Source organism: Actinokineospora inagensis DSM 44258 (assembly GCF_000482865.1).
Lineage (GTDB): Bacteria > Actinomycetota > Actinomycetes > Mycobacteriales > Pseudonocardiaceae > Actinokineospora > Actinokineospora inagensis.
On the sequence record NZ_AXWW01000026.1, the window covers coordinates 1 to 57,671 of the forward strand.

General features: G+C 68.9%; 53 protein-coding genes and 2 pseudogenes. 34 read left to right on the plus strand and 21 right to left on the minus strand.

Going from position 1 to position 57,671, the window contains the following annotated elements; all coding sequences use genetic code 11:
• The first annotated feature begins 92 nt into the window (after positions 1–92).
• Positions 93–1,190, plus strand: coding sequence for an IS630 family transposase (locus tag H504_RS0110900; protein ID WP_245614186.1), 1,098 nt, complete (start codon positions 93–95; stop codon positions 1,188–1,190).
• Positions 1,191–1,197: 7 nt separating this feature from the next.
• Here the strand turns inward: H504_RS0110900 and H504_RS0110905 are convergent, their stop codons facing one another.
• Positions 1,198–1,686, minus strand: a complete 489-nt coding sequence (locus H504_RS0110905) for a hypothetical protein (RefSeq protein ID WP_026422804.1) — start codon at positions 1,684–1,686, stop codon at positions 1,198–1,200.
• Between the two features lie 70 nt (positions 1,687–1,756).
• Positions 1,757–2,878: a NucA/NucB deoxyribonuclease domain-containing protein gene (locus H504_RS0110910; RefSeq protein ID WP_084467546.1), complete on the minus strand. Its 1,122-nt coding sequence runs from the start codon at positions 2,876–2,878 to the stop codon at positions 1,757–1,759.
• A 1,700-nt stretch (positions 2,879–4,578) separates the two neighbouring features.
• On the opposite strand from H504_RS0110910, the gene H504_RS0110925 reads away from it, so the two are divergent.
• Together H504_RS0110925 and H504_RS34435 are read left to right on the plus strand one after the other, a co-directional pair.
• Entirely contained in the window at positions 4,579–5,304 is a 726-nt protein-coding gene (locus H504_RS0110925; RefSeq protein WP_157440344.1) for an NPCBM/NEW2 domain-containing protein, read from the plus strand.
• A 393-nt stretch (positions 5,305–5,697) separates the two neighbouring features.
• Positions 5,698–7,486, plus strand: a pseudogene (locus H504_RS34435) (IS481 family transposase).
• Between the two features lie 27 nt (positions 7,487–7,513).
• On the opposite strand, the gene H504_RS0110935 reads toward H504_RS34435, so the two are convergent.
• Entirely contained in the window at positions 7,514–7,999 is a 486-nt protein-coding gene (locus H504_RS0110935; RefSeq protein WP_026422807.1) for an RHS repeat domain-containing protein, read from the minus strand.
• Between the two features lie 469 nt (positions 8,000–8,468).
• Between H504_RS0110935 and H504_RS0110940 the strand changes: the two genes are divergently transcribed.
• On the plus strand, positions 8,469–9,428 hold the full coding sequence (locus H504_RS0110940) for an alpha/beta fold hydrolase (protein WP_026422808.1): 960 nt from the start codon (positions 8,469–8,471) through the stop codon (positions 9,426–9,428).
• Between the two features lie 71 nt (positions 9,429–9,499).
• Positions 9,500–9,643, plus strand: coding sequence for a hypothetical protein (locus H504_RS41935; protein WP_169735369.1), 144 nt, complete (start codon positions 9,500–9,502; stop codon positions 9,641–9,643).
• Between the two features lie 125 nt (positions 9,644–9,768).
• Here H504_RS41935 and H504_RS41050 read toward each other — a convergent pair.
• From H504_RS41050 to H504_RS0110965, 4 genes and pseudogenes are all read right to left on the minus strand, one after another.
• Positions 9,769–9,908, minus strand: a pseudogene (locus tag H504_RS41050) (transposase); the annotation flags it as partial.
• A gap of 968 nt (positions 9,909–10,876) precedes the next feature.
• Complete coding sequence (locus H504_RS0110955) at positions 10,877–11,536, minus strand: hypothetical protein (RefSeq protein WP_026422809.1); 660 nt, start codon at positions 11,534–11,536, stop codon at positions 10,877–10,879.
• A 20-nt stretch (positions 11,537–11,556) separates the two neighbouring features.
• Entirely contained in the window at positions 11,557–12,693 is a 1,137-nt protein-coding gene (locus tag H504_RS43005; RefSeq protein WP_051385721.1) for an RHS repeat-associated core domain-containing protein, read from the minus strand.
• A gap of 9 nt (positions 12,694–12,702) precedes the next feature.
• Complete coding sequence (locus tag H504_RS0110965; protein WP_157440345.1) at positions 12,703–12,894, minus strand: hypothetical protein; 192 nt, start codon at positions 12,892–12,894, stop codon at positions 12,703–12,705.
• Positions 12,895–13,331: 437 nt separating this feature from the next.
• Here H504_RS0110965 and H504_RS0110970 point away from each other — a divergent pair, with 437 nt between their 5' ends.
• From H504_RS0110970 to H504_RS0110980, 3 genes are read left to right on the plus strand one after another with little or no spacing between them, the layout of a single operon-like run.
• Positions 13,332–14,009 (plus strand): vWA domain-containing protein, encoded by a 678-nt coding sequence (locus tag H504_RS0110970; protein ID WP_026422811.1) that lies wholly within the window; start codon positions 13,332–13,334, stop codon positions 14,007–14,009.
• A gap of 16 nt (positions 14,010–14,025) precedes the next feature.
• Positions 14,026–14,859: a protein phosphatase 2C domain-containing protein gene (locus tag H504_RS0110975; RefSeq protein WP_169735370.1), complete on the plus strand. Its 834-nt coding sequence runs from the start codon at positions 14,026–14,028 to the stop codon at positions 14,857–14,859.
• Positions 14,856–16,328, plus strand: coding sequence for a hypothetical protein (locus H504_RS0110980; protein ID WP_157440346.1), 1,473 nt, complete (start codon positions 14,856–14,858; stop codon positions 16,326–16,328). The genes H504_RS0110975 and H504_RS0110980 overlap by 4 nt, the downstream gene beginning before the upstream one ends.
• Here H504_RS0110980 and H504_RS38575 read toward each other — a convergent pair.
• Positions 16,292–17,155, minus strand: a complete 864-nt coding sequence (locus H504_RS38575; protein ID WP_051385722.1) for a hypothetical protein — start codon at positions 17,153–17,155, stop codon at positions 16,292–16,294. The genes H504_RS0110980 and H504_RS38575 overlap by 37 nt on opposite strands.
• A gap of 10 nt (positions 17,156–17,165) precedes the next feature.
• Positions 17,166–17,552 (minus strand): hypothetical protein, encoded by a 387-nt coding sequence (locus H504_RS0110990; RefSeq protein ID WP_026422814.1) that lies wholly within the window; start codon positions 17,550–17,552, stop codon positions 17,166–17,168.
• A gap of 78 nt (positions 17,553–17,630) precedes the next feature.
• Between H504_RS0110990 and H504_RS38580 the strand changes: the two genes are divergently transcribed.
• Entirely contained in the window at positions 17,631–20,684 is a 3,054-nt protein-coding gene (locus tag H504_RS38580; protein ID WP_051385723.1) for a CHAT domain-containing protein, read from the plus strand.
• 852 nt (positions 20,685–21,536) lie between these two features.
• Here H504_RS38580 and H504_RS0111000 read toward each other — a convergent pair.
• Entirely contained in the window at positions 21,537–21,833 is a 297-nt protein-coding gene (locus H504_RS0111000) for a hypothetical protein (RefSeq protein ID WP_026422815.1), read from the minus strand.
• A gap of 205 nt (positions 21,834–22,038) precedes the next feature.
• Here H504_RS0111000 and H504_RS0111005 point away from each other — a divergent pair, with 205 nt between their 5' ends.
• The 4 genes from H504_RS0111005 (at position 22,039) to H504_RS41060 (ending at position 25,730) form a co-directional block, all read left to right on the plus strand.
• Positions 22,039–22,365: a hypothetical protein gene (locus tag H504_RS0111005; protein ID WP_026422816.1), complete on the plus strand. Its 327-nt coding sequence runs from the start codon at positions 22,039–22,041 to the stop codon at positions 22,363–22,365.
• Positions 22,365–23,627, plus strand: a complete 1,263-nt coding sequence (locus tag H504_RS34455; protein WP_051385724.1) for a putative T7SS-secreted protein — start codon at positions 22,365–22,367, stop codon at positions 23,625–23,627. The genes H504_RS0111005 and H504_RS34455 overlap by 1 nt, the downstream gene beginning before the upstream one ends.
• A gap of 7 nt (positions 23,628–23,634) precedes the next feature.
• Positions 23,635–24,066, plus strand: coding sequence for a hypothetical protein (locus tag H504_RS0111015; RefSeq protein WP_026422817.1), 432 nt, complete (start codon positions 23,635–23,637; stop codon positions 24,064–24,066).
• Positions 24,067–24,713: 647 nt separating this feature from the next.
• Complete coding sequence (locus H504_RS41060) at positions 24,714–25,730, plus strand: hypothetical protein (RefSeq protein WP_157440347.1); 1,017 nt, start codon at positions 24,714–24,716, stop codon at positions 25,728–25,730.
• A gap of 377 nt (positions 25,731–26,107) precedes the next feature.
• Here the strand turns inward: H504_RS41060 and H504_RS0111030 are convergent, their stop codons facing one another.
• A complete protein-coding gene (locus H504_RS0111030; RefSeq protein ID WP_026422818.1) occupies positions 26,108–26,632 on the minus strand; it encodes a hypothetical protein in 525 nt (174 codons plus the stop codon).
• An 843-nt stretch (positions 26,633–27,475) separates the two neighbouring features.
• Here H504_RS0111030 and H504_RS34465 point away from each other — a divergent pair.
• Positions 27,476–29,089: an HAL/PAL/TAL family ammonia-lyase gene (locus H504_RS34465; protein WP_051385727.1), complete on the plus strand. Its 1,614-nt coding sequence runs from the start codon at positions 27,476–27,478 to the stop codon at positions 29,087–29,089.
• Positions 29,090–29,277: 188 nt separating this feature from the next.
• Here the strand turns inward: H504_RS34465 and H504_RS0111040 are convergent, their stop codons facing one another.
• The gene (locus H504_RS0111040) at positions 29,278–30,057 is read right to left on the minus strand and encodes an IS5/IS1182 family transposase (RefSeq protein WP_026422819.1); all 780 of its coding nucleotides are present in this window, start codon (positions 30,055–30,057) and stop codon (positions 29,278–29,280) included.
• A gap of 154 nt (positions 30,058–30,211) precedes the next feature.
• Between H504_RS0111040 and H504_RS0111045 the strand changes: the two genes are divergently transcribed.
• From H504_RS0111045 to H504_RS0111065, 5 genes are all read left to right on the plus strand, one after another.
• Complete coding sequence (locus tag H504_RS0111045; protein WP_026422820.1) at positions 30,212–31,759, plus strand: tryptophan halogenase family protein; 1,548 nt, start codon at positions 30,212–30,214, stop codon at positions 31,757–31,759.
• Positions 31,756–33,018, plus strand: a complete 1,263-nt coding sequence (locus H504_RS0111050) for a cation:proton antiporter (protein WP_026422821.1) — start codon at positions 31,756–31,758, stop codon at positions 33,016–33,018. Before H504_RS0111045 ends, H504_RS0111050 begins: the two co-directional genes overlap by 4 nt.
• Before the next feature lie 55 nt (positions 33,019–33,073).
• A complete protein-coding gene (locus H504_RS0111055) occupies positions 33,074–34,321 on the plus strand; it encodes a cytochrome P450 (RefSeq protein ID WP_026422822.1) in 1,248 nt (415 codons plus the stop codon).
• Between the two features lie 6 nt (positions 34,322–34,327).
• Positions 34,328–36,109 (plus strand): NAD(P)/FAD-dependent oxidoreductase, encoded by a 1,782-nt coding sequence (locus H504_RS0111060; RefSeq protein ID WP_084467552.1) that lies wholly within the window; start codon positions 34,328–34,330, stop codon positions 36,107–36,109.
• A 309-nt stretch (positions 36,110–36,418) separates the two neighbouring features.
• The gene (locus H504_RS0111065; protein WP_157440348.1) at positions 36,419–36,697 is read left to right on the plus strand and encodes a hypothetical protein; all 279 of its coding nucleotides are present in this window, start codon (positions 36,419–36,421) and stop codon (positions 36,695–36,697) included.
• A gap of 442 nt (positions 36,698–37,139) precedes the next feature.
• Here the strand turns inward: H504_RS0111065 and H504_RS0111070 are convergent, their stop codons facing one another.
• Entirely contained in the window at positions 37,140–38,102 is a 963-nt protein-coding gene (locus H504_RS0111070) for an alpha/beta fold hydrolase (RefSeq protein WP_026422825.1), read from the minus strand.
• Between the two features lie 126 nt (positions 38,103–38,228).
• On the opposite strand from H504_RS0111070, the gene H504_RS0111075 reads away from it, so the two are divergent.
• Both H504_RS0111075 and H504_RS0111080 read left to right on the plus strand, forming a co-directional pair.
• Positions 38,229–39,179, plus strand: a complete 951-nt coding sequence (locus H504_RS0111075; protein WP_026422826.1) for a helix-turn-helix transcriptional regulator — start codon at positions 38,229–38,231, stop codon at positions 39,177–39,179.
• 559 nt (positions 39,180–39,738) lie between these two features.
• On the plus strand, positions 39,739–40,278 hold the full coding sequence (locus tag H504_RS0111080; protein WP_026422827.1) for a hypothetical protein: 540 nt from the start codon (positions 39,739–39,741) through the stop codon (positions 40,276–40,278).
• Positions 40,279–40,304: 26 nt separating this feature from the next.
• Here H504_RS0111080 and H504_RS0111085 read toward each other — a convergent pair whose 3' ends face one another.
• A complete protein-coding gene (locus H504_RS0111085; RefSeq protein WP_026422828.1) occupies positions 40,305–40,967 on the minus strand; it encodes a response regulator transcription factor in 663 nt (220 codons plus the stop codon).
• Positions 40,964–42,061, minus strand: coding sequence for a sensor histidine kinase (locus H504_RS34470; protein ID WP_035303977.1), 1,098 nt, complete (start codon positions 42,059–42,061; stop codon positions 40,964–40,966). The genes H504_RS0111085 and H504_RS34470 overlap by 4 nt, the downstream gene beginning before the upstream one ends.
• 212 nt (positions 42,062–42,273) lie before the next feature.
• On the opposite strand from H504_RS34470, the gene H504_RS0111095 reads away from it, so the two are divergent.
• The gene (locus tag H504_RS0111095; protein WP_245614189.1) at positions 42,274–43,707 is read left to right on the plus strand and encodes an alpha/beta hydrolase family protein; all 1,434 of its coding nucleotides are present in this window, start codon (positions 42,274–42,276) and stop codon (positions 43,705–43,707) included.
• A gap of 154 nt (positions 43,708–43,861) precedes the next feature.
• Here the strand turns inward: H504_RS0111095 and H504_RS0111100 are convergent, their stop codons facing one another.
• A complete protein-coding gene (locus H504_RS0111100) occupies positions 43,862–44,554 on the minus strand; it encodes a type 1 glutamine amidotransferase domain-containing protein (protein WP_026422830.1) in 693 nt (230 codons plus the stop codon).
• Between the two features lie 114 nt (positions 44,555–44,668).
• Between H504_RS0111100 and H504_RS34475 the strand changes: the two genes are divergently transcribed.
• Together H504_RS34475 and H504_RS0111110 are read left to right on the plus strand one after the other, a co-directional pair.
• The gene (locus H504_RS34475) at positions 44,669–45,238 is read left to right on the plus strand and encodes a TetR/AcrR family transcriptional regulator (RefSeq protein WP_035304010.1); all 570 of its coding nucleotides are present in this window, start codon (positions 44,669–44,671) and stop codon (positions 45,236–45,238) included.
• A 134-nt stretch (positions 45,239–45,372) separates the two neighbouring features.
• Complete coding sequence (locus tag H504_RS0111110; RefSeq protein ID WP_026422831.1) at positions 45,373–46,422, plus strand: NAD-dependent epimerase/dehydratase family protein; 1,050 nt, start codon at positions 45,373–45,375, stop codon at positions 46,420–46,422.
• Here H504_RS0111110 and H504_RS0111115 read toward each other — a convergent pair whose 3' ends face one another.
• Positions 46,423–47,784, minus strand: a complete 1,362-nt coding sequence (locus H504_RS0111115; RefSeq protein ID WP_245614191.1) for a hypothetical protein — start codon at positions 47,782–47,784, stop codon at positions 46,423–46,425.
• A 95-nt stretch (positions 47,785–47,879) separates the two neighbouring features.
• Between H504_RS0111115 and H504_RS0111120 the strand changes: the two genes are divergently transcribed.
• The 5 genes from H504_RS0111120 to H504_RS34485 are packed head-to-tail and all read left to right on the plus strand — an operon-like array spanning position 47,880 to position 51,594.
• Entirely contained in the window at positions 47,880–48,536 is a 657-nt protein-coding gene (locus H504_RS0111120; RefSeq protein WP_035303979.1) for a glycosyltransferase family 2 protein, read from the plus strand.
• Positions 48,533–49,204 carry a TIGR04282 family arsenosugar biosynthesis glycosyltransferase gene (locus tag H504_RS0111125; RefSeq protein WP_026422834.1) on the plus strand — a complete coding sequence of 224 codons (672 nt, stop codon included), beginning with the start codon at positions 48,533–48,535 and terminating at the stop codon, positions 49,202–49,204. Before H504_RS0111120 ends, H504_RS0111125 begins: the two co-directional genes overlap by 4 nt.
• Positions 49,201–49,854, plus strand: a complete 654-nt coding sequence (locus H504_RS34480) for a methionine biosynthesis protein MetW (RefSeq protein WP_035303982.1) — start codon at positions 49,201–49,203, stop codon at positions 49,852–49,854. Before H504_RS0111125 ends, H504_RS34480 begins: the two co-directional genes overlap by 4 nt.
• Positions 49,844–51,136 carry a molybdopterin-dependent oxidoreductase gene (locus H504_RS0111135; protein WP_084467554.1) on the plus strand — a complete coding sequence of 431 codons (1,293 nt, stop codon included), beginning with the start codon at positions 49,844–49,846 and terminating at the stop codon, positions 51,134–51,136. The genes H504_RS34480 and H504_RS0111135 overlap by 11 nt, the downstream gene beginning before the upstream one ends.
• Entirely contained in the window at positions 51,133–51,594 is a 462-nt protein-coding gene (locus tag H504_RS34485; protein WP_035303984.1) for a hypothetical protein, read from the plus strand. The genes H504_RS0111135 and H504_RS34485 overlap by 4 nt, the downstream gene beginning before the upstream one ends.
• Before the next feature lie 160 nt (positions 51,595–51,754).
• Here H504_RS34485 and H504_RS34490 read toward each other — a convergent pair whose 3' ends face one another.
• Together H504_RS34490 and H504_RS41065 are read right to left on the minus strand one after the other, a co-directional pair.
• Complete coding sequence (locus tag H504_RS34490; RefSeq protein WP_035303986.1) at positions 51,755–52,114, minus strand: STAS domain-containing protein; 360 nt, start codon at positions 52,112–52,114, stop codon at positions 51,755–51,757.
• The gene (locus H504_RS41065) at positions 52,114–52,284 is read right to left on the minus strand and encodes a hypothetical protein (RefSeq protein ID WP_157440349.1); all 171 of its coding nucleotides are present in this window, start codon (positions 52,282–52,284) and stop codon (positions 52,114–52,116) included. Before H504_RS41065 ends, H504_RS34490 begins: the two co-directional genes overlap by 1 nt.
• A 425-nt stretch (positions 52,285–52,709) precedes the next feature.
• On the opposite strand from H504_RS41065, the gene H504_RS0111155 reads away from it, so the two are divergent.
• Positions 52,710–53,456, plus strand: a complete 747-nt coding sequence (locus H504_RS0111155; protein WP_245614193.1) for a GAF and ANTAR domain-containing protein — start codon at positions 52,710–52,712, stop codon at positions 53,454–53,456.
• 84 nt (positions 53,457–53,540) lie between these two features.
• The gene (locus H504_RS34495; RefSeq protein WP_035303988.1) at positions 53,541–54,320 is read left to right on the plus strand and encodes a GAF and ANTAR domain-containing protein; all 780 of its coding nucleotides are present in this window, start codon (positions 53,541–53,543) and stop codon (positions 54,318–54,320) included.
• Between the two features lie 53 nt (positions 54,321–54,373).
• Here the strand turns inward: H504_RS34495 and H504_RS34500 are convergent, their stop codons facing one another.
• Both H504_RS34500 and H504_RS0111170 read right to left on the minus strand, forming a co-directional pair.
• Positions 54,374–55,201 carry a MerR family transcriptional regulator gene (locus H504_RS34500; RefSeq protein WP_035303990.1) on the minus strand — a complete coding sequence of 276 codons (828 nt, stop codon included), beginning with the start codon at positions 55,199–55,201 and terminating at the stop codon, positions 54,374–54,376.
• Positions 55,202–55,293: 92 nt separating this feature from the next.
• The gene (locus tag H504_RS0111170) at positions 55,294–55,731 is read right to left on the minus strand and encodes an SRPBCC family protein (RefSeq protein WP_026422837.1); all 438 of its coding nucleotides are present in this window, start codon (positions 55,729–55,731) and stop codon (positions 55,294–55,296) included.
• Positions 55,732–56,248: 517 nt separating this feature from the next.
• Between H504_RS0111170 and H504_RS34505 the strand changes: the two genes are divergently transcribed.
• The 3 genes from H504_RS34505 to H504_RS0111185 all read left to right on the plus strand — a co-directional run bounded on the left by H504_RS34505 (position 56,249) and on the right by H504_RS0111185 (position 57,597).
• Positions 56,249–56,605: a WhiB family transcriptional regulator gene (locus H504_RS34505; RefSeq protein WP_084467558.1), complete on the plus strand. Its 357-nt coding sequence runs from the start codon at positions 56,249–56,251 to the stop codon at positions 56,603–56,605.
• Positions 56,598–57,005: an SRPBCC family protein gene (locus tag H504_RS34510; RefSeq protein WP_051385729.1), complete on the plus strand. Its 408-nt coding sequence runs from the start codon at positions 56,598–56,600 to the stop codon at positions 57,003–57,005. Before H504_RS34505 ends, H504_RS34510 begins: the two co-directional genes overlap by 8 nt.
• Positions 57,006–57,129: 124 nt before the next feature.
• Positions 57,130–57,597: an SRPBCC family protein gene (locus tag H504_RS0111185; RefSeq protein WP_026422838.1), complete on the plus strand. Its 468-nt coding sequence runs from the start codon at positions 57,130–57,132 to the stop codon at positions 57,595–57,597.
• Positions 57,598–57,671 lie beyond the last annotated feature (74 nt).

Genomic DNA, 57,671 nt, shown 5'->3' on the forward strand with positions numbered 1-57,671 from the left:
GCTAGTGGTGCTGCTCAGAAGGTTGGCCCGGTAACTGATCTTGGTGGTGGGTCCGCCAGGCTGGTCCCGCAGGTCGACTGTGGGAGGTGGTTGTGGCGCGGAAGGCGAGTGTGTTCGTGCGCCCGGTGTCGATGGACGAGGGCCGGAGGTTGGCACGGATCACCAGGACCTCGAAGGACCCTGTGCGGTTGCGGCGGGCGATCGTGGTGCTCATGTCCGCCCAGGGCCAGGCGGTGGCCGACATCGTGTCGTTGCTGCAGGTCAGTGACGGTTATGTGCGTGATGTGATCCACGCGTTCAACGAGCGGGGGTTCGACGCGCTGGACCCAAAATGGAGAGGGGGACGCCCGAGGAGGATCGGTGAGCAGATCCGCAAGCGGATCTGTCTGATCGCCAGGACGTCTCCCGCCGATTGGGGCATCACGGCGTTCGGCACCTGGTCCCTGTCGAAACTCAGGGACCACCTGCTCGGCCGGGGCACCGTTGTCGCGCTGAGCCGCGAGACCCTGCGCCGCATCCTGCGCGAGGGCGGGGTGTCCTGGCAGACCACCACAACCTGGAAAGCCTCCAACGACGCCGGCTTCATCGCCAAGATGCAGCGGATCCTCGACCTCTACGACCACCGGCCCGAAGGCGGGCGGGTCATCTGCATCGACGAGTTCGGCCCGCTCAACCTCCAGCCCCGCAAAGGCAAAGCCTGGTGCCCGCGAGGCAAACCCGCCCGACTACGAGCCACGTTCAACCGCAGCGACGGCGTGATGCACATGATCGCCGCCCTCGACCTCGCCACCGGGAAGCTGCACTACCGGATCCGGGCCCGCAAACGCCACCGTGAACTCCTCGATCTGCTTCAGTCCTTGCGGAACCGCTGGCCGGATCAGCGCCTGCACCTGGTCATGGACAACTTCTCCCCGCACCGCCACCCCAAGGTCCGGGACTGGGCCGCGGCCAACAATGTCGAGCTGGTGTTCCTGCCCACCTACTCGTCCTGGCTCAACTGGATCGAGACCGAGTTCGCCGCACTGCGCTACTTCGCTCTCAACGGCACCGACCACCGATCCCACGAACAACAGAACCAGGCGTTGGCAGCCCACATACGCTGGCGCAACACCCACTCCCAGCCCAAGACCGGATTCGCCATCGACTCACCCATCCGAACCTGGACCCATTACCCCACCAAGGTTGCGTGACACACCACTAGTCGTCTTCGATGTCGCCGGTGCGCCACAGGTTGATCGTGTATCTCTCGTGGGAGACTTCGTTGCCGGCCGGATCAGCGTTCGGGCGGTGCTGTTCGGCCAAGGTCCGGCCGCTGTGTTCGACCACGGCGGCGTAGGTTCCGGGGCCAGTGGGCAGTCGGATGTCGACCGCTTCCGCGGTGGGTGAGGACAGCACGACCAGACCGGTGGCGAACTCCACTTCGAGCAGCGCCGTGAGCCCCGCACCGTCGCCCTGCGCGGTTACGGCCGGATCTGTGTCCCACAAACGAAGACCCACTGCGACAGGCAGTTCAGCCTGTGCGCACACCAGGTAGAGCTCCGCACCGGTGCTCGTCGCCACCGTGGCGTAGGCCTGGCCGAGGGCGTTGTCCGGGTCGTGCCCGGCGTCCGCGTCGGCGTCGCGCAGGCTGAGGATTCGGTACGCCGGGGTGAGAACAACGTTGTGTTCGTCAAGAAGGTTCGGCATGGGGTGTGTGGCCGTTTCGGTGCGGTGCTGGGGCGACCCGGGCAGTCTAGGGTCGCCCCAGCACCCGCGCTCAGCCGGTGAGGGCGATGAAGAACGCGTCGTTGTCCAGTACCCGGTTGGCTCCGTAGAAGTTCGCCAGCAAGGTGCCGCCCCGACCGTTGTCAGCGGCCGGGATGGGGCGGGCCGATCCGTTCCACAAGCCGGGTTGGTTGCCGGTGGACTCCGCTGCCCCCTCGTAGGTCGACTGGAACGGGTACTCGTCGCACTCCATCCCGCCTGCGGCGTAGTTGGTACCCCAGACGTTGGTGCACAAGCGCACCGCGGCATCGTGGTTGGCCCGGCGTTTGGTCGGGTCCATCAGCCGGTGCAGCGGCGCGTTCTCGCCTGGGGCGTTCTTGCCGATGACCGCGGGGAACGTGCGCTCGGGGTGGTGGAGGGTGTCGTCGACGTGCCTGGCCTCCTCGTCGGCGCCTTCACCCGTGCGAGCGAGGGCGAAGCGGGGCACGTGGTCGGTGAAGACCGTGCCCTTGTACTTGCCGTTGCCCAGCGCCGAGTCGGCACTGTCGAACCGCACGTGGTTGATCGCTTCGGTGTCCTTGTAGAACGGGGCTGTGCGGCCATCGCGGTATTCCCCGGTGAAGCCCACGGTCTCGGTCAGGGGGACTGTCTTGTACGGGCCGGTGCCTGCGGTGTCGGGAGACGTGATGGTGACGGTGTCCATCGTCGAGCGCGCGTACCACCCGGCGATGGTGTCTGCCCGCGACAGCCCCGCCGGGCACACCAGGTCAGTGCCGCGGCAGTCGAGCCTAATGGTCAACCAGGTGAGCTCGTTGCTCATGGTGGTCGACTGGTGGACGTTCTCGACGCTGGTCACGTAGTCCACGCGGCGGCTGCCGTCGTAGGCGAACGCCAGGATCCACAGCTCGAAGTCGAAGTACCCCAGGTATGAGCCGTTCGTGTTGTACAGCGACACTTTCTCGGTGTAGTGGTGGCACTGCTCGAACCGGCTTCGGGCCCACCCCTGCACGCGGCCCGCCTCTGCCTGGTGAGCGGCGCACTCGCCGCGCAGGTCGGTGACCGCCTGCGCCGACACTCGCGAGGCAGGGGCCGCCGCCGCGGACGTGGCGGCGGGGACGACCGAGACCAGCAGCGCACCAACGGCGGCCAGAAGGGTGACAGCACGGCGCATCATCGCGTGCCTCCCAGACGTGCGTTGACCAGCCGCTGGGCCTGCTGCTCGAGGCCGGCGGTGTCATGATCCGGTCGCTGGTGGCGCTCAGACCCATCTGCCCGGACATACCCGACAGCAGCCACCCGGTCATCAGGTGGTGCGACGAGGGCCCCGGTTGCCCCCCGGTCGTGCCGACCTTCGCGAAGTCGTAGAACACGTCCCATGTCGAGCAGTTGCCGCAACTCGGGATCGCCATGAACGTGTGCAGACGCCCGTCCGGGGCGGACAAGGCGGTGCCGACGTTGTGGTAGAGGTAATCGTTGCTGTAGTCGACCCAGTACGGCTGGAACACCGTGCCCGTGCTCGAGTAGCGCATGTCCAGACCAAACGCGAACGACTTGGTCATGGCGTCATTGGTGAAAAACTCCGTCTCGTTGTAAAAGTCTGCCGAGATCCGACGCCGAGTACGGAAACAATGGCAGCACAAATAAAGCCACGTAGGGCCAGACGTCGCATGGACGCTAATTTCTTGTCCCCAGTGGGCGCAGTCCCCAATCGCCGCACCCAGCCGGGCAAAGATTACCCACAAATATCACTACCAGGTAGGAAAGTTCCGCCCTCTACCCCGTATGGCCCAGTCCTGGATACCGCTCTGCTGCGACGGCAGGCACCCCAGCCGCCGGGGCCGGGCGACACCGTCGCCGCACTCACCGTCCTGGCCGCGCCGCACGGCCGCGCCACGACAGCAGGCCTGCTCCCACCGCCGGCACCAGCAACCCGGCACACCACCACCGCCGCGATGCCACACCGTCCGAGCAATCAACGAGCACCGCGCCCACGTCGCCGGACACCAGCCTCTGCGGCCGCCCCGATGAGCCACCACCCAGCAACGCCGCGACTTCGTCCGACCGACCCCACGCCGTCACCGTCACGGCCCTGCCTGCGACGGCTCCACCGACGTCAACGACAACCACAGGACACCGGAGACGATCACCACAGCCACCGCGGCCCACCCCGCCCGACCCTTCACGCGAACCCCCTCCCACACGCCTCGACAACACCTGAGTCTTCGGCCTGCGGGCGACCGGCTCACCCCGTGCCCCACCCAACCGGAATGCGGGCGCCGGGCCCGACACCAACGTGATCACCATCGGCGTCGGCGGGCACAGCATCCCACCGGACTCGATCGCGGCGACCTGCCTCACCCTCGGCGCCACCGAGCTCAACCCGACGCGACCCCGTGCAAGAACCTCCGTGAGGCATGGCAACACCATCCTCACGCGGAAGGAACTCGAAGCCGCATTCGACCGCGCCACCCTGGATGACTACGACCTGCTGGAAGCGTTACGCCGAACGGCCTCCGCTCGCCGGCTGGCGTCGATGGCTCCCGCATGTCCTCAACCGGCAGCACGGCAGCACAGTTCCGGACCACGTGGAACTCTGGCCAGGTCACGAGCGGCCAGCCCTTGTGCGTGCCGACAACTACCTCCCTGCAACCTCGCCCAGTCGTCGCCAGTGAACAACAGAGCCGTGCGGAGGATCCCGCTCACGACGCGGTCGCCTTGACGTGATCGGGTAACACCCGGCTCCCGTCCGCAGACCAAAGGGGCGGAGACCCCTCTCGTAGTCACTCGTGGCGTGGGCCGCGCGAAGGGGTGCGCCACCGAAGGAGCATCGTGGAAACAGGTTCAGCAGCGGTCGTGTCGGGCGGGGTCGGACTCGTGGTCATCGCCATCGGCCTGCTCGTCGCGTCGTCGACCAAGGGTGAACTCCTGCTCGCCAAGGTGTTCCACCCGCGCAAGGGCACGTCGTTCGACCAGGCGACCGCACGGACTCTCAGGCGGCTCGGTACGGCCGCGCTCGTCCTGGGGGTGCTGGTGGCGCTCGCACCACTGGTCGCAGCGCCCGCGACCACGTCTGCCGGACAGGCTGGCCCCGCCGCGACCGCTACGGCCGGCACACCGATGCCGACAACCGCGGATCAGTCGTCAATACCCTCTCCGGCCGCGCGGAGCAGCTCCGCCTCCGCGGCGGGCGAGTACCTCACGCAGCTCCAGCAGCTCGGACAGCGAACCCCCACCGGCCTCCAGGTCGGCCCCGTGCGGATGAAGGGAACGGAGTACGTACAAGGTCTCCGATTCCTCTGCCAGAACACGGTCACATCAGTGGTCTATGACGTGTCAAAAGCGAAGAACCTCAAGGCCACGGTCGGTGTTCCCGACGATGCCAAGTACCAGACCTCCGGCGTGAATCCGACGATCACGTTCTACAAGGACAACTCCACGGTCGCGCTCGGGCCGCCGATCGTCGCGAACCTCGGAAGTCCGACACCCGTCTCCATCGACTTGGACGGTGCGGTGCAGTTGACGATCTCGTGCTCGACGAACACGCCGGGCACGACGTTCTCGGACGTCGCGCTGGGTGACGCGACACTCAGCCGGCCTTGACCGGCCCGGCCCGGTGGAACACCCTCACGGAGGCGCGCCCTGGCGCACGTACTGCAACCGCCTGCAGCCCCCGCCGACAGTCGATCGACGTCCTTCGACCGGCTTAGCCATCAATGCGATCTCCTGCCCGGCGACGAAGTCGCCGGGCAGGAGATCAACCCCGCTACCGGTCACGGATATCGCGCGGCGCGTCCCCAACCCAACGAGCGGCCGTGGCCACCACACAAACCTCTCATTCCGACGACCGGAACCCGAACGTGCGCTCGACCACCAGGCTGCCTGTCGGTGTGCGGGCTCAGGAGATCCTTGACCGATCGTTCTCGGGACATGCTTGACGGATTCTCTCCGATCGTGATCTTGTCGCTCTTGATCGAGTAGGCGGATCAGAGGCGGATGGTTGTGGATCAGCAAGCGCAGGTGGAGTACCGCTACCGAGCAGTGTGCGACGTGCTGGGCGGGTCGCCGATCGGCGAGGTCGCGGCCAGGTATGGAACCTCGCGGCAGTCGCTGCACACCTGGCGGCAACGCTTCCAGCAGGAAGGCATGCCAGGTTTGTCGGACCGCTCGCGGCGTCCGCGTACCAGCCTGAATCGCACTGCGGCCGAGGTGGAAGCGTTGATCTGCCAGCTGCGGCGTGATCATCCTCGGTGGGGTGCTCGCCGGATCAGCTACGAGCTCGGCCGCAGTGGCGTCCAGCCGGCGCCGTCGCGGGCGACCACGCACCGGGTGCTGGTGCGCAACGGCCTGATCGATCCGCAAGCCCAGCAGCACAAGCGCAAGTACCGGCGCTGGCAGCGCGCGGAGCCGATGCACCTGTGGCAGCTCGACATCGTCGGTGGCGTGCCCCTGGCCGATGAACGGCAGTGCAAGATGGTCACCGGGATCGACGACCACTCGCGGTTCGTGGTGATCGCGGCGGTGGTCGCGGTGCCTACGGGCCGGGCGGTGTGTGAGGCGTTCACCGCGGCGATGCGCCGCTACGGGGTGCCCTCAGAAGTGTTGAGCGTCAACGGAAAGCAGTTCACCGGCAAGTACACCAAGCCGCTGCTGGTTGAGGTGCTGTTCGAGCGGATCTGCCGGGACAACGGCATCACCGCGCGGCTGACCAAGCCCCGCTCACCGACGACCACCGGCAAGATCGAGCGGTTCCACAAGACGCTGCGCGAGGAGTTCCTCGACCATGTCGCACCGTTCGAGTCCATCACCGCCGCGCAGGAAGCCATCGACGGGTGGGTCGCCGGTTACAACCACCAGCGGCCGCACCAGTCGCTGGACATGGCCACCCCGGCCAGTCTGTTCCGCCCCAACGGGCCCACCCGGCTCGAAGTTCCCCCGTCCACATCGGACGAAGCTACGCCTGATCTGGCGGTCGACGTGATCGAGCCACCCACGCCCGCCCCGGACGGGATGGCCGTGGAGTTCGAGGCACGCGTGCCGCCCAGCGGCGAGCTCAGCGTGCTGTCCGGGCGGCAGAAGGTCTCGCTGCACCAGGCGATGGCCGGGCGGACCGTCACCGTCTGGGCCGACCAGCGCAGCGTCCACCTCAGCTGCGATGGGCACGTCGTGCGTCGTGCGCACCATCGTCTCCCGGCTGCGGCCCGAGGATCTTCGCCACCTGCTGATGCGCGGAGCCCGCACCGCCGGACCACAGCCAGCACTACCCGCCCTGCGCCGACGTGACGGCATCCCCGTACTGCCCGAGGGCGGCGCGGTCGAGATCGAGCGCACGGTCAACAAGGACGGTGTCGTCACCATCGCCGGCACCACGCACCTGATCAGTTTCGCCCACGCAGGCCGCAGAGTCGCGCTGCGACTGGACGGCCATCTGATGCACGCTGTGCTCGACAACGCCCTCATCGGCAGCAGGCCCTGTCCGATCCCCGCCGACCAGCTCGCGCGGCTGCAGGGCGCCAGTACACCGTCCAGTCCGCTGCCCCCACCACCGTTGCCCGCGGGATCGCTGCGCGCCCAACGACGGGTCCATGCCAGCGGCCGCATCCTCGTCGGCGGCCAGCGGATCAAGCTCGGGCCGCGTCACCGCGGCAAACTGGTCACCGTGGTCATCGAGGACACCCACCTGCGTGTCCTGCACGGCGACGAAGAGATCGCTGTCCGACCCCGTCAGAGCCTCAAACCCATCACCCGACTGCACGTCACCGGCAAAAGCGTCACGCCCGGCTGACGTCAAGCATGTCCCGACGACAAAACGTCAAGCATGTCCTGAGCCCATACACTTGGCGCGAAGTGTGCCGGTGGCCGAGACGTCCCGCATTTCCTTGCGGCGCGACAGTTGGTCATAGCTGTAGGCAAGTACTACGCCGCGCGCGTCCGTGCTGGTAGCGATCCGACCCGCGTCGTCATAGGTCATCGTGGTGACGCCCTTGGCCGGATCTTCCGTCCGTGTCTTAAGACCGCGCAGATCGTAGAAGAACCGGTTCACGGAGCCCGTGGGATCGGTGATGGTGGAAAGATCGCCCCTGGCTGTGTATGTGTAGTCGGTGCTCTGGTAAGCCCCGGTGGGCGATGTGCCAAGGTAGTGCCGGGTCTGAGTGGTCTTGCCCCGAGCGTCGGTGACCGTCGTGGTCGGTGTGCCACCGTCGGGCGGGTCTACGTCGACTCGCGCGGGCCGGGTGCTGTGCGTGAGCGGGTGCGGTTGGGGGCGGGCGATGTGGCCGTTGCAGACCGCGAAGGCCACGGACTCAACAGATTTACGACGATCGTAAAGCTTCTACGCCGATCATGAATCCAGACGGACAGCCCTACTGGACCAAAGGCATGTGATAAAGGGCCAGCATCCGGTAGCCTGATCCACAGCGGCGGGTGGCGGCCCGTGGGGACCGTTCAGCGGTCGCTGTGCCACTCGTGCACGTTATCCGGTGGGTCGATCGGGGAGGCCGGTTCATGGTCGCGACGGTGACGGAGCTGGAGACCCGGCGGACGGGGGCCGGTGCGTCGGCGGGCAGGCTGTGCGCACGTCGGTCGACGCCTTCCTCCACTCGCCGAGGGTGAGGACGAACCCGAGCACGCCGCGCGCCTACACCGGCGTGCTCGACCTGGTTGCCGCACCCGCCTGACTAGGCACGTGATCACCGATACGCCAATGGTTCGGTTCCTCGGCACGTCCGGCCACGTCGGCGGGAACCGGTCACCCGAGATGAGGTCATATGGGCAACGCCGAGGCCAACCCGAACCCGTCGCTTGCGATATCCCGCCGGACCCTGTTGCGGGGAACCGGGCTCGCCCTCGGCGGCACGGCCCTGGTCGACGGGACCGCCGACGCGCACCCACCGGGCGTCCCGGGCCCTGGCAGCCCGGTGCGCCCGATCCCGGTGCCCGAGCAGGTCCCGGCTGCCCAGGGCTTGTTCCAGGTGCCCGGGGCGCGGCTGTGGTACTGGGACACCGGCGGGCCCGGTGAGCCGGTGGTTCTGCTGCACGCTCTGAGCGGTAGTGGCGAGAGCTGGCCGTACCAGCAGCCGTACCTCGCCCGTGCGGGGTACCGGGTCATCGGCTACTCGCGTCGGGGGTACGCCAACTCGCCGGTGCAGGACCCGAACGACCCGAGGACCGGCATCGAGGACCTGCACGACCTCGTGGACTTCCTGGGCATCGGGAGGTTCCACGTCGTCGGCGTTGCCGGTGGCGGCTGGTACGCGATGGACTACGCGCTCAACCACCCGGACCGGTTGCACAGCCTGGTGATCGGCGCGTGCGTGCTTCAAGTCCAGGAGCAGGACTACCAGGACATGGTGGAGCGGTTGCGCTCGCCCGAGGTCGACGCGCTGCCCATCCACTTCCGGGAGTTGGGCCCGTCCTACCGCGCGATCGACCCGGACGGTGTCGCCAGGTGGCTGGACATCCAGCACCGGGCCGGACCCAACGGGATCGTCCAGCCCAGGGCGACCTCGCTGAACTGGGCCGTGATCGAACGGCTCACCGTGCCCACCCTGCTGCTGTGGGGGGACGCCGACCCGCACACCTCACCACCGGTGCAGCGCCTGCTGGCCGGGCACTTCCGCAGGGTGAGCACCGTGGTAGCCAACGAGTGCGGGCACAACGTCCACTGGGAACGGTCGGACGTGGTCAACCCCGTGCTGCTGAACTTCTTCCGGGCCAACCGGCACTGAGAGCGTGTTTGAGATCCACCGTGCGGCGAGTGGGTGTGGTCCGAGTCGGGTTGCGGCGTGTCCGTGGGGTGATGCGGTCGGTCATGGTGGTGGTGGCCCTGCGGGTATTGGCCTCGGAGGTGGCGTTCGTGGTCGCGGGCCAGGCGAAGGTCCGTTCGACCGCCCATCGTCGGGGGATGACCGCGAACCTGTCCGGCCCGCGGGTTTGGGCATGATCTCGATCGTGGTCCGCTAGGTGCGGGCCCGGTCGACCAGGGCGCTGGCGGAGTCGGTGTCGGCGAACAGGTACCGGACGCGGCATCTGGTTTTTGGCCATGATCTGTCGGTGGCGCGGCTGCTCCCACCGGGTGAAATACCAGTACACCGTCTCCAACGGCGGAAAGTCAGCGGGCAACGCCCGCCACGCGCACCCGGTGGCCACCACGTACAGGATCGCGTCCACGATCCCCGACGATGATGCTTCTCCGGCCGACCACTCCGCCGATGACTCGTCGGGGACGATCGCACCTACGCGCAGACCGTGACGTTGGACGACGAGCGGGACACCGACCAGGTGCTGTCGAACTGGCCCACGCTGTTCTTGTTGTACCAGGACTTGGACACGTAAGCGGACCCGCCGCCCGGCGCCGTGAGGGTCGCGCACTGGCTTTTCCAGCGCCGCTGCGGGCGCGGCCTGGGCCACAACGGGTGCAAACAGCGCAGTCAGGTTTATCGTTGCTTCCTCTCGGTTCCTCGTTTGAGGCCTCCCTGTGCTGGTCGGAGACTCGGTCGCTAGCCTGAGCTGCTGTTGTGTGATGTTCGTTGATTGGTGGTCCGTGGCTGTTCGACTGTTGTACGGACTCCTGGTTCAGGTGTTGTCCTAGCTGGCGCTGTTAGGCCGAAGTTCGGCTTCCAAGGACGCGGAGATACTCGTGCTACGCCATGAGGTGGCGGTTCTGCGCTGTACCAACCCAACGTCCACGGCTGGACTGGGCCGACCGGGCGGTGCTCGCGGCCCTGTCTCGGCTGCTACCGAGGTCCCTGCGGGCCTGTCGGATCGTCACGCCTGCAACCTTGCTCCGGTGGCATCGCAGACTCGTGACCAGGAAGTGGTGTCATCCGAAACCGCCGGGCCGTCCTCCGATCAGCGACGAGGTCGTTGCCTTGGTCGTCCGTCTGGCGAGGGAGAATTCGACCTGGGGCGTGGTCCGGTGTAGCGCAGCAGGCGCTGCTGTCGGCGGTCATGTGCAGGGCGGTGCAGAAGACGATAACGTCCTCGTGGCCGATCAGGTGCAGCGGCAGACCCGCGGCGCGCGATCGGCCGGGTTCCCATACCGGAGGCGACTCTGCCCCGCCTAACCTGGGCGTTGGCCCCTGGCTCAGGAGGAATTCGTGCTCCTGCCCCGGGCCCATCCGCTCACAACACCGCCTGCCGACCCGGAACCCGGGTCGGCAGGCGGTGTCAGTGGCTACTCCGTCGGCGGGGGAACCAGTCTGACGGTGAAGGTGGCGAACCGTGCCGCGAGGGTGCGCAGCGTGTCCACCCGCAGGACGGCGCCGAACTGGCCGTTCGAGGCGATCTCCAGGACCGCGGTTTCCCGTGGCCCGTCGGTGGCCGCCAGTTCGCGGAGTCGGTCGGCGATCAACTCGCTGGTCGACTCCGAGGTGTGGTCCTCGATCTCCTCGACGGCGGCAGCGGTGTCCGATTCGGCGGACAGGCGCAGCCACTTGGTCGAGTTCGCCCGTTCGGGGGCCTCGTCGGTGGCGGGTGGGTAGGCGTCGAGCACGAACTGGAGGTTCAGGTCGGCGCACCGGGACAACAGGTCGGCGGGGAATGGGAACGAACTGGTCTCGCGGGTGTCGGGGGAGAACAGGCCGACGAACAGATCGGCGTCATCAAAGGCGTCGACCTCCCCCGCGAGGACGGTGACCGCGGCCCCGAGCACGGTCGCCGGGTCATCGCCCGCCGACCCGAGGTCGACGGACAGCACGCCGTTCCCTGCCCGGCTCGTCCAGGATTCCCGTTCCGCCGCCGCGGTCAGCCGTTCGGCGAGGTCGGCCGGGGGGTCGAAGACCCGGAGACCGACTTCGCTCCACGGGGCTTCCGCGCCGCTGTTGTCGTGTGACATCAAGGTTTTCACGCTCCGGCTCAGAGGACGACGGCGCAGGCCGGGGCCGCCGGGCCGCACAGCGGTGAGGCGAGTTTGCCCAACCACCACAGTAGGGCACCGGTCGAGACGATCGCGGCGCCGCCCGCGACGATCTTGCCCGTGTTGTTGCTGCTCCCGGCGGAGGCCGCAGGGGCCGGGAAGTACGGGGGTTGGGACCTGGCCAGGCTTTGCAGGTGCTTCATCTCCATTTCGTCCCAGATGTTGCCGATGACCTCTTCGCTGCCCTTAACCCGTGCGTCGCCGTTGTGCACGTTGATCTCCAGGTCCGGGTTGCGGTGGACCCGGTTGCCCACACCGTGGCGCTTGAGGCGGTGGATCGCGTCCTTGACCTGTCTCCTCGACCGTCCGAGGTGGTGGGCGATGCGGCGCTCGTGATGCTCCCAGTGGCTGTGAGACTTCTTCTTGTGGCCGTCGAGGTCGGTGCTGTTGATCGGGTCGCCGGTGACGTAGTCGTAGGCGTTGGCCGAACCGCCGTCGACCGGGTCGACCGACAGGAACCGGCCGAGCAGCGGGCTGTAGGGCCGGGCGCCCATTTCCACGATGGACAGCGCGCCCGCATGCTCGTAGGGGCGTTGGTGTTGGCCGAGCCAGCCGAAGTCGTTGTTGCCGGGCTGGTTGTCGGGGACGGCTTGCGGGTCGACGGCGCCGCTGGTGTTGATCGGGTTGCCGTAGGGGTCGTAGGTGCGCAGGGCGCCGGTCTGGGTGCCAGTGGTGCCCGCCGTGAGGGTGAGGTTGCCCCGGATGTCCGGGTAGTCCCAGGTCGCGGGGGTGGAGGAGTTGCGGACGGTCAGATCGACACCGCCGGGGAGCGTGACGGTCCAGGTCACGATGTTGTGGGCGGTGTCGAGGGTGGCGGTGGCCAGGTCGGGGTTGCTGGAGTAGCCGTAGAGCACGGTGCCGGTCGGGTCGCCCTGGGTGGCGTCGCGGCGGACGATCCGGTCGAGGGCATCGCGGGTGTAGGAGACGGCGCCATTGACGGTGGCCCCGGTGGTGCTGAGCAGGATGGTGAACGCGGCGTTGAGCATCCCCGTGTACAGGTCAGCAGCCTGCAACCCGTCGTAGTCCCGGCCGGCGACCGCAACGTTCTCGGTGACCGACCGCCAGGGCACCCCCACCGGCGAGCACTACCCCGGACACACCATCTGGATGTAGTCCAACGCCGCCCGATGATCATGCCCCCGGACGTGCGCCAGTCTGGCCACCGTCCCGCACCGTCCGCCTTCCCACTCCCGCGCCGCGTAGTTGTAGCTGACGGCCAGATCGACGCGCATGGTCACGTTGGCGCGGATGTTCGCCTTGTCGATCAACACGTACACGACCGCCACACCGAGACAAAGATCAAAGAAGTCACCGGGAACCGAGACAGCAGAAGGCCATCATGACCTGAGACACAGGCAGGCTCAGAACTCCGCGCGCTCCAGGACAAGCCCGTCCAGTCACGCGCCGTCGGATCCCGGACCACGTCAAGAACCGAGGCGTGGTCAACCGAGCGCGTCACCCGGGGGTCCCGACCACCCCGGAGAAGCCGACCCGCCTCCAGGAGCCGCTTGTTGTTACCGGAGGACTTGACCCACCCGCCAGGCGTCCGCCCGAAGTTCGCCGTCGGCAAACGACCGCCGGACACCACCACACTCCGCCGCCCTGAGCCCCACGGACCCGTGGTCAATCTCGGGTGTGGCTGGGCAAGTCGGGCTCCGCCGGGCGCGGTGCGTGGCATAGTCGTCACACAGCGGTTGAGGGGAGAGGAAGACCTGTGGCGGAGAACCTGGGCAACGTGCTTCCGGTGTACGTGGTCGCGGATGAGTCGGCGTCGATGGGCCCGGTGGTCGGGGAGCTCAACTCGGGGTTGGCGGAGTTGCACCAAGCACTGTTGCGGGAGCCGATGGCCGCGGCGAAGGTGCGGTTCACGATCCTCGGGTTCGCCGACGACGTGCAGGTTCGGCTGTCTCTGGCCGACCTGCGCACCGAGTCCGCGCTGCCGGTGTTGACCACCCGGTCAACAACCAGCTACGGCGCCGCGTTCGGCGAACTGCTGCACCGGATTCCGGCGGACATAGACGCGCTCAAGTCCCAAGGGTACTCGGTTTACCGGCCTGCCGTCTTCTTCCTCACCGACGGCCAGCCGACCGACGAGCCCGCCTGGCGCGATCCCTACGAGCGCTTGGTGGACAAAGAAATCACCCACGCGGCGCCGAACATCATCGCGTGCGGGATCGGCGCCGCGCGAGCGCGCACGATCCTGGAGGTGGCCACCCGGCCGGAATTCGCCTTCATCGGGGCGCCTGGAGTCGAGTTGGGTTTGGCGATCGCCGAGTTCAGCGTGGCGCTCACCAAGAGCATCGTCGCCTCCGCGCGTGCCGCGGCGGCCGACCGGACCGAGCTGGTCGTCGAGCGGCCGAACAGCTTCGTGATGGCCGTCGACGTTGTCTGAGCTGAGTGATCCGTTGGTGATCGGCACGCCGGTCGCCGTGTTCGAGCCGCGCCCGCCGCACCGCACCGGCTACCGGCCCGACACCGCGGTCGACGGGTGGTCCAGCGCGGAACTGACCGTGCGTGGCGCCTCGGTGCGCGGCTACCAACACCGCCACGACGGCAGTCCACGGCAGGACGACTTCGCGGTGTCCTGGCACGCGGCCAGCGGCGCGGTCGTCGCGGCGGTCGCCGATGGCGTCTCCAGTGTCGAGCTGGCCCACTTGGGCGCCACGTTGGCATGCCGCAGTGCGACCGACCAGTTGCTGCGCCGTCTGGACGAGGGTGCGGAACCCGACTGGCCGGAGTTGATGCGCTGCGCGAGTTGGGCGTTGGTGGAGTTCGCCCGCGCCCAACCTGGCGACGACGAGCCCGCCGCGCGGGCCGGGCGACTGCTGTCAACCACGGTGGTGGTCACGCTCGTGCGACCGCGTCCGGACGGTTCCGCGGTGGCGTCGGTGTGCCGGGTCGGAGATTCGACGGCCTGGGTGTTGGCCGGGGACCGGTGGGCGCCGGTGTTCCAGGCGACCGAGACCGACACCGCCGAGGTGGCCACCGTCGCCCTGCCGCACGTGCCGCACGAGCTCCGGGCGGAGGTCGTCGAACTGCCGGTGGGGTCGGTGCTTTTGCTGGGTACCGACGGTGTCGGGACCGCGCTGGGCGACGGATCCGGATCAGTAGGCGACGCGTTCGCCGCCACGCTGGCCACTGCCCCGCCCCCGTTGGAGTTCACCCGGCTGCTGGACTTCTCCCGGGAGACCTTCGACGACGACCGGACACTGTTGGCGGTGTGGCCGAGGGGCGGGCGGTGAGCACGGCAACCGACATCCCCGAGGTCGACGTGCGCGGTCTCGGGCCGATGCGATTGCTCGGTTCCGGTGGCCAGGGCAAGGTGCAACTGCTCGTCGACCACGCCGATGGTCAGGACCCCCTGGTGTACAAGGAGTACAGCAATCGGGTGATCGACGAGGTCGACGTGGACGCGTTGCGCCACTTCGTCGGGTTCGCGCACGGCCTGGCGCCGTCCGCGCGCTCGGCGCTGCTTGCCCGACTGGCGTGGCCGCAGGTCGTGGTCCGCAAGGACGGTGTGGTCAGCGGATTCCTGATGCGCAAGGCACCTGTGGAGTACTCCACACGGATGCGGTTCGGCTCGCGGACGACCGAGGAACTGGCGCTGGTGCAGTACCTGCTCAACCCGCCCGCCTACCTGGCCGACCGCGGCCTGCGAGTGACCGCGCCGTTCCGGCTGGAGTTCCTGCACGACACCGCCGAGGCGCTGGCCATGCTGCACGGGATGGGCATCTGCGTCGGCGACCTGTCGCCGAACAACATGTTGTTCAGCATGACCGCACGCCCACGCAGCTTCTTCATCGACTGCGATGCGATGCGCCTGGCCGGTGCGAGCGTGCTGCCGCAGGTGGAAACCCCCGACTGGCAGATCAGCGCCGTGGGCGCGGAAGATCTGGCGACCCCGCAGAGCGACTCGTACAAGTTGGGGCTGCTGGCCGTGCGGGTGTTCGCCAGTGACCAACAGAGCACCGACTTGCGGTCGGTGCCGGTCCGGTTGCGCGCCAAGGTGACCGCGAGCCTGTCACAAGATCCGCTCGAGCGGCCGACCCCGAGGTCGTGGGTCGGTCCGCTGACCACGGCCCTGCGCGAACTGCCCGCCGAACCCACCGAGTCCCCTGAGCCCACCCCAGAGCCCACTGTCCCGATGTCAAGGCCCGCGACCCAAGCGCGGGCCAAGCAGCGACGTGTTGCGTTGTGGCAATGGGCGGCGATCCCGCTGTCGCTCATCCTGGTCGCGGTGTTGGCGATGATCTTCCGCAGCTCCGACAAGCCGACCTCGGGTCCCGCGCTCCCGCGCTACCAAGGGATCTATCCATCCTATACCCGCCAACTTCCATCGCTCTACGTCCCGCCCATGACCCGCCTCACCCTCCCGACGATGGACCCCCTGCCCGACATGCCGTGTGTGTTCGCCGCGGTCGCCAGTCCCGATGTCCACGGCGGTGACGGCCTCACCAAGGCGAGGTCCGCGATAAATTCACTGGTCTGCGAGGTGAACGCCGCCAAGTTCATCATTCGGATAGTGCTCGAGGAACTCGCGGCAAAAGGCCCCTACGACAGCGGTGGCCGGATCATCGGTTTCTGGGGCGAGGGGACTTCGACGCCCCGTGCCACGGTTTCCCTGGCGACCAAGGCGGGCGGGTGCGTGCTGGCGACCGTCCGGTTCACCGCGACCTACGAGGTCTCGTCGGTCGCCGTCGCGACCTGCTGAGGCGTGGCGCCCTTGTGGAGCTGGTCGTTGATCGCGTCGGCCACCTCGGGTCGGAGCCCGCCGTCCACCGGGTGCCCCAGCGCTGTGGCCAGTCCGAGGTGACCCAGGTCGACCGTGGTCTCAACAGCACCGCCGAACACCTCGGCCGCCGCCCGACCTCGCCGCCAGCCAACCACACCGGCACCAGCCGAGACCACCGCGCTCGGCCACCAGAACCACGTCGGCGCCAGGTAGAGCACACCCCAACCGACCAGGGTCGAGGCGAGGTCGAGGCGCATCCTGGCCTGTCGCACCAAGCTCCGGTTGTCGGCGTCGAGCCGCTGCCAGAGCCTCGGCCACACCAACGCGAGCGAGAGCCCGTACTGGGCGTCGACGCGGACGTCCACCAAGCGCAGCCGGTCGCCGATCCACGTGGGGAGCGCGGGCAGGTACCGCTCGGGTAGCCGGGTTCCCGCCCGCACAAGCCGTCGGGTCACGCGCTGTGCCCGCAGCCGGGTCAGCGTGCGCGCGGGCCACACCAGAGGACCGCGCCAGCGACCCCACCACAGCGACCGGACAATGCCGCCGAGCCCGCGCGCGGTCAAGCTGGCCAGCCCCGCGCCACCTACCGCGAACGCCGCCCAGACAAGTGCTTCGGTGGGACGGTCCCGCGCAAGGGTGCCCAGGGCACGGGCGGCTTCGGTGACGACGCGCGGGTCGAACGGATGCGCGTCGCCCTGCCGGACCGCGAGCCCGACCACGGCGAGCCACAGCAGGCCGGGCAGCAGAGTGCCTGCGAGCCAGCGGTCGGGCAGCCGCTTGGTTACCTCCCCGATCAGGGCCGTCACCGGGGCGACCCTAGCCGGTGTTGCCGCGCACGAACCGCATCGGTTCGTCGAATATCGCACAGCGCGGCGGGCGGGCCTGCTCGTCGCGGTCGGCCCGGCGGGCGCAGTGCCTGCCGGGGCAGCGGTAGTCGCCGACCAGGGTCGGCGACGGCAGCCAGTCGGTGCGCACCCCCACGTCGGCTGGGTCCTCGCCGCGGTTGGGCGGGTGGGTGACATCGGTTTGCAGGCCGAGTTCGCGGCAGGCGGCCACCGCCGAACCACCACCCGCGACCTCTGCGACATGCATGTCGAGGGCGTCCTCCCAGAAGCCGCGGGCGGCACGCGGGCGCAGGTCTGGCAGCGCGGCGCAGAGCGCCGCCAGCGCCAACCGCTCGGCCTCGGCCCGGTCCGGTGGCACGGCCGTTCACCCCTTTCGAGTCTGTCGCGCGCAGGCTACCGTGGCGAAGATCGACTCTACCCGGGAGCGCACGCGAGGATGGCGGATTCGCAAGCGGCGGTGCTCGCCGACCTGGGAGCGCGGATCGCCCGGTTCGACCGCGACGGGCACCAGACCGAGGTGCTCGACGACGCCGCGCACCGGGCCGCATTGGCGCTCTACGGCGAGGTCGTGGCCGACCGCGCGGGCGGTGTGCCGGTCCTGCGGGTCCTGGGCCGCTGGTTCCTGCGCCACTACAGCGCGTTGCCGCAGGGGGTAGGGCTGCCGTCACTGCGCTCGGCACGGTTGTGCGCGGGCCTGCTGCGTGACCTCGATCCGGCGGCGCTCACTGACGACCTGCGTGCAGTCCTCTCGGGCGAGTCCGACCGGGTGACCGCCGCGCACGCCACGGTCGTGACGCTGCTCGAACAATTCGAGGACACCGGCGATCACACGCGGGTTGCCGCGGCTGGGGTGCTGCTGCGCTCGGTGGAGGCCGAGTTGCCCGCGGACCACCCGCTGCGCCACGGCGTGGCGGATGCGGCCATCCAGCTGTCATCGGCGCAGTTGACCATGCACGCCGACCCGGCTGACGCCGCCGCCTTGCTGCGCGCGGCTCGGACCGCGCTGACCACGCTCGTCCCAGACGCCCCCGGGTTGGTCGACAGCGTCAACACGCTGGCGTGGGCGTTGCTGGTCAACTACGAACTCTTCGGCGATGAGGCCCACCTGCGCGAGGCGTTCACCCTCACCGAGCGACACCTGCGCGACGATCGCGGCAAGCTGGTCGCGCACATCGCCGTGCAGCGGGCCGAGGCGCTGCGGATGCGCTTCGAGAGCACCAACGACATGGCCGACCTCGATCTGTCCGTCGCACTCGCCCGCGAGGCGGTCGCGACCGCACCCAGCGGGCACCCGATCGTCGGGGCGCTGCGGCGAGTGCTCGCGACCTGCCTGATCCGCCGGGTGGAACACCTCGACCGGGCCGACGACCTCACCGAGGCCATCGAACTGTGCCAGGTCATCCGGCCCGCCCTCGGACCAGGCGGGCCGGTGCGGGCAATGTGGTCGGTCAACGAGTCCGCGCTGCTCAACCGGCGGGCGCGCCGCGGCGGCGGGCAGACCGACCTCGACAGCGCGGTGGCGATCGCGCAGGAGGCCCTGGCGATGTCGGAGCGGCTCGACGGGATCCGGCCGATCGCCCTGACCAACTTGAGCAGCGCGCTGGCGCTGCGGTACTGCCAGCACGGTCGGCGCGAGGACTTGGCGGGCGCGATCGAGCACATCCGGGCCGCCATCGCCGCAACGCGCGCCGGTGACACCCGGATCAGCAGGTTGCACGCCCAGATGACCATGCTGACCGCCGTCGCCGCCGAGGGAGGCCAGCCCGGCACCGCCCTCGACGAGGCCATCCAACACGGCGAACAGGCCCTCGAGGTGCTGGAGGCCGGACACGCCCAACGCGCCTCCGCGCTCAACGCACTGGCCGAGGCACACCGCCAGCGCTATCTCGCCGAGGGCGACGAACACGACCTGACCACCGCCGCGGCTCTCTGGCGCACCGCGACGGAACTGCCCGCGGGCAACGCGGGCAGCCGGATGACGGCCGCCCGGTCGTGGCTTGAGGCCGCCCTGCGGCTCCGCGACCTCCCCGGCGCCGCCGAGGCCGCCACCGCCGCGATCCGACTGCTGCCGATACTGGCCGAGCGCGGGCTGGACCGGGCCGGTCAGGAGCGCAGACTGGCTGACGTCGCCGGGCTCGCAGGCCAAGCCGCCGCACTCGCCATACACATGGGAAACCCGGAGCACGCGGTCGAACTGACCGAACAGGGCCGCACAGTCCTGTGGCGCCAGGCCGTGCAGACCCGCGGCGACCTGTCGGTGTTACGCGCGGTGGCCCCAGAACTCGCCGACCGCCTCGATGGCACCCGACGCTCGCTCACGGCCAGCGCGAACGACCCCACGTCGGCCGAACACCACCGCAGACTCGCCGCACGGTGGGAAGAACTTCTCGGGCAGGCCCGGCAACTACCGGGATTCGGCGCGTTCCTGGACACGGTCCCGTTCAGCGAACTGCGCCGAGCCGCAGTGGGCGGCACGGTAGTGATCATCAACGTGAGCCCGGCCCGGTGCGACGCCCTGTTCGTCCGCGCGGACGGGGTGACGGTGGTGCCATTGCCCTGGTTGCGGCTCCCGGACGCACGTCGACGCGCGGACGCTTTGGCAGAAGCAGGCGGAAACCCGGTCGACCTGCGGCAGACCCTGGTCTCGATGTTGCGCTGGCTGTGGGACACCACGGCCGCCCCCGTACTGGCCGCACTGGACACCATGGACGGTCCGGTCCGACACAGGGTCTGGTGGTGCCCGACCGGCCCCATGGCCCTACTCCCCCTGCACGCAGCAGGAAGATACGTCAACAGCGAACGCTGGCGCGTCCGACGGCGACCTACCGTGCCCGACCAGACCGTGTCGTCCTACACAACAGGACTGGGAGCGCTGATCCGCAGCCGACAACGGCAAGGCCGAGTCTCGCGGCTGCTGGCCGTGGGAGTACCGGAACGAGAAGGACGAGCACCGCTGCCCGCCGTGGTCGACGAACTGACCCACATCGCCGCCACCGTACCGGGAACACGCACCCTCCTCGGCCCGGACGCCACACCGGCCGCGGTGCTGTCACAACTACAAGGGCACTCCTGGGTGCACTTCGCCTGCCACGCCACCCAAAACCTGCAACGACCCGGTGAAAGCGCACTACACCTGCACGGCGGCGACCTGTCCGTACTCGACCTCGCCGCCCACGACCTCGGCGCCGCCGAACTGGCCTACTTGTCGGCCTGCCACACAGCAGGCGGCGCGGTCGCCCTGGCCGATGAGACAGTGCATTTGGCCGCCGCCTTGCAGTTGGCGGGATTCCGACACGTGATCGCCACCCAATGGCCGGTGTCGGATCCGATCGCCGCCTCGGCCGCGCAGTCCTTGTACCGACAACTCACCGCGAGCGGCCTGCGGGCGGCCGACGCGGCACGGGGACTGACGGCCACCTCGGCGGCGTTGCGGAAGCGGTACCCGAACGAGCCGGACAGCTGGGCGCCGTTCATCCACATTGGACCGTGATCCTCCACCGCCCGGCTTGCTCGCAACAATGTCGGCTTGGGCACGTGTCGTTCAATCATGGTGGTTGTGTCGCTCATCGGGCGTGGATGGCGCGTCAGCGTGCCACCGCGATGCGGGACCGGCCGAAACCGCGGGAGCCGGAACGTCCGGGTCGTGTCAATGGCCGCTGCGTACCGGTACCGCAGGCGTCGTAGGTGAAAGTGGCGGTGACAGCGCCAGCCGCGTCCACCGTGGCCAGGACACGGCGACACTGGTCCGCGTGCCGTCGCAGACGACGCTACGGGGAGCAGAAATGCACTGCGAACGGCACTGAACTGCCCTCAAAGACTCGGAACAAACGTGCGTTGACCTGCCGAAAATGCGTTTCGGCAGGTCAACGCGATATCGCGTACATAGTTCACACCGAAGGGGTCACTGGTTCGATCCGGTATCGCCCACTGGTTATATCCGCAGGTCAGCGCCCTGCTGGTGGATCACGTTGGTGGGGCGTTGATCGTTTCGGCAGCACGCGGGAGCAGCGTGGTCTGAACCCGATAGACCGAGTCCAACGTGGTGGTGGGTCGTTGTGGTGGTCATGAGTTCTCGAGGAAGTGTTTCCAGCAGAGCATGGCGCGGTGAGGTCGATGAAGGCGGGGTGGTTGCGGAGGTGGCGTTTGTAGCGGGACGGGAGTTGCTTGTACCGGTTAGCCTGCCGTGGTGCGTTCGATGGCCTGGCGCGATCCGGCACCGGATCACCCTCGCCCGCTTGTGCCCGACCGCTACAGCAGTCCCGACCGCGCCTCACGTGGGCTCGGGGCTGCGCCCGGGGGCCAGCGTGAGGAGCCGACGATCGTGCGGGGTCGCGAGTGAGCGCTACCGGGTCCAGTCGAACGCGTTTCCCGCGTGCATGACCGCGAAGACGAAGATGGCCGCCGCGGCCACGGCGACGAGCGGGACCGACCATGGAGCGGACTTGCGATTCGGCAGCAGGCCGACGGGGAGCGCCAAGGCCAAGGCGATCATGAGCAGGGCGGTTAGCGCACGCAGCGCGTAGTCGTAGGTGAGTTCGATGTTGGCGATGTTCGTGCCCCAGCCGAAACCGAGCAGGATGCCACCCGCGCCTGCGGCGATAAGGGCTACCTCCAGCGGGATGCCGAATGGCGACAGCAACGGGGCTGAGGACCTGCGTGATCATGGCGGCCAAGGCGCTGAAGGCCAAGCCCTCGACCGGCCTGCCGTGACCGGTGAGGTCGCCGCGATCGAGGGCGGCGGCGCCTCGGCCTGGTCGCTGTCTCCGCGCTCAAAGGCTGGGGGAACTGAGCGGGCCCGGGGCACGTCCAAGTCGTGATTGGGCTGAGCCGGGAGGTGCGCATCGGTGGCAGAGGGATTCACGGTCGATCTCGGCGCATTGGAGAAGGCGGCCGAGGGGGTCAACAACACCCTGGACGAGCTGGCGGCCAAGAAGGTCAAGGACATCGACGCGGACAAGGGCGCCTTCGGGCACGACGACCTCGCGGACACCGTCGCCGACTTCTGCGAACGCTGGGAGATCGGTGTCGAGCACCTGGCCAAGGACGGGCAGGAGGTCTCGGCCAGGCTCACGCAGAGCGTCGCCGGGTACCTGAAGGTCGACAATTCGCTGAAAGGGCACTTCGACGGCGTCCTGCAGCGGTCCAGCGGCGATGATCCCGGGGTGCACTGATGGCCAAGGAACTCGGGGAGACGTCTGATCCCAAGGAGCTGGTTCCGGGTGACGCCGACTCGGTGACCAGCACGCTCAACGCGATGCGGGCATACGGCGACGCGTTGCACGAGGCTGGCGAGGGTCTTCAGAAGATCGACACCACCGAGGGGTGGACGGGCGCGGCGGGCGATGCTTTCCGCAAGGTGTTCGACGGCCAGCCCGGCAAGTGGTTGGAGGCGGGCGACTGCTTCCACAACGCAGCCACCGCGCTGGAGACGTACACCTCGACGCTGACTTGGGCACAGGGACAGGCGGTCGAGGCGATCCGGCAATGGAACGACGGCGAGGCCGCGACCAACCAGGCCAAGGCCGAACACCAACAGGACGAGCAGGAGGCCGGCCACAGCCTCCCCTTCGACGACTCCGTCGGCGAGGGCAAGCGGGCCGCCGCGCGTGGCATCCTCTCCAAGGCACGTGGCCAGCTCACGAGCGCGGGCGACACCGCCAACAAGACGGTCGGCGCCGCGCGGGACAAGGCCCCGGAGAAGCCCGGGTTCTGGTCGAAGCTGTGGGACGGCATCACGGACATCGCCTCGGACGTGGGCGCCACCCTGGAGAACGTTACGGGCGCGGTGGTCAACACCGTGGCGTCGGTCGGCAACGCAATCATCCACCATCCCGGGGACGTCACCGCGGCAGCCCTGGGCGCGTTGACGATCGCGGCCGGAGCGGGCGGGGAGGGCCTCGGCGGCCTGCTGGACGCGACCGTTGTGCTGGCACCCGCGGGCGTGGCGGTCAACGTGGGCTCTGCCGCGCTCATCGGGCTGGGCGCCACCACCGTCGCGGCCGCCGGCGGGGACATCCTGATGCACGCCGCGAGTGATGACAGCGTGTCACCGATGCGGACTGACCACACCGGATCGTCCGGTGGTGACGGGCTTGAGCCGCGGGAGGTCAACCGGCCGGACAGTGTCCCCGAGGTGAAGGTCGACGACAAGCAGTTCGGCACCAAGGTCGGCAAGCACGCCCAGGACTACGGTCTGAACCCGGGCGACGCCGAGTCCCGGGCGTGGGTCCGGCAGCACGTCGACGACATCTCCCGCACGCCCAACGAGGTCCGCCAAGGCCCCTGGAACCCGCAGGGTGGCGGGGGCAGCGACTACTATTTCCTCCGGAAGGGCGAAGACGTGGTGGTCACGAAGAGTGATGGAACGTTCGTCACCGTCCTCAAGGGCGGCCAGTCCAACGGCTGGTTCAACGGCGCCACTCCGGTGAAGTGAGGACACGATGACCATCGATTTCCGCGCGTACCTCGGCGACACTCTGGCTGGCGTGCGCCGGATCCATCACGCCGTCGGCGAGACCGTGGAGCGGTCGGTCGGCGCCGTGGAGTTCCGGTTCGAGTCCAGCCGAGTGCTGTTCATGGACTCCGGCCCGGACGGCGAGTCGATCCGGATGTCGGCCGAGGCATGGGTGGACCCGTTCGAGGGGAACATGACCCCGGAGAACGTCGAGTTCGTCAGGCGGTCTGGCAAGCTCACCGCGTTCGACGTGTCCGACGAAGAGCCGTTCGCGTCGCTGATCGGCACGAAGGTGATCGATCTCGCCCCGATGATGGCCCTGTCCGACAAGGTCATCGGCTGCGTCGTCAACATCCACGGGGTCTTCGTCGCCGTCTACGCCAACTTCGACGAGTGCTACGTCGTCCGGCTCCCGTAGTCCACCAGGCAGGACCGCCGGACGGCCGTGTTCAACCGCTGTTGACGGTCCTCGGCCTCGACGGTGACGCCATTACTCGTACAACCGAAGCCGCGCAGACCGCGTCTTCGACGACAAACGACTCCGCCATCCCCGACCGAGGAACCATCCACCGAGAACAGCACCAGAAGCGATCGAGGACCGATCCGCGTCGTGCACGGCTTGGTGATTGACGCACTCTGCCACCACCGACCCCACAGCTCAACCGGCGGCAAGCCGCCGGTCACCCGGCTGACCAACCTCCCTGGACATCCCAATTGGACCTGTGTAGTGGCCAGCGTCGAGTGGGACGATGTGGATCATTGTTGCCTCGGTGTCGCCTGCCGTGAGCAGTCGTCGCACTGCTCGGGCATGACGTCGTGGCCGCCGACGAGGTGCCTGCGTCCGGACTCGCTCATGCCGCCAAGCACGCTCATGTGCATCTTGGGAGGGGTTGCGCGGGTCGTACTTACCGCCCAATTCCGACCGACAGGTCCACCCTCATACGCCGCGAAACGCGGTGCGATCAGCGACGGTGGACACTTTCGTCGGGTGATTGCGGCGAGGAACACGCCCGGGAGCGGGAGTGCGACATCGAAGACCTCGGCCCACACTGTCAGCCTGTCGCGATGGGCGAGGTCGGCGGGGCTGGGGGCGAGGATCAGGACCACCGTGGCGGCCCGGAAGAGCCAGCCGCGGGCTTCGAGACGGCGCTTGAACGCGCGGTTGGCCAAGGTGGCGGCGACGATGACGAACAGGGTGCCGAGGGCCATCGTAGCGATGGCGACCGTCTCCTCACCGCTGCCGGTGGCGAACGGGGAGGAGACGGTGCCCCAGACCTTGGCGCGGACGAAGTAGCTGAAGAGGCATCCGACGTCCTCTTCACCGGCGGCGACCCTCTTATCATGTCGGCAGCCAGGCAGGAGTCCTGGGTTGATCCCCTGCTGAAGCACGACTTCGACCACATCAGGAACCTACGGTTCGGCACCAAGGCGCTCTCATATTGGCCGTACCGCTTTTTCGCCGACGGCGACGCGGATGATCTATTGCGACTCTTCGAACGCTGCGTCGATGCCGGGCGACATGTCGCGCTCATGGCTCACTTCTCCCATCCGAGAGAATTGGAAACCGACGCGGTACGCACCGCGATCAGCCGCATCCGATCCACCGGGGCAGTGATCCGCGCCCAAGCCCCTGTCGTGCGACATGTCAATGACGACGCGGAGACGTGGGCTTCGATGTGGCGGGAATTGGTACGTCTCGGCGCGATGCCGTACTACATGTTCGTCGAGCGGGACACCGGAGCCCGCAGCTACTTCGAGCTTCCCCTGCTGCGCGCGTTCGAAATCTACCGCGACGCGTTCAGCAGGGTGTCCGGGTTGGAGCGGACCGCGCGGGGGCCGGTGATGTCGACCGCGCCGGGTAAGGTACTGATCGACGGTACGGTCCAACTCGGCTCCGGTCCGGCATTCGCGTTGCGCCTACTGCAGGCGAGGAAGCGTTCGTGGCTGGCACGCCCGTTCTTCGCCCACTTGGACGAGCACGCCGTGTGGTTCGACGATCTGCGCCCGGTCGACGGAGACCGTTGGTTCTGGGAGGAGTCGCACGGAGACGATGACCTCACGTTCGACTCCATGCCTGCCTGAACCTGGCGGGCGCTCCAACGGAAACAGTGCCCGCTCCGCCCGAGGCGGGGACATCGGAGGTTCGGCGGTCGCAGCCGAGTGCCGCACGCTCACGCGGTCCGAGGCGGGCACATCCGCCGTTTTGTCGTCCTCCGGGTTACCGCGCTCGCGAGCGCGGCTCGGGAGGCCAACCCCACCTTCGCGTATCGCCGTGGTGGAGCGTGTATTAGCCATCGGGGACTGTGGTGGTCGAAATGCTGTCACGGGCTGTGAGCTGCGGGTTCAGGCGGCTGGCTGGTAGTGGTTGAGCAGTCCCGCGAGTCGTTGTGTACGTGTGATCCGGTCGGTCGGGGTAGGACGGGGACTCAATTCCGGATCATCGTCGGGTGCTTGTAGTTCTATGCGGTGGCCTTGGTGGCTGCGGTTGGCGTTGTAGTGCTCGACGTAGGCGCCCAGTACGTGCTGAAATTGACTTTGGCCGGTGATGAGTAGCCGGTCGGTGCATTCGCGTCGCCGTTTACGGTGCGGGTGGAACTGTTGCCCGCGTTGTCGTAGCCGAAGGTCGACGAGGTGGTGCAGGCAGGCCCCGACACCGTCGTCGAGGTCAGCGCGTGCGGGCGGACCGCACCGGCGCCCGAGGTCGGGTAGGTGTACCCCGTCGTGGTGTCGGCCTGGCCGATGCCGTGCTGGACCTGGCCGGTGCGCAGCCCGATGTCGTTGAACGTCCACGACGTCCAGTACGGCGAAGCGCCGCCGACCGTGGTTGAGCCCGGCGTCGTGCTGGGCTGGCCCGCGCAGTTGTCGGTCGCCGTCCACGCCCGGCCAAGCCGCAGGTCGATTCCGTCGCGAAAGGAAACCCAAGCCAAATTGGCGGCGCTGAAGTCATTACGTTCGAAACGGTTGCGGCCGTTCAGCTCCGACATCAGTGAAAGTCCTGATCAAGTTGGAGCAACTCCTGGTGGACGCGATCGGGCGTCGGTGATGCGATATAGCGCCTGATAGCGCACGAGAGCCTGTTGCCACACATCTCCGTGCGTCCTGCTGTCGACCAGGCAGTTGAAAGACCTGAGCCGGTCGATCGAGGATATCGGCTTCGTAGTACTTGAGTCCTGGCTCGCGACAACCACCGAGCGACTTCTGATGGTAGTCCAACGTTTGCTCGTCGTGGCCGCGAGGTGGGAAAAGCGGCCCAGGTTGTCTGGTTTCCCGGCCGCCACGTGCTCGTTGCCGTGGGATCGGCCCAAAGCGAGGGCGGTCTCGCAGTAGCCACATCTTAGATCGTGGGCCTGTTCTTCGCGGTGGTCGGCACGCTCGACCAAGACGAGTGCCTGTTCCAGATGGCGTACGCCCTCCGCGTGAGAGCCGGATCAAGTCGTGCTCCTGCACCAAGTGGGCATTTCCAGCTCCTGCAAAGCAGACCTGACGCGAGAGTTGGACATCGCGGTGAGGCCGACGGCGGCCTGCAAGCTGAGTTGAGAACCAGACTCGGGTTCCGAACTCACATCGGACATCCCCACCCCCGTGAGACCGGGAGATCCGAGCGTAGTGACGGCGCGCGCCTGCAGTCACGAACCCGTGCAGTATGGGCAACCGGGCATCCACGCGGGGGCCGAGTCGACACGGCGAACACTGATCACCGGCGCTGGAACACCGTTGTCGAGACAGGCCCGGCGCATGCACCGGATGGGTGATGTTGGTTGAACGATGGTGTGCGGCCCGCTATGCAGGGCACAGAGGTCATTGCTCACCCACGGAGGTGATGCGTGATGTCGCACGACGTCAGCGGGTCCGCGCTCCCCGGCGGGGGGCCCAGGGAATCCGTTGCCTTGGACGGCCACGGGTTGACCTTGGGCGAGGTGTTCCGGTGCGCCAACAACCCCGGTGCGTTCACCTACCTCCTGGATGACCGGACGCGGGTCCGGATGGACCGGTCGGTGAGTGCGCTGGAGCGGCTGATCGCGACGGGGTCGACGGTCTACGGGGTCACCACCGGGATCGGTGACAGCGGCGACCGGCGGATCGCGACCGAGAAAAGCGAGGCGCTGCAACGGAACCTGGTGCGCCTTCTCCGGGTCGGCGCGGGCTCTTGTGCGCCGCCGGAGGTGGTTCGGGCGACGATGCTCATCCGGGCCAACAGCGCCGCGCGGGGCTACTCGGCGATCAGGCCGGGGGTTGTGCGGACGCTGTTGAGACTGCTCGAAGAAGACGTCCTGCCGGACATCCCCGAACGCGGATCGGTGGGTGCCAGCGGCGATCTCGCGCCGCTGAGCTATCTCGCCGCCGCCCTCATCGGCGAGGGAACGGTCAGGCACGCGGGCCGGGAGACCACGGCGGCGAACGCGATGCGCGAACTCGGTCTGCCGCAGGCGCGGCTGCGCGCGAAAGAAGCACTCGCCCTGGTGAACGGCACGTCCTTCATGGCGGCCTACGCGGCCGTCGCACACGCGGAGGCGACGGAGCTGGCGCTGGTCGCGGAGCTGTGCACGGCCCTGGCGACCGAGGTTCGCCGGGGCCCGGTCGAGCAGTTCGCCGCCGCCGCGCACGCGCACAAGCCGCACCCGGGTCAGCGAGCGAGCGCCCGGCGCGTTGAACGCCTGCTGGCGGGTTCGGGCCTGGCCACCGGCGCAGGCGCGGAATCGGAACGGCACATCCAGGACCCGTACTCGATCCGCTGCGCTCCCCACGCCATCGGCGTCCTGCGCGACACCCTGTCCTGGACCGGCGACTGGCTCACCATCGAGATCAACTCCTGTACCGACAACCCGCTGATCGACCCGGACACCGGGACCGCCCACAACAGCGGCCACTTCTACGGCGGTCACGTCGCACATGCCGCGCACGCCATCTGCTCGGCCGCCGCGAGCGTCGCCGACCTGCTCGACCGGCAACTCCAACTCGTCGTCGACCACAAGTACAGCCACGGACTCCCACCGAACCTCGTCTCCCCCACCGACCCTGCCGAACGCGGCCTGCACCACGGTTTCAAAGGCGCGCAGGTGGCGGCCTCGGCGTTCACCGCGGAGGCGTTGCACCTGACCATGCCCGCGGGTTCGTTCTCGCGCTCCACCGAGTCGCACAACCAGGACAAGGTGAGCATGGGCACGATCGCCGCCCGGCACGCCCGTGCCGCCGTGCACCTGGCCATCGAGGTCGCCGCGGTGCACCTGCTCGCCTTGGCCCAGGCCGCCGACTTGCGCGGTGCCGACAGCCTCGCACCCGGCACCCGGGCCGTGCACGACGTGGTGCGCCTGCACATCCCGTTCTCCGACCACGATCGCCCGCTCGACGCGGACATCGCCCGCGCCGCCGATCTGATCCGTGCCGGTGGCATGGGTGGTGACGTCTCGCCTGATCGTCGTAGTCAGGGTTCCGGTTGGTGAGCTGTGTCGCGCTCGACTCCGCCGACCAGGTCAACTTCTCGCAGGACCCTCCTCTTGAGTGTTAGTCTTTGACCACGATTGACGAGGTCATTCCGAGATGGGCGATCAGACCTTCTCGAGTAGCCATCGGATGCTTCGCGCTCGCGATAGCAGCGCCCCACTGGATCGGGGTACTCATTGAGCCCTTTTCATCCTGTGGTGGTTTCGTGGTTCTGCAGTACGTGGATGGCTTTGGCGAGTCGGCCGATGCGGCGTGGGCTGACTCGGACTTTGCGCAGGATGCGCCAGGTCTTGAGTTGGGCGTTGGCGCGTTCGCCGGGGCCTCGAAGGCGGGCGTGGGCACGGTTGGCGTCCTTCTGTGACTCGGGTTTGTTCTTGCCCTTGTAGGGGGTGATGACGTGCCGGCGGGTGGGGTCGTAGCCGTGATAGCCCTTGTCGCCCAACGCGATCAGCCCGGTATCGCGCAGAGCGGCGAGAATCTGCCAGATCCGGGCCGCGGCGGTGTCGTGGGTGCTGCCGGGCAGATCGCCCGACACCCACAGGATGGTGCCGTCCGGTGACGCGAGGACCTGCAGGTTCATCCCGTGCATCCGGTGTTTGCCCGAGTAGAACGGTCGGTCCGCGGCGATCCGGTCGATCGGGATCAGCGTGCCGTCGATCACCACGAAGGCCGTGCCCCGCCGTTTCGCCTCCCTCAGCGCCTCGCGTAGTTTCGGGGACCGTCGTGCGAGCAGTTCCACGGTCTCGCCGACGTAGCGCCAGCAGGTCGTGGTCGAGACCCCGAACCCGGCGCCGACCTCGGCGAACGGCTCACCCTTACGCAGGTACACCAGCACCAGCAGGGCCTGTTCACCCGGGTCGAGCTTGCGCCACACCGAGCCCATGTCCCTGCGATGGGCGCGGATCAGACCGGACACGAAGGTCAGGGTCCGATGTGACAACGGCAGAGCGGCACGGTAGAACAGCATCTGAAGCCCCTGGGTGCTACAGGACGATCTTGGTCGAGAGTTCTGCTACCAGGGGCTTCGCCACATCCAGGCGTCGACGCGCCGGTGGTCATCAACCTGTTATCCGCAAGAACCCCTGCCCGCCAACACATCCAGCCCAGGATGAAAAGGCTCATTGATCAGGAAAGTGGTCGTCGTCGGCGGCGGTACCGCGGGGTGGATGACCGCCTCGTACCTGAAAGCAGCATTCGGTGACCGGATCTCGGTCACGCTCGTCGAGTCCGGGAAGATCGGCACCATCGGCGTCGGCGAGGCGACCTTCAGCGATATCCGGCACTTCTTCGAGTTCCTCGACCTCAAGGAAGAGGACTGGATGCCCGCATGCAACGCCACGTACAAACTGGCGGTGCGGTTCCAGGACTGGCGCGGGCCTGGTCATCACTTCTACCACCCCTTCGAGCAGATGCAGTCGGTCAAGGGGTTCCCGTTGACCGACTGGTGGTTGCGGGGCGGGCCGACTGACCGGTTCGACTCGGACTGCTTCGTGCTGGCATCGCTCTGCGACGCCGGGCGCAGCCCGCGTCACCTGGACGGATCGTTGTTCAAGCGGGGATCCGGCGACGAACCCCTCGGTCTCACCATGTCCGAACACCAGGGCAAGACGCAGTTCCCGTACGCCTACCACTTCGAGGCCGCGTTGCTGGCGAAGTACCTCACCGGGTACGCGACCGACCGCGGCGTGCGGCACGTGATCGATGAGATCTCCGACGTGCGGCTCGACGACCGCGGCTGGATCGACCACGTGCTGGCCAAGGAGCACGGCGAGTTGCACGCCGATCTGTTCGTCGACTGCACCGGCTTCCGGGGCCTGCTGCTGAACAAGGCGCTCAAGGTCCCGTTCGTGTCCTATCAGGACACCTTGCCGAACGACAGCGCGGTCGCCATGCAGGTACCGCTCGACATGAAGGAGTTCGGCATCCGGCCGTGCACCACGGCGACCGCCCAGGGCGCGGGCTGGATCTGGACGATCCCGTTGTTCGGCCGGATCGGCACCGGCTACGTGTACGCCAAGGACTATTGCACGCCCGAGGAGGCCGAGCGCACCCTGCGCGAGTTCGTCGGCCCGGCGGCGGCCGAGGTCGAGGCCAACCACATCCGGATGCGGATCGGCCGCAGCGCGCAGGCGTGGCAGCACAACTGCGTCGCGATCGGACTCTCCAGCGGTTTCGTCGAGCCCCTGGAGTCGACCGGGATCTTCTTCATCCACCACGCGATCGAGCAACTGGTCCGGCACTTCCCAGACGCGGATTGGCATCCGAGGCTGCGCGAGCAGTACAACTCCGCCGTCGCGCACGTGATGGACGGCGTCCGCGAGTTCCTCGTGCTGCACTACCGCGGCGCCGCACGTCATGACACGCAGTACTGGAAGGACACCAAGACCCGCGAGCTCCCGGACGGATTGGCCGAGCGGATCGAGCACTGGCAGGTGCAACTCCCCGACACGGAGAACGTATTTCCGCACTACCACGGCCTGGCACCGTACTCGTACATGTGCGTCCTGATCGGCACCGGCGCCATTGCGCTCCGGCCCTCGCCCGCGCTGAGCCTCACCGACGACACGGCAGCGCGCAAGAGGTTCGCGGAGATCCGCGACAAGGCTCGCCACCTCGTCAGCACATTGCCTTCGCAGTACGAGTACTTCACCGAGATACGCCGCACATGAACGTGGCGGACTTCCTACTGCGCGGCACGCACGCGGCGGCGGCGCTGACCGTCGTACTGGCCGTCGGCCGACTCGGCCGCGCTGCCGCCCGGCGGCTGCGCCAACCGGAGGTGATCGGCGAGATCGTCGCGGGCCTGGTCGCCGGGCCCGCGGCGGTCGCGGTGCTGGGTGCCCGGACGTTCGCCGTCATGCTGCCCGGCCGGGTCGTCGATCTGCTGAAGCTGTGCGCCGAGGTCGGGCTGGTCCTGTTCCTGCTCGGGCTCGCGCACAGGTTCCACCAGGGCGAACAGCGACCGCCGCGCCGCGCGGCCTACTGGGTCGTCGCGGGCGGGCTCGCACCCGCGCTGCTCTCGGGTGTCGCGTTCGCGGGGTGGATCCTGCTCGCCGAAGACCACGACGTACGCGGGAACGCCCCGTTACCCGCGTTCTTGCTGATGTGCGGAGTGGCGCTCTCGATCACGGCGGTGCCGGTGCTGGCCCGAATCCTCGCCGACCGCGGTGCCACCGACACCTCCGAAGGCCGGTTGTCGATGACCGCCGCGGTCGTCATCGACACCGTCGGCTGGCTGCTGCTCTCAGCGACCGTTGGCCTGGCTTCCGGGCGGCCGCACGGACTCCTGCAAGCCATCGCGGTGCTCACCTGCGGCGTGCTGGTCGCGTCGGCCGTGCGGTACGCGCTGCGCGGCCAAGCCGCCACCGCCCTGTGCCGGAGTGCGCCCGCGATCACCGCCGTGTTCCTCGCCGTGCTCGCCTTGGCGGTCGCCCTGGGCGTTGAACACCTCGGTCTGACCGCCATCCTCGGCGCCGTCCTGATCGGACTCGCGGTGCCCGCCGACGACTCGTGGGCACGGGTCGTCGCCTCGGTGACCAGGGTCGGCCGCGCACTGGTCCCGGTGTTCTTCGTCGTGACCGGGCTGACCGTGTTCGCCGCCGGGATCGGCACGTTGTCGTGGTCGCTGATCGTCGTCGCGACCGTCTTCGCCGTGGTCGGCAAAGGCGCGGGCAGCTACCTCGGCGCGCGCATGGCGGGCGAGGACAGCCGTACCGCGGCGAAGGTCGGCGTCTTGATGAACACGCGTGGCCTCACCGAACTCATCGTGCTCAAGGTCGGCCACGACACGGGAATCCTGACCCCACCGGTGTTCGTCGCGCTCGTCGTGATGGCGGTGGCGACCACCTCGGTGACCGGCCCACTGCTGCTGGTGCTCGACCGGTGCGTGCCAAGGACCGCTGCCGACACCGAGGGAACAGCCGGATGAACGACTCGACCGGCCGGGGTGGCCGCGGTGACCGGGTTCGACCGATGGAGACGTCATGCCCTTCGACGCACGCGCGTTCAGCTTCAGCAATACGAGCCTTGTCGTCGATCCATACCCGGTCTACGCGGAGATCCGCGAACGCGAACCGATCCACCACTCGCGGATGTACGGCGGTTCCTGGCTCCTGTTCTCCTACCAGGACGCCGCCGCCCTCGCGCGCGACCCCAGGCTGACCAACAACCGCGCCACGCTGCCCATCATGGCCCTGCCCGAGCACCAGCGCGGTGAGTTCGACGAGTTCGTCACGTTCCTGCGCATGTGGACCGGGTTCCTCGAAGGCGAGGAACACACGGTCCGGCGGGCGCGGATGGACGAAGCCTTCCGGGTGCTCACCCCGTCGCTCGTCGCCGAGGTGGTGCGGGGCGTGGTCAACGGGCTCATCGACGGATGGGACGGACGCGATCAGGTCGACCTGGTGGCCGACTTCGCTCGGCCGATGCCCGCGATGGTGCTCACCACCCTCATCGGAGCCCCGCAGAGTGATCACGAACAGTTGGACCGCTGGTCCGACGACCTCGTCTACCTGTTCGGCGCCAGCGCACTCACCGTCGAGGACGTCCGGCGCGGCTGGGCAGGCGGTAGGGCCCTGATGGCCTACCTGCGCGAACTCGCCGCCGACACGGGCGGGCTTCCCCACCGCGGCCTGCTGGGGGAACTGATGGCACAGCGGGACGGCGGGTTCGGCTTCACCGCGGCCGAGGCCTGCGCGCAGTGCGTGATGATGATGTTCGCGGGGATCGAGCCCGCCCGCCATCTGATCGGCAACGCGATGATGGCCCTGCACCGGTTCCCGGACCAGCGACGGCTGCTGGTGGACGCCCCGCGCCTGTGGCCCGCCGCGGTGGAGGAGTTCCTGCGCTTCGACCCACCTGTCCAGTACATCGGGCGGCTGGCCGCCGAGTCGTTCACCTTCCGCGGCCACGATTTCGAGAAGGGGCAGCCGGTGCTGCCGTTCATCGGATCGGCCAACCGCGACCCGGACCAGTTCACCGACCCGGACGTGCTCGACATCCGCAGACGCCCCAGACACCTGTCGTTGGGCGGCGGAGCGCACCGCTGCATCGGCGCGGGGGTCGTGCGGATCCAGACCGCGGTCGCCCTGCGCACCCTGCTGGACCGGGTCCCCGACATCGCTGTGCGCGAGGACCCGCCGCCGAAGTGGAACGCCTACTTCGGCTTCCACGGATTGGAGTCCCTGACCGTGTCCACATCGCACGTCGAGCGAAGAACCCCCAGGAGGTAACCCGTCATGGACAAGGCGATCGACTACGACGTGGTCATCATGGGTGGCGGACCCGCGGGCGCCACGCTCGGCGCGTTGCTGGCCCGCCGCCCGGGGCTGCGCGTCGCGATCTTCGACAAGGAGCGGTTCCCGCGCGAGCACATCGGTGAGTCGTTCGCCCACACCATGATCCCGGCACTGGAGCAGAGCGGCGCGCTGGCCAAGGTGCTGGCGAGCGACTGCTGGGTCAAGAAGTTCGGCGGCGGCCTGTTCAACTGGGGCGACACGCCCATGTTCGCCTTCTTCGACCAACCCAACTACCGCCGCGACGGCGTGCACCGCTTCGCCGTCCACGTGAACCGGGCCGAGTTCGACCACGTACTGCTCCGGCACGCGGCCGACTCCGGTGTCGAGGTGTTCGAGGGAACCCCGGTCAGCCAGGTCGATTCCGACGACGACGGCTGCACGGTGACGCTCAAGGACGGCACCGCGGTCCGGTCGCGCTACTTCGTCGACGCGTCCGGCCGTCGCAACAGCATCGCCACCAAGCAGAAGCGGCAGTGGCTCTCCGGATACCGCAACATCGCCATCTGGCAGCACTTCACCGGCGGCAAACCGGTGCAGTCCCTGCCCGGCGACTGGAACATCTTCCGTGCGAACGACCTGTCCCCGATCGGCTGCTTCGCCTTCCGCGACGGCTGGTGCTGGTACATCCCGGTCCGCAAGGTGGTCAACGGCGAGCGCAGGCGGACCTACTCGATCGGCATCGTCACGATCCCGGAGATCCTCAAGCGGGACGGCTACGACCTCACTGACCAGAGCACGTTCGTCAAGACCATCAAGTCCGTGCCCTACCTGCGGGACCTGATCGCCGATGCCGAACCGGTCGCGGACGGCATGCTCACCGCGACGAACTACTCGATGATCAACGGCCAGTTCGCCGACTACGACAAACGATGGCTGCTCGTCGGCGACGCCGCGTACTTCGTCGACCCGCTGTTCTCCTCCGGAGCCGGATTCGCCACCACCATGGCCGTCAACGCGGCCACGGTCCTGGACCGCACACTCGCGGGCGACCTCGATGACCGCGACCTCCGCGACCTGTGGGACGACTACGACGACGGCTGGCACAACATGGCCGAGACCTTCGCCCTGGCGATCGACCAGTGGTACCACGCGCTCGGCAAGAGCGACCCGGACAGCGTCTACTGGACCCACCGCGGCACCAGCCCCGATCTCGACATCCAGCCACGCACCTTCGACGTGCTGATCAACACCGCGGTCACCGCGCACGTCCTGCAGAACATCGTCGACACCCGGGTGGACGGCCTCGCCCCGCCCCCGGTACACGGCGAGGGACCACTGTCCCGGGTGATCGAACACGACCGACACCCGAAGGCGGACCCGGACGCCCCACTCGCGTTGGCCCCGAACGTGTTCGTGCGCAAGGGAATCGGCCTGGACGTGCCCGGGTTCAAGGGATTCCTCCCAGTACCGCCGTTCGACAGCGAGATCGACGAGCGCACCAGGGCCGCCGTCGCGAAGTACTGGTCCGACCCGATCGCCCACCACGACGCCATCCCCTCCCCGGTGGCCGAACCCACCACCGCCTACCGCTTCTCGTTCACCGACGACGACACCCGCACCCGCATCCGCGGACTGGACCGCGAGGGAACTGCGCGGCTGCTCGCACTCCTGGCCACCAAACCGACCACGCGCCAACTGGCCGGGCAACTCTCCCCAATCCAACAACACCTCCTGCGACGCCTCATCCGTGCCGGACTGGTCACGACATCCGCTACCACGTGATTGCGTTACAGGCACAACTCCCAGTCCTCCTGCACTGGTCGAAAATGCCTGTCAACCCGATCCCCGTCGCATGCCCTGAACCATCCGGCAGACCGAGCCGGACCGCGTGTCTGTTCATACGTTTTGTGACCGGGTTACAGTTTTCGCCGCGATCTTGGCTGAACCTGTGTTGCTCCCGTCAGCGCAAGGGCTTGAACCGAAGTCCGCAATGGTGCTTGCGGGTATTTCGCCGGAGCGGAAACTCGGCAACGATACGAGTCGTGTCCTGCGGCAAGTAGGCCGCACCACTTCAACGAACGGGACGATTTCATGAAACGTGTCATGACCGGGTTTGTGGTCGTCGCGACCGGTCTTCTCGCCACGGGGATGTTCGCAGGCACCGCGAGCGCGGATGGCCCGCCGCGCCCGCCCGGCGTACCGGCGAACTACGTCTACTACAAGGACATCCGCGGCGGCATCGGTGAGTGCAACAGCGCGGGCGCCTACTTCGTGCAACAGGGCTTGATCAAGTCCTTCATCTGCGACCAGATCCAACCACCCACAGCAACCGCGGCGGGCGACAGCGAACTGTGGGCATACCTGCCCTGAGCGCGCCACACCGACTGCGCCCAGCGGGAGGGTACCGAAGTCGACCACCCGCATGCCTGCCGAGTCCCGGTCGATCATGAGCGACTCGATCGCACGCAGGAGCCGCGATAAGAGGTGCGTCAACCAGCCGCGCAGCCACCATCAACAAGCCGGCTCGCGCCCTGAACTGCTGACGCGGCCCGTCACCTGACCCGGAAACCCAGCGGGGAGGCGCCCGCCGAGCGGGAAGCGGTGGACGCCCGCATCCGCGCACTCAAGCCGAACCCCACCACGCTGTGAACCGGCGCGACCTCGGGTCGAAGGGCGGACGCCCGCCTGCCTTCGACCCGAGGTCTGCGACAGCGCAATGCCGTGGAATGTGGCATCAAACGCAACTGCGGCATGGCCACCCGCTGGGCGAGGCAGGCCGTGCGCTACCAGGCGATCAACGAATGGTTCTGACTCACTTACCGGACGCGTCTCGGGCGGCGGCTCGCCGGTCCAGCCAGTTCAGGATCGCCTGGTTCGTTTCGTCCGGCTTTTCCTGCTGGATCCAGTGACCGCAGTCCAGGTCGACCACTTCCACGTTGGGCACGAACTCGGCCAGTCGTTCCGACTTCAGGATCGTGTCACGCTCGCCGTAGATCATGAGTGCGGGCTGCCGGATGACCGGGTCCACGTCGGCCACCAGACGCCAGTTGCGGTCGAGGTTGCGGTACCAGTTGATGCTGCTCGTGAAGCCTGTCGACTCGAAGGCGGAGACGAAGACGGCCAGTTCGCTCTCGCTCATGACGGGCTCGCCGAGGGGTGTCTCCGCTCTGGCGAGATCGATCATCGTCATACCCGGCTGAGGCGGTGCCGGGGGCAGGTTCTTCCGGAACATGTTGCGCAGGAACTGGGCCGTGTGCTCGTCGAGCACGGCGTCTGCGACGCCCGGCTGCCGGTTGAAGTGGACGAAGTAGAAGTCGCCGCCGAGCACGGCCTCCATGAACTCGATCCAGGGCATCTCCCCGCGCTCTTGGTAGGGCAGGCTCAGCGCCACCACGCCGTTCACCCGGTTCGGGTGCAGCAGGGTCAGGCCCCAGACGACGAACGCGCCCCAGTCGTGGCCGACGAACGTGGCGTCCGCGTAGCCGTAGTGATCGAGGAGTGCGACGAGGTCACCCGACAGGTGCTCGATGTCGTAGTCCGTCACGTCGGCAGGACGGGACGAGTTGCCGTAGCCCCGCTGGTTCGGGACGATGACGTGGTAGCCCGCCGCGGTCAGGGCCCGCACCTGGTGGCGCCAGGAAAAGGCATGCTCCGGCCAGCCGTGGCAGAGCACGATGGGCTTTCCCGCGTTCTCTCGGCCCGCTTCGAAGACCTCGAGTTCCACACCGTTGACGGGGACAATGGTGGGTTCGGGAAAGTCGGTCGGATTGAACATCGTATTTCCTCTCGGTCGCTTGGGGCGTCAGCGTCGGTGCGACTGACGGCCGATGCGGTCATGTCGCCATCGTGCCGGTGGAAACAGGTCACCCAATGACCGGTTTTCTGTGGGAGTGTTGGCGGTATGCGAGCCGACCGGCTGATGGCCATCCTCCTGCTGCTGCAACAGCGCGAGCAGCTCACAGCGGCGGACGTCGCCCGGGAGCTGGAGGTGTCCGAGCGCACCGCCCGCCGTGACTTCGACGCCCTGGCCATGGCAGGCGTGCCCGTCTACTCCATACAGGGCCGGGGCGGCGGCTGGCGCCTCGTGGGCGGCGCCCGCACCGACCTGTCCGGGCTGACCGCGACCGAGGCCCGCGCCCTGTTCCTGGTTGCAGGCCCGGCCTCGGCCGCGAGGCCACCCGTGAAAGCAGCGCTGCGCAAGCTTGTCCGTGCCCTGCCGGAGCCTTTCCGGGTGCAGGCCGAGGCGGCAGCGGCGTCGTTGGTCACGGACCCGCAACGGTGGGGGTCGGGTCGGATCCAGCACCGGCCGCCGCCCCGCTTCCTCGACGAACTCCAGGACGCGGTGATCCGCGGCGTCCAGGTGCGGCTCGGCTACGTCGACGGCAACGGCGCCGAAACCGAGAGAACCACCCACCCGCTGGGCATCGTCGCCAAGGGCGCGTCGTGGTACCTCGTCTGCAACACCGACGCAGGCAGGCGGACCTTCCGGATCGACCGCGTGTCGTCCGCCGACCCGACCGACGATCCCGTACACCGACCCGACGACTTCGACCTCGCCGAGAGCTGGCGCGATATCGCCGACGAGGTCGAACGCAGGCGGACCCCCCTCGAAACCCAGGCGACCTGCACACCCGACGGGATAGCCCGGCTCCGGATGGTGCTCGGCGACCGGCTCGAGATCGGAGGCTCCACCACCGACGGCCGCATCGAGGTCGTGATCCGCGGCTACAACGAGTACGCGCTCGCCGGCGAGCTCGCCGGACTGGTCGAATGGCTCGAGGTGACCGGCCCCACGGGTGTGCGAGACCACTTGGCCTCGATCGGCAAAGCACTCGTCGAGCTGTACGGCTGAGACCTGCCCGTCGCCGATCTTCTTACTCGGCTCAGTGTCTCTGACCTGCGGGTTAGGCAGCAGCGAGCCTGTACTCGTTCGCTCGCGGGCAGCGCGCAGCGATCTTCACGACCTCGATACCGGAGTCCGCCCAGGACACCGTCGAACGCCGCAGTGAACTGCCCGCCACGATCGCGGTACACCCGTTGCGCCCCAGCGTCGGCGAACCTGCCCAACACGTCGGTGCGCTGGTCGGTTGACCCCTGCACGTTGATCTCGTCGAGTACCTCGGCGGTGCGGGTTCGCGGGAACCGGCGCGGGCTGGACGGGGCCGATTGACCGTGCGGTGTACGAGCTTTGCCGGTGGGATGAGGGCCGGTTGGAGTCACTGTGGGTGAGGGGGTGAACACGCAGGATGTCGGGGGCGATCAGCTGGGTGGATGGGTCGCGACGGCGCGGGTCCGACTGGGGAGGGGGAGTTCTATGCACAAGCCAGGGGGTGGCGATCTCGCACGTGCCCCAGTTGCGCGGGCGGCACTTCCGCAATGACGGCATCGGCAACTTCACGGAGGTCTGAGCAATGGCGAAGAAACTCGGCGTCCTCGGCGTGGCCGCGGTGCTCACGCTGGCCTTGGCGTCCCCGGCGAGCGCGGGCGAATGGAACGCGCCGTTCTCTGGTGACGTCGACGGCGACGGGCGGGCCGACGTGGTCACCCTCACCGGCAGTGTGGGCTCGACGTGCACGTTGCAGATCGCCCACGGCCTGCCCGGTGGCGGGTACGGCGCCGCGATCACCTACAGCTTCCCGAATCCCCTCCAGTACCCGGTGTGCGGCGACATGGGCGAGGTCGTCGACCTCGGCGGTGACGGCACGAACGAGATCGTGACCACCGACTACGACGCGTTCGACACCGCGTACGCCTTCTACGTGCTGCGCCAAACGGACCCGACAACGGTGACCTTCGTCAGCAGGGAATACGGGGACATCATGCCGAACCGAATCTGGCAGACCGACTTCAACCACGACGGCCGCCAGGACATTTGCACGTACACCGACCAGGGCCGGGGCGTCGACTACTACCTCAACACCGAGTCCGGCGGGCTTTTGTGGCTCTTTTGAGATACGGGTCGAGCCACTGGAACACTTCACGCCGGGTGGATGAGGCGGCTTTCGTAGGCGAAGATCACGGCCTGGATTCGGTCGCGGAGTTCGAGTTTGTGCAGGATTCGGCCGAGGTGGGACTTCACGGTCGCCTCCGCGAGGCTCAGGGTGGCGGCGATCTCGGCGTTGGACAGGCCGGAGCCCACCTGGACGAGCACTTCGCGCTCACGGGCACTGAGCTTGCCCAGCCGCTCGTCGCGGGCGGTGGTGACGGCGTCGGGGATGTGCGGGCGGAACTTCTCCAGCAGGCGGTGGGTGACGCGGGGGGAGACCACCGCGTCGCCCGCGGCCACGGTGCGGATCGCGGCGAGCAGTTCCTCGGGCCTGGTGTTCTTCAGCAGGAAGCCCGAGGCCCCGGCTTTGAGCCCGGCGAAGGCGTACTCGTCCAGGTCGAAGGTGGTGAGGATCAGCACCCTGGTCTGCGGGCGCGTCCGGACGATCTGCCGGGTCGCCTCGATCCCGTCGGTTCCCGGCATCCGGACGTCCATGATGACGACGTCGGGGCGCAGGTCGGCGGCGAGGCGGATGGCGGTGGCGCCGTCCTCGGCCTCGCCGACCGACTCCAGGTCCGGCTGGGCCGCCAAGACCATGCTGAACGCCATGCGCAGCAGCGCCTCGTCGTCGGCGATCAGGACGCGGACCGTCACGGGACGCCGCCGAAGACGAGGCGCGTGTGCACTCCCCAGCCGCCGCCGGGGAGCGGTCCGGCCAGCACCGTCCCCCCGTAGTCCGCCGAACGCTCGCGCATGCCGGTGATGCCGTGGCCGTAGGTGGTGACGGGAGGAGCCGGCGGGCCGGTGTCGGTGACGTCAACCGTGACGGTCTCGGCGGCGCACTCGATCCGGACCTTCGCGCACGTGCCGGTGGGGGTGTGCTTGAGGGTGTTGGTCAGGGCCTCTTGCACCAGCCGGTAGACGGTCAGTTGCGCGGTCGCGGGTATGTGCGCGTGGCCGCCGTCGATGTCGAGGCCGGTGGGGAGCCCCGCGGCGCACATCTGGCCCGCGAGGGTCTCCAGTTGTGCGATGCCGGGCAGCGGGTGGCGCGCCGCGTCCGGCTCGTCGGTGCGCAGGACGCCGAGTGAGCGCCGCATGTCGGTCAGCGCCTGCCTGCCCGTTTCGGAGACCTGGAGCATCGCGGTGGTGGCCTTGTCCGGCGACCGGTGCTGCGCGTAGACGGCGGCGTCGGTGAGCGCGACCATGACGGACAGGTTGTGGGTGACGATGTCGTGCATCTCCCTGGTGATCCTGGCCCTTTCCTCGGCGACGGCCCGGTCCCGCACGGCACCCAGGTAGGCACGTGTGGTCCGGTCGTTCACACCGAGGACAGCCGCGGCGACGACCATCGCGGTGAGCGCGGCGAACGGGGTCAGGAACGCGCTGTCCGTCGCCCAGCGCAGGCAGGCGAGGACGGCCCCGACCTCCACGACGGCGACGGCGACGAGCGTGACGCGCCTGCTCGAGTTCGCGGCCACTGTGTACAGAGCGACCAGCAGTGCGACGTCCGCGGGCAGTTGAATGTCCACAAGCCACTGGACGACGGCCGCGGCCGTCACCACGCCGAACACCGTGAGCGGAGCCCGGCGCCGCCACACCAGGGGCAGCGCGAGTGCGACGGTGAGCGCGGCGGCCACCGGCAACTCCGCGGGCGTCCACATGGTCAGGACGTTCAGCAGGAGAAGCGCAGGTAGCAGCGAGTCCCACGCCGCCTGCGGCAGCCGGGACGCCCAGTGCCGCTCGGTCATCACATGACGATGGTAGGTCGACGGCCCGCCGCGCACATGAGCCCGCCGTCTGACCGCGGCGAGCCGGATTGCGACCACGGTAGGAGTCCCGATACCTCCCGTGGTCGTAGTGCGGCCGCTGATCCGGGCTGCTCGATTGCCACCGGGGACGGCACGGGGACCGCGCCAGGGGAGCGATGTGGGCGCACGGGTCCGGCATCGAATATGACCTGGTGACCGACATCATCTCGGGACTGAACCTGTCCCCACTGGAACTCCTGACGTTGCTCAGCGCCCTCGCGCTGGTGGTGGTGCGCTGGCTGCCCGCCGCCGCCCGCCGACACGTCACCATCGCCTCGGGGGCGGTGTTCCTGCTGTCCGCCATCTTGCTCTGCGTGACCGGGCTCCGCTGGCAACTGCTGCCGGTGCTGGCGGGTGCGATCGTCGCGGCGCCGTTCGCGGTCTCCCCGCTGGTGCGGGGCCGCGCTCGGCGGGTCCGCTGGTGGCTGGCGTTGCCGGGATCGGTGGCCTGCGCCTGCCTGGTCGCCACCGGCCCCGTGGCGGCGTGGGCATTCCCCGTCCCCGTCTTCCCGGAGCCCACTGGCGACTTCGCCGTCGGCACCCGCGTGCTGCAGTGGACCGACCCGGACCGCCCCGAGACCTTCACCGCCGACCCGCAGGACCGGCGCACGGTCGTCGCCCAGCTCTGGTACCCCGCGCGGAACAGCCCGGCGGACGCACCGCGCGCCCAGTACCTCGGCCGCACCGAGGACGAGGCGCGCACCGTCTCCGAAGCACTCGCCGGCGGAGTCGGCCTGCCGGGTTTCCTGTTCGACGGTGTTCCGCTCGCCCGCACCCACGCGGTTCCGGACGCCGCGGTAGCAGATGGGGGACAACGGTTCCCGATCGTGCTGTTCTCGCCAGGGTCCAGCGGAGTGCGCACCCAGAACACCGCGTGGGCGGAGGAACTGGCCAGCCACGGCTATGTGGTCGCCGCGCTCGACCACCCGTACGACTCCGCCGCCGTCGTACTCACCGACGGCCGGACGATCACCAGCGCGACCGTCTCCACCGGCGACCGGGACAAGGACGACAAGCTGGCCGACGACTGGACCGCGATCCGGGCCGCCGACCTCAGCTTCGCGCTGACCCGACTGGAAGGCCTCGACGGCGCCGACCCGCTGGCCGGTCGCCTGGACACCAGCCGAGTCGCCGCGACCGGCCACTCCATGGGGGGCGCCGCCGCACTGCAAGCGGCCAAACGGGACCACCGGTTCACCGCCGTCATCGACCTGGACGGCTACCCCCGCGGCCCCCAATCACCCGACCTCAACCAGCCGACACTCGCGCTCACCCAGGCCATCACCCCGGACACCGATCCGCGCTACCTACCCCAGCTCACCGACGTACTCACGCGCGGCACGGCGAAGAACTACCGCCTCACCATCCCCGGCGCCGCACACCTCACCTTCACGGACGCTCCCCTGTACCTGCCACCGCTCCCCTCGATCGTCGGCTCCCTGGGCCGCACCGAAAGCCCACACGTCGTCGCCGCTACCACTCTCGCTTTCCTGGATTCCGTTCTGCGCAACGGATCCGGTGACCTGGCAGGCACCCTGTCGACCTACGGCGAGCTCAGCGTCTACCACCCTGACAACAACCGCTGACCGGCTCAGGCTGGGATGCCACCATCCCGCCCGGGGACCGGAAGATGGCGGTCGACCGCGAAGGTCGGTCCGACTGGCGCAGGCCTGGGGAAACCTGGGTTCCTCCAGGCCTGCGCCACGTTGGGCCATGGCCCGTCATGGTGTCCGGTGGGGGTCAGGCGAGGTGGTCGATGAGTGCTGTGGCGATCACCGGGGCGCTGGCCGGGTTCTGGCCGGTGATCAGCGGGCCGTCCTGGACGACGTTGGGCTGCCAGTTGGCGGCGGACCTGGTGAAGGTCGCGCCGCGCAGGGTGAGGTCGTCCTCCAGGGAGAAGAGGAGGTGGCGGGACAGGTCCAGTTCGTCGTCCTCGGTGTTGGCGAAGCCGGTGACCTTGCGCCCGGCCACGTACGGGTCCCCGGTGGGTGACTTGACGTCGCGCAGGATGCCGGGGGCGTGGCAGACCATGGCGACCGGTGTGCCGGAGGCGAGGGCCTGTTCGACCATCCGGATCACCCGCGAGTCGACGGCGAGGTCCCACAGCAGGCCGTAGCCGCCGGGGAAGAACAGCGCGTCGAAGTCGCGGTGGTCGACGTCGGCCAGCCGGGCGGTGTCCCGGATGGCGAGCATCCCGGCCGGGTCGTCGAGGAAGCGGTCGGTGTTGGCCGTGGTGAACGGTGCCCGCAGGCTGAGGTGGTCCAGGGGCGCCTGCCCGCCCAGGGGCGAGGCGAAGACGACCTGGAACCCGGCCGCGGTGAACAGGTAGTACGGGGTGGCGACCTCTTCGAACCAGGTGCCGGTCTTCTTGCCGCTGACGCCGAGGTCGGCGTGCGAGGACATCGTGACGAGGATCCGCCGGGGACGGGTCATGTGCGCTCCTTCAGGTGTTCTACCTACTAGTAGATAGGCTGATGGTCCGTGCGGCGGACCGTCAAGGTGGTGAGATCGCCGTCACGCCTACCTATCGACAGGTAGGGTGTGGTCATGGACCGTGTCGACACCCGGGGCGCCCTGCTCGACCACGCGACGCGACTGGTTCGCACCCGGGGCTACTCCGCGTTCAGCTACGCCGACCTCGCCGCGGCCGTCGGCATCCGCAAGGCCAGCGTCCACCACCACTTCGCGACCAAGGAACAGCTCGGCGTCGAGTTGGTGGCCCGCTACACCGCGCGGTTCCAGTCCCGCTTGGCGGACATCGACCGCCTCGCCACCAACCCCGTGGACGCGCTCGAACGCTACGCCGCGCTGTACCGCGAGGGTCTGACCGACGGCGAGGCGTGCCTGTGCGGGGTGATCGCGGCCGAGATCGCCGCCGTCCCACCCCCGGTCGCCGCCGGGGTGGCGGAATTCTTCCGCGTCAACCGGGAATGGTTGGCCACCCGCATCGAGAACAGCGGGTTTCCGAGAACCCCGCACCCACGACACACCCCCGACGACCACGCCGCCGCCTTTCTCGGCACTCTGGAAGGCGCCGTCCTCATCGCCAGAACCCAGGACGACATCGCCCTTTTCGACCACATCGCCACCACCGCCATCTCCATGCTCACGACTTGATGCTGTCCATTTCGGTGTAAAGGCCTGCCACCTGGGCTGGTGGGTGCCACCCGGATTGGTATTCCGCGTCGTTCGGGTCGGGCCTGCTTGTCCGTCGTGCGGCGTGGGTGGCCTGCGCGCACTAGGGTTGGGCGATGCGGGTTCTCATCACCGGCGGTGCCGGGTTCATCGGGTCGCACGTCGCCGAGGTCGTGCGGGGCTCGGGGCACTCGGTCGTGGTGCTCGATTCGCTGTTGCCGCAGGCGCATTCCGGTGGGGAGTTCCCCGAGTGGCTGGATGGTTTCGAGGTCGTGCGCGGTGATGTCCGTGATCGCGACGTGCTCGGTCGGGTTCTGCCGGGGGTCGACGTGGTGTGCCACCAGGCGGCGATGGTGGGGCACGGGGTCGACCCGTCGGACGCGCCGGACTACGCGGGGATCAACGATCTGGGGACGGCGGTGGTGTTGGCCGCCATGTACGAGCACGGCATCGATCGGTTGGTGCTGGCCAGTTCGATGGTCGTCTACGGCGAGGGCCGCTACCGCTGCGAGGCGCACGGCACGGTCACCCCGGGGCAGCGCCGCGTCGACGACCTCGACGCCGGGCGGTTCGAGCCCGGGTGCCCGCTGTGCGGCGAGCCGCTGGAGCCGGGGTTGGTGCCGGAGGACGCCCCGCTGGACCCGCGCAGCACCTACGCGGCGACGAAACTGGCCCAGGAACACCTGAGTTCGGCGTGGGCACGCCAGACCGGCGGGACCGTGTGGGCGTTGCGCTACCACAACGTCTACGGTCCGCGGATGCCCAAGGACACGCCCTACGCGGGGGTCGCCTCGATCTTCCGGTCCGCCCTGGAGCGCGGCGAGGCCCCCCGGGTGATGGAGGACGGCAAGCAGCGGCGCGACTTCGTGCACGTATCCGATGTCGCCATGGCGAACCTGGCCGCCATCACCACCCCCGGCAGTGCCGGGACGTGCCGCCCGGTCAACGTCTGCTCCGGGTCCCCGCACACCGTCGGGGAGATGGCGGTGGCGTTGGCCGAGGCGATGGGCGGCCCCGTCCCCGAGGTGGTGGGTGGGGCGCGTCCCGGCGACGTGCGGCACGTGGTGGCCGATCCGGCGCGGGCTCGCGACGAACTCGGGTTCCAAGCAGGGATCGCGTTCGAGGACGGCATGGTGGAGTTCGCGAAGGCTCCGCTGCGCGGATAGCTACCAAACGGTGAGCAGCAAGTGGTTGACCAGCAGGGCGAGCACCGCCTGCCCGGCCAACCACCACCGATGGTGGGTCCGGGGCAGCCACGCGCACGCCGGCACCAGCCAGGTGCCGAAGGGCAGCCAGATCCGCTCGACCTCGGCTTTGCTCAGGCCGGAGATGTCCGCGACGAGGACCACCGCCAGCGCAGCGGCGGCCAGCACCGCGACACCCGACGACACCAGTCTCGGCGCGGCCACCGCGTGTCGTAGGCCCGCGATGACAGCGGGTCCCAGTGCGAAGACCAGTGCGGCGAGGTTGGCCCAGATGAAGTAGGAGTAGGGCCGCGACTGGGCGATGCTGCCCGCGTAGAGAACCTTGGTGAGTTCATACCCGGTGATCCACCAGAAGCCCGCCACGGTGAAAGCCGCCACCACGGCCGCCACGCCCAACGCGGCGAACAGCGCCGTGCGCCACGCTTTCGTCATCGCGATCACCGCCACCACCAAGGCGGCGCCCAGCGCGAGTCCGTACGACAGGTACAGACAATATCCCAACAGGACACCCGAACCCGTAGCGACCAAAGCGGACACCCGACCACGGCGAGCGCTCGCCCACGCGACACCCGCGACGCCCCAAGCCAACACCGCGGCGAACAAGCCGTCGGCCGATACCCCGACCCAGACCGCGCCGGGGAAAAGCACTGAGAACGGCAGCAGCACGCGAGCCAGGTCCTCGTCCGCGAGCGCGCGCACGGCGACCGCCACGGCCACGCACGCCGAGGACCCGACCAGTACGCACAACGCCGAGGCCGCCGGGCCACCACCCAGACCGATCCGGTCGAGCCAGACGAACAGCAGGAAAACGCCCGGCGGGTGGGCGCCGACGTGGGTGGTCCAGGCACCGGGTTGGTCGGTGAGGATGTGGGAGGTGAAGTCCCGCAGCATCGCGGGGATGTCGGTCACCCGGGGAACGTCGTGCAGGTACTCGTCGCGACTGGTGAGCCGGGTGGCGAACCCCTTGGCGTAGCCGTCGGAAAGTGCGAGCGCGAACGTCCACGCGAGCGAGGTCGCCCACCCGACCACGAGCAGGTTCCGCCAGCGCATCCGCCCGGCCAACGCGGGACCCCAGGCCACCACCCCGACGGCGACCATAACCGCGAACGCCGTGCCCGGACCGACGTGCGGCAGCCACTCCGCCAGCAACGGCGGGAACGGCAGGAAAATGTCCGTGCCGTCGCGTTTGAGCGCTCGTCCAACCAGCGCGGAGGCCAAGACCACCCCCGCCACGACCGCGATGACCAGCAGATCGAGGATCGCGGCACGCCGAGGACGAGAACCGGTCGGCTTGTCCGTGATGGGGGAATCTGGAGAGCGCACCGACGCGAGTCTAGGGCCGCCGGCACCGACCCGCAGACCGCCGGAAATCCCCTTCGACGGGCAATCCGCGCCGAACTGCAGTACGAATCAGCGATGTGACCGAAACAGTCGAGGTGGTCCTGCCATGCCTCAACGAGGCTGAGGCGTTGCCCGCTGTGCTCAACGCACTCCCCGACGGCTACTCCGCGCTGGTCGTCGACAACGGCTCGACCGACGGTACGGCCGAGATCGCTCGCGGTCTGGGTGCCCGGGTCGTGGTCGAGCCGCGGCGCGGGTACGGCGCCGCTGTCCACTCCGGACTGGCCAACGCGCGGGGCGATCTTGTCGCCGTCCTGGACGCGGACGGCTCCATCCACCCGTCGGAACTGCTCACCCTGGTGGGTCTCGTGCACGACGGCGCCGACCTGGCCGTCGGCAGGCGGGTGGCGGCCGACCGCTCGGTCCAGCCCTGGCACGCCCGCGCGGGTAACACCGTGCTGTCGGCGATGCTGCGCCGTCGCGGTGTCCCGGTGCACGACATCGCCTCGGTGCGCGTCGGACGCCGGGAGAACCTGCTCGCCCTGGGGGTTGCGGATCGCGCTTTCGGGTATCCGGTGGAACTGCTGGTGCGCGCCGCCGCCGCGGGGTGGCGGATCGAGGAGGTCGACGTGACCTACCTGCCCCGCGCGGGCGGCAAGTCCAAAGTGTCCGGTTCGGTGATCGGTACCGTCCGGGCGGTACGCGACCTCGGAACGGCGGTACTCCGCGCATGACCTCGCCCAAGACGGCCCTGCTCGTGCTGGCCAAGTCCCCGAGACCGGGACTGGTCAAGACCCGGCTCTGTCCACCCGCGACACCCGAGCAGGCGGCCAGGATCGCCGCCGCCGCGCTGCTGGACACCCTGTGCGCCCTGCGCGCTGTCCCCGACGCCCAGCCGGTCGTCGTGCTCTCCGGTGAGCTCGACGACGCGGTCGAACGCGACGAACTGCGCCGCGCCGTGCGCGACCTCCCGGTCATCGTCCAGCGCGGCGACACCCTGGGCGAGCGCATCAGCGCCGCGCACCGCGACGTGGCCGAACTGCTGCCGGGCGCGGCGAGCCTCCAGGTCGGCATGGACACCCCGCAGATCAGTCCGGAGCTGATCGCGGACTGCCGTCGGGCGTTGCGCGAACCGGGCACCGACGCCCTGCTCGGCGCGGCCACCGACGGGGGCTGGTGGGTCCTGGGCCTGCGCGACCCGACCGCGGCATCGGCGATCACCGACGTACCCACTTCGCGCGCCGACACCGGCAGCCGGACCGCGGACGCGCTGCGCGCCCACGGCCTGTGTGTCGTCGGGGCGCCGGTGTTGACCGATGTGGACACGATGGACGACGCCAGGCTCGTCGCCGCTTCCGTTCCCGGTAGCCGCTTCCGCACCGCCGTCGAGGACCTGGCGTGACCGCCCTCGCCTCGGTACCGGACGAGTTCGCGAGCGTGCTGACCGGGCACGCCACCGCGCTGGAGCTCTCCGACGGGGGCCACTGCCCGATGGAGCCCGACCGCTGGCGCGACCGGGCCGCGGGCGGCGACCACTGGCTGCTCGACCGGTGCCACGGACCAACCCTGGACCTCGGGTGCGGGCCGGGAAGGCTCGTCCAAGCGCTGCGCCTGCGCGGCTTGCCCGCGTTGGGGGTGGACAAGTCCGACCAGGCGATCGCCCAGTGCGACGACCGCGGTGTGCCGGTCCGCCGGGCCGACATCTTCACCAGCCTGCCCGACGAGGGCCGGTGGGACCACGTGCTGCTCGCCGACGGCAACATCGGCATCGGCGGCGACCCGGTCGCGTTGCTGCGCCGAGCCGCCACGCTGGTTCGGGCCGGTGGCAGCGTGTTGGTGGAGACCGCCCCGGGCAGGCGGGGCCTGTGGCGCGGCGCCGCGCGAGTGCGTGGCGGGGTCCACAGCGGTGTCCTTGGCCAGTGGTTCGCCTGGGCGGAGGTCGGCGTGGACGCCATCGTCGGCGTGGCGCTGCGGGCCGGGTTGCGGGTGGCCGAGCAGGGCGCGTTGGCGGGTCGCGGTTTCGCCCGGCTGGGATTGGTCCATGGCGGCTGACCCGCGTCTGCTCCGGTGGTTGCGCGCACACCGACCGGGCGGCCCGTTCCGCCCCGAGGCGTGGCGCAGCCCGCTGCGCGGTCCGTGGCTGACCTCGGTCCTCGGCCTGGTCCTGCTGACCACGCTGCCGACCGTGGTCGTGACGGGGCTGTTGTCCTACATCGCCTACGGACCGCAGTTCGGGCAGGCGATCCCGGGCGATGTCGGTTGGCTGAGCCTGCCCTGGTTCGACTGGCCGAGCCGACCGTCCTGGCTCTACCAGCTCACCCAGGGGCTGCACGTCGGCCTGGGTCTCGTGCTCGTGCCGGTCGTGCTGGCCAAGCTGTGGTCGGTGCTGCCCCGGCTGTTCGCCTGGCCCCCGGTCCGGTCGGCGACCCACCTGTTGGAGCGGGTGTCGGTGCTGCTGCTGGTCGGGTCGGTGCTGTTCGAGATCGTCACCGGCCTGCTCAACATCCAGTACGACTACGTCTTCGGCTTCAGCTTCTACACCGCCCACTACTGGGGCGCGTGGGTGTTCATCGCCGCGTTCGCCACCCACATCGTCATCAAAGTCCCGGCGATGGCGCGGGCACTGCGGTCCCGGTCCTTGCGCACCGAACTCCGCACCAAGCGCGTCGACACCCGCCCCGAACCGGTCGAGAGCGGCCTGGTGGCCACCGCGCCCACCCCGGCGACGATCAGCAGGCGCGGCGCCTTGGCCGTGGTCGCGGGCGGCTCACTGCTCGTGGGCGCGCTCACCGTGGGCCAAACCGTCGAATGGCTGCGACCGCTGGCCCTGCTCGTGCCGCGTGGTCTGGTACCCGGCGACGGGCCGAACGGTTTCCCGGTCAACCGGACCGCCACCGCCGCCGGGATCACCGCGGCCGCCACGGGCCCCGCGTGGACCCTGCTCCTGCTCGGCGGCCCCCGACCGGTCACATTGGACCGTGCCCGTCTCGCCGCCCTGCCCCAACACACCGCCACCCTGCCGATCGCCTGCGTGGAAGGCTGGTCCACCACCCAGGACTGGACCGGTGTCCGCCTCGCCGACCTGGCCACCCTCGCGGGCGTCGACTCCCCCGCGTCGGCGCACGTGCGGTCCCTCGAACGCGACGGACCCTTCGGCCAAGCCACCCTCCAGGGCAACCAGATCGCCAATCCCGACGCGCTGCTCGCGCTCCACGTCAACGGCGTGGACCTGTCCCCGGACCACGGCTACCCGGCGCGCGTGATCGTCCCCGCGCTGCCGGGCGTGCACAACACCAAATGGGTCCGCTCCATCGAGTTCCGGCGGGCACCATGACCCGGCATTCCGAGCCGCACGCCCACGGCCCCTGGCACACGGTCGTGCTCTTGGCGGGCTTCGCCGTCACCGCCTACGCGACCCTGCGCGTCCTGGACGACCCCGACCTGCCGAGGATGCTGACCTGGTTCCTCGCCGCCGCCGTCGCCCACGACCTCGTCCTGTTCCCCGCCTACACCGCTGCCGACCGGCTGATCGCTCGCATCGACACCCGCGTGCCCCTGGTCAACCACATCCGGATCCCGCTGCTGGCCTCAGGACTGCTGTTCCTGATGTTCCTGCCCGGCATCCTCCGCCAAGGCGGCGACACCTTCCACACCGCCACCGGCCTGACCCAGGACCCCTTCCTGCACCGCTGGCTCCTGCTCACCGCCCTCTTCCTCACCACCAGCGCCACCCTCTACACCGGACGAGTGACCCTCACCCGCCCAACCTCCCGAACCACTCCTCGACGCTAACGCCGCGACCGGTCGGATCCTCGTCGCCCGCACCGCCGAACACATCGCTTGACGCAAGCCTGGCGCCGGCGTCCACCCCTTCGCCAACCCACCTCAGCCTCCGGGATTTCCCTTGGCGGCAAAGGGTTTTGCCGCGTGATGTGGGTGTTCGGTGTGTGGGTTACTGCGTGACGGGACGAGCGCAGGCGGCGATGGCTTCGGTGGTCAGGGTCCAGCAGGGCAGGACATCCAGCAGGGCGAGTAGGTCCAGCGGGCGGCGGACCACCCGCGGCACGGCGGCCAACTGCAGTGTGTGGCCCGCGTGGTGCAGACGGGCGCGGAACTCCAGTAGCGCGGTGATGGCGGCGGCGCCGAAAAACCGCACGTCGAACATCTCGATGACCACGTCGTCGGTGGCCGGGATGGCGAGGAGTTGTTCTCCCACCGCTGGGGCGCTGTACAGGTCGATCTCCCCGCCGAGCCGCAGCAGTCGCGGCGCGGAGCGGCCCGCCACCACGCGCAGCGACGCCACGGCGGGCATCACACACACCCCGTCAGGTCGAATGCCTGCCGCGCGGTGCGGTGGTGGCGGACCACGAGGATGCCCTTGGCGTGGATGGCAACTACCGCAACAGGTGTCGCCGGGGCCCGGAAGGCGGTGTGGTGGGCGGTCTTGGCGTGGTCGCAGACGCGGAATCGCTGCATGACCATGGTCTGGTCCCTGTCGACATGTCACACGAGGGTGTGGTCTGACTGCCGAGGTCGGGGACAGCCTTCACTTTCGACGATGCATCCGCCGCAGTCTACGACCTTGACGACGATCGGAAGACCAGGTGGTGGTGTCTTTGTAGCACGCGTGGGCCAGTCTGTCAGCCTCCCCACTGGGTGGATTGTGCCCACCCGGCGCAATCGCCACGAGGCCGGGGCTCGCGTGCGCGTCGCGCACCGTCAGGTAGCCGACGCGCGTCGGCGTCGGGACAGGGCTACCCTCGGCCGGGAACACGCGTCTTGGTGTGGGCCCTGAACCTGTCACCACCGGGAGGCCCTGTGGCCGAGTCCCGAGGTGAGGGTGAGCGAAATGCCTGTCAGGCGGCCCTGGGCATGCCTGGCTCCCCTTGTGCACGAGGGTGCCTTGGGTGAGCGGTGACCATGCCGTTCCAGATCCGGCGGTCTCACTGGAGCGGTTGCGGGCCGCGGTCGCGCTCGCGCTGCGCGAGCACATCGACGTCGTGGACCCGTTGGCCCGGCTGTGCCAGGCCTGCGTGCAGTTGTTGCCGGTCGACGGCGCGTCGGTGTCGCTGATGACCGGCACCGACCAGCGCGAGACCATCTACGCCAGTGACGCGGTCGTCGACCACATCGAGACGTTGCAGTTCAGCCTTGGCGAAGGACCCTGCTTCGAGGCGTTCACCACCGGACGGCCGGTGCTGGTCACCGACCTGGCCGCGGACGCGGCCACCGCGTGGCCGGTGTTCGCCGCGCAGATGGCCGACCGGCCGGTGGGGGCGATCTTCGCGTTCCCGCTGGTGCACGGCGCCGCCCGGGTCGGCGCGATGGACCTGTACCGCACTCGCCCCGGCTGGCTCACGCCGCCGGAGTTGGCGATCGCGCTGCAGGTCGCCGACATCGCCGCCGCCGCGCTGATCGGCCCACCCGCCGCCGGACCCGGTGCCGAGATCGACGAGGAGTGGCTGGCCTCGCTGCCCTTCCACCGGGAACACGTGCACCAGGCCACCGGCATGCTCATCGCCGAACACCGCGTCCCGGCCGGTCAGGCGTTGGCGCTGCTGCGCGGCTACGCGTTCGCCACCGGGCGGTTGGTCGACGAGGTCGCCGCCGACCTGGTCAACCGCCGCCTGCACCCCCGCGAGATCGCTCAGTGAAATCACCGCCGAACCACAACCCGACCACGCACCACAACCGACCAGCACCGCTACCCTGGGACAAGAGTATTGGAGACAGCGACGATGACTGACACATCTTCCGTCGCCACCGCCCGGGAAGCCCGGATGGTGGCCGCGTTCGTCGAGATGGCCGATACCCTCGTGGCCGACTACGACGTTGTCGACGTCCTGCACCGCCTGGTCGAGCACACCGTCGCGCTGCTGGACGCCGCCGCGGCCGGTCTTCTGCTGGCTGATCAGCGCGGCAGCCTGCAGGTGTTGGCCTCGTCGACCGAAGCGGTCCGGTTGCTGGAGTTGTTCCAGGTGCAGGCCAACGAGGGCCCCTGCCTGGACGCCTACCGCACCGGCGAACGCATCCTGGCCGACGACCTTTCCACCGTCGACCGGCGCTGGCCGTCCTTCGCGCCGAAAGCCCTCCAGCAGGGGTTCGCGTCCGTGCACGCCGTTCCGCTGCGGTTGCGCGGTGAGGTGATCGGCGCGCTGAACCTGTTCGGCAGCCACACCGGTCGCCTGTCCACGGCCGACTTGCTCGTGGCCCAGGCGCTGGCCGACACCGCGACCATCGGCATCTTGCAGGAACGCGCCATCCGCCGCGGCGAGGTCCTCACCGAGCAGTTGCAGACCGCGTTGAACAGCCGCGTCATCATCGAGCAGGCCAAGGGTGTGCTCTCCCACGCGGGCGACCTCGACATGGACCTGACGTTCGAGGTGCTGCGGGACTACGCCCGCCACCATTCCGCGCGCCTGTCCGACGTCGCCGCCCAACTGGCCAACGCCACCCTCGATCCCCGGACGGTCCTGACCCACCACAGCAGGCAGCGACACTCCGCACCGCCGCACTGACCGCCGCCGTGTGGCGGGCACTCGCCGGTATCAGCCGCCCGAGCACACGGGTGTCATGAGGTCAACAAGGTCATCGCCGCGGACAGGCTGTCGACGTGGTCGACCCCGGCGAGCGGCCGCCGCGGCCATCCCGGGCCCGCGATGACACGGCGCGACGAGAAGGACCGCAATGCCCGTAGCGCGTCAGGTTGTGCGGTCTGGGGTCGCTGCGCCCAGAGCACCACGGCAGCGGGCGCGGCGATGGCCGCCGCGTGCACGAGGCTCGGCATCGGGACCGCCGCACCAAGCATCCGCACCGGTACCCGGCTTTCCGCCAGTGCCGCCGCCAGCGCTTCCAACCCGAGCGTGTGCTGCTCGGTCGCCGCGCACGCCAACAGCACGGGTGCCGCCTGCTCCGTCGGCGGGCGGGACACCCGGTGCAGCACCGCCGTGATGGCCCAGGACAGGACGTGCTCGGTGTCGATCCCGTCCTCGGCACAGGGCCCGTCGTCGAGGGCCGTCAGCGCCGGGCGGCACACCCGCTCCCACAGGTCCACCACTCCGACGTCGGCGAAGACGTTCTCCAGCAGATCCACACAGCGCGCGTTGTCCAACTCCCGCGCGGCGGCGAGCACCTGTGGAAGGGCCTGGGCGGCCGATATGGCCGCGGTGATCGCGCGGGCGGCCTCCGAGGGCAACGTGCCCGCGTCGATGAGATCCCGCATCCGCCGCAACCGCGCGATGTCCTCGGCCGTGTACCGCCGATACTGCCCCGCCCGAGCGGCGTGCGGCCCCACACCGTAGCGGCGATGCCAGGCGCGCAGCGTCGACTCCGCGATCCGCAACTGCCGAGCGACCTGCCCCGCGGTCCAGACCACACCGTCAACCGCCGCACGCTCCACGGTCCCATCCTCACCCCCGAGCCACATCGAGCGTGGCGGTGCGCCCCCGGCGACCTGGTTGATCCCGTCATCGATCGAACTCGGTACCCGCGTCAGACCGCGGTGGCGTCGACCGCGGCCGCCAGGGAGTCGACCACGGCGTCGCCCAGTTTCTCGAACTCCCGCTTCAGGAACGGGTCGGCCAGTTTGGCCAGACCGTGGAACACGACGGTGGCCTCGTAGGTGATCACCGTGCCATCCGGGGTCGAGGTCAGGGTGAGGTCGTCGGTGGAGGTCGCGGTCTTGTTCTTCCCGACGAAGACGAGGTGCTCCGGCTCCAGCAGGGCGAGCTCGTACACCAGCTCGGTTTCCCTGCCCTTGAACCAGGACACGTTGCGCCAGCGGGCACCGACCCGGATCGGCCCCTCGTCGAGGCGGGTGCAGGACAGGGTGCCGGGATCCCACGCCTCCGCTCGGGCGAAATCCTTCAGGTAGTTCACAACAACAGCAACGGGTTTGCGCACGGTGATCGTGCGCCGCACCTGGACCATGGCGGTTCTCCCCTGACGCGGGACTGTGGACGGTGATCGGTGCGCCCGCCGGACGGCGCCGTGACGGCCGTGCGGCAGCGGACCCTGGCGACGACGCCTGCCCAGGCGTGTTCCGGTCCGGCTCTGCGTCGCGTGGCCAGTGTCCTCGTCATGTCGGCACCTCGCCGAACGACGCGCCCCCGGTGCGTTCGCTCCGCGCCGGGTGCCCGCTCATCTTGCCGGGGCGCATCGCTTGTGCAACGATTGGGCGAGTTCATGATCCTGGTCCGGTACGCGGTGCACGCGAGTCGAGCGTCCGCGGCGACGGGGTCATCGAGTTTCACCACCGCCCTTGCCCCTGGCGGCACCCGCACACAGGTTGCGCAGTGCGCCAGAGAGATCGGCGGTCCATGGTTCCTTCCGCACAAAAGCCCGTTGCGCTGTTCGCCCGCCGCTCGACACAACCCGATGACGGGTCGCACGTGGTGCTGGACAGGCCCTGCCCGACCCGCGTCGCCGGTGACCGGAGCGGGTCACCGTGGTCGATGTGAGCCGTCTGCCGCGCCCGGTCACCGCCGTGTGGGACTGGCAGCTCCACGCGGCGTGCCGCGAGATCGACAGCACGACGTTCTTCCATCCCGAGTACGAACGCGGCCCGGAGAAGGACGAGCGTGATCGCCGAGCCAAGGCGGTCTGCCGCGCCTGTCCGGTGATCCGGGCATGTCGCAGGCACGCGCTCCTCGTGCGGGAGCCCTACGGCGTGTGGGGTGGCCTGACCGTCGCCGAACGCACGGCGCTCTTGCGCCGCATCGACTCGGCCACCTGGCCCGATCACTACCCCCACCACGAACCACGCAGCACGATCCAGCCGACGGAGGCACGACAACATGGGTGATTTCCAGGCGGCGACAACCGTGGACGCCGCGCAGGACGCGGTGTTCGGCTACTTGTCCACAGTGGACAACCTGCCGGCGTACTTCACGCGCATGACGTCCGCGACCGCCGGTGACGGCGAGGAAGTGCACACCTCGGCCCAACTGCCCCACGGCAAGCACGTCGAGGGCAACGCCTGGTTCCGGGTCGACCCCGACAACCGCCGGATCGAGTGGGGATCCAAGGGCGACAACAACTACCACGGCTCGCTGGAGGTCCACGACGCCCGCGGCAACTGCGAGGTGCGCGTGAGCGTGCACACCACACGCGTGCCCGATGGCGACAACGACGTGCAGCGGGGTTTGCACGAGACCCTGGCGAACATCAAACGCCTCGTCGAACAACAACACGTCGCCGGTTGATCGCGGTCCACCGATCTGCGCACACTGTGCGCGGCCCGGCAGTGGACTCGCCACGGACCTGCTCGTCGTCCCCGACGACCCCGCCGACCGGACGAGCACACAACACGAGAAGGAGGTCTGTCCAATGAGTACCATCACCGAATCCGTCGACGTGAAGGTCACCGTGTCCACCGCCTACAACCAGTGGACCCAGTTCGAGTCGTTCCCGCGGTTCATGGACGGTGTCGAGGAGATCCGCCAAACCGGCAGCACCCACACCCACTGGAGGATCACCGTCGCCGGGGTGACCAAGGAGTTCGACGCGACGATCACCGAGCAGAAACCCGACGAGCGGGTCGCCTGGAAATCGGACTCCGGCCCCACGCACGCCGGGGTGATCACGTTCCACTACATCGACGAGGACACCACCCGGGTGACCGCGCAGATGGACATCGACCCCGAGGGGTTCGTCGAGAACGTCGCGGACAAGCTCGGCATCCTCGACCGCAAGGTCAAGGGCGACATGGAACGCTTCAAAGCGTTCATCGAGAACCGCGACGGGCACGAGACCGGCGCGTGGCGCGGTGACGTCGACCATCCCACCCAGCACTGACTCCCGCGGCTGTCCTGATTTCCCCCTGACGTCCACGTGAAGGGGGGCGGGCAGGCTCTCCCCGGCCGCCTCCC

Excerpts from the sequence above, each read along its gene's own strand:
- H504_RS0110905 (WP_026422804.1), bottom strand. The coding sequence starts at position 1,686 with ATGCCGAACCTTCTTGACGAACACAACGTTGTTCTCACCCCGGCGTAC.
- H504_RS0110910 (WP_084467546.1), bottom strand. The coding sequence starts at position 2,878 with ATGATGCGCCGTGCTGTCACCCTTCTGGCCGCCGTTGGTGCGCTGCTG.
- H504_RS0110940 (WP_026422808.1), top strand. The coding sequence starts at position 8,469 with ATGGGCAACGCCGAGGCCAACCCGAACCCGTCGCTTGCGATATCCCGC.
- H504_RS41935 (WP_169735369.1), top strand. The coding sequence starts at position 9,500 with ATGCGGTCGGTCATGGTGGTGGTGGCCCTGCGGGTATTGGCCTCGGAG.
- H504_RS0110955 (WP_026422809.1), bottom strand. The coding sequence starts at position 11,536 with ATGTCACACGACAACAGCGGCGCGGAAGCCCCGTGGAGCGAAGTCGGT.
- H504_RS38580 (WP_051385723.1), top strand. The coding sequence starts at position 17,631 with ATGGCGGATTCGCAAGCGGCGGTGCTCGCCGACCTGGGAGCGCGGATC.
- H504_RS34455 (WP_051385724.1), top strand. The coding sequence starts at position 22,365 with ATGGCCAAGGAACTCGGGGAGACGTCTGATCCCAAGGAGCTGGTTCCG.
- H504_RS0111015 (WP_026422817.1), top strand. The coding sequence starts at position 23,635 with ATGACCATCGATTTCCGCGCGTACCTCGGCGACACTCTGGCTGGCGTG.
- H504_RS41060 (WP_157440347.1), top strand. The coding sequence starts at position 24,714 with ATGGGCGAGGTCGGCGGGGCTGGGGGCGAGGATCAGGACCACCGTGGC.
- H504_RS0111030 (WP_026422818.1), bottom strand. The coding sequence starts at position 26,632 with ATGTCGGAGCTGAACGGCCGCAACCGTTTCGAACGTAATGACTTCAGC.
- H504_RS34465 (WP_051385727.1), top strand. The coding sequence starts at position 27,476 with ATGTCGCACGACGTCAGCGGGTCCGCGCTCCCCGGCGGGGGGCCCAGG.
- H504_RS0111040 (WP_026422819.1), bottom strand. The coding sequence starts at position 30,057 with ATGCTGTTCTACCGTGCCGCTCTGCCGTTGTCACATCGGACCCTGACC.
- H504_RS0111050 (WP_026422821.1), top strand. The coding sequence starts at position 31,756 with ATGAACGTGGCGGACTTCCTACTGCGCGGCACGCACGCGGCGGCGGCG.
- H504_RS0111055 (WP_026422822.1), top strand. The coding sequence starts at position 33,074 with ATGCCCTTCGACGCACGCGCGTTCAGCTTCAGCAATACGAGCCTTGTC.
- H504_RS0111060 (WP_084467552.1), top strand. The coding sequence starts at position 34,328 with ATGGACAAGGCGATCGACTACGACGTGGTCATCATGGGTGGCGGACCC.
- H504_RS0111065 (WP_157440348.1), top strand. The coding sequence starts at position 36,419 with ATGAAACGTGTCATGACCGGGTTTGTGGTCGTCGCGACCGGTCTTCTC.
- H504_RS0111070 (WP_026422825.1), bottom strand. The coding sequence starts at position 38,102 with ATGTTCAATCCGACCGACTTTCCCGAACCCACCATTGTCCCCGTCAAC.
- H504_RS0111075 (WP_026422826.1), top strand. The coding sequence starts at position 38,229 with ATGCGAGCCGACCGGCTGATGGCCATCCTCCTGCTGCTGCAACAGCGC.
- H504_RS0111080 (WP_026422827.1), top strand. The coding sequence starts at position 39,739 with ATGGCGAAGAAACTCGGCGTCCTCGGCGTGGCCGCGGTGCTCACGCTG.
- H504_RS34470 (WP_035303977.1), bottom strand. The coding sequence starts at position 42,061 with ATGACCGAGCGGCACTGGGCGTCCCGGCTGCCGCAGGCGGCGTGGGAC.
- H504_RS0111100 (WP_026422830.1), bottom strand. The coding sequence starts at position 44,554 with ATGACCCGTCCCCGGCGGATCCTCGTCACGATGTCCTCGCACGCCGAC.
- H504_RS34475 (WP_035304010.1), top strand. The coding sequence starts at position 44,669 with ATGGACCGTGTCGACACCCGGGGCGCCCTGCTCGACCACGCGACGCGA.
- H504_RS0111110 (WP_026422831.1), top strand. The coding sequence starts at position 45,373 with ATGCGGGTTCTCATCACCGGCGGTGCCGGGTTCATCGGGTCGCACGTC.
- H504_RS0111125 (WP_026422834.1), top strand. The coding sequence starts at position 48,533 with ATGACCTCGCCCAAGACGGCCCTGCTCGTGCTGGCCAAGTCCCCGAGA.
- H504_RS0111135 (WP_084467554.1), top strand. The coding sequence starts at position 49,844 with ATGGCGGCTGACCCGCGTCTGCTCCGGTGGTTGCGCGCACACCGACCG.
- H504_RS34485 (WP_035303984.1), top strand. The coding sequence starts at position 51,133 with ATGACCCGGCATTCCGAGCCGCACGCCCACGGCCCCTGGCACACGGTC.
- H504_RS34490 (WP_035303986.1), bottom strand. The coding sequence starts at position 52,114 with ATGCCCGCCGTGGCGTCGCTGCGCGTGGTGGCGGGCCGCTCCGCGCCG.
- H504_RS41065 (WP_157440349.1), bottom strand. The coding sequence starts at position 52,284 with ATGGTCATGCAGCGATTCCGCGTCTGCGACCACGCCAAGACCGCCCAC.
- H504_RS34495 (WP_035303988.1), top strand. The coding sequence starts at position 53,541 with ATGACTGACACATCTTCCGTCGCCACCGCCCGGGAAGCCCGGATGGTG.
- H504_RS0111170 (WP_026422837.1), bottom strand. The coding sequence starts at position 55,731 with ATGGTCCAGGTGCGGCGCACGATCACCGTGCGCAAACCCGTTGCTGTT.
- H504_RS34510 (WP_051385729.1), top strand. The coding sequence starts at position 56,598 with ATGGGTGATTTCCAGGCGGCGACAACCGTGGACGCCGCGCAGGACGCG.
- H504_RS0111185 (WP_026422838.1), top strand. The coding sequence starts at position 57,130 with ATGAGTACCATCACCGAATCCGTCGACGTGAAGGTCACCGTGTCCACC.